The 54924-nt window shown below is 72.3% G+C and carries 60 protein-coding genes, 1 tRNA gene and 1 pseudogene (1 of these 62 only partly in view); 34 read left to right on the top strand and 28 right to left on the bottom strand.

Going from position 1 to position 54924, the window contains the following annotated elements:
• Positions 1 to 139: 139 nt before the first annotated feature.
• Positions 140 to 709, bottom strand: coding sequence for an O-methyltransferase (locus KBX26_RS25590; RefSeq protein WP_030329239.1), 570 nt, complete (start codon positions 707 to 709; stop codon positions 140 to 142).
• Positions 710 to 1305: 596 nt separating this feature from the next.
• Between KBX26_RS25590 and KBX26_RS25595 the strand changes: the two genes are divergently transcribed.
• Both KBX26_RS25595 and KBX26_RS25600 read left to right on the top strand, forming a co-directional pair.
• Positions 1306 to 2577 (top strand): trypsin-like peptidase domain-containing protein, encoded by a 1272-nt coding sequence (locus KBX26_RS25595; protein ID WP_307857905.1) that lies wholly within the window; start codon positions 1306 to 1308, stop codon positions 2575 to 2577.
• 76 nt (positions 2578 to 2653) lie between these two features.
• On the top strand, positions 2654 to 3076 hold the full coding sequence (locus KBX26_RS25600; protein ID WP_030329235.1) for a preprotein translocase subunit TatB: 423 nt from the start codon (positions 2654 to 2656) through the stop codon (positions 3074 to 3076).
• A 267-nt stretch (positions 3077 to 3343) separates the two neighbouring features.
• Here KBX26_RS25600 and KBX26_RS25605 read toward each other — a convergent pair whose 3' ends face one another.
• From KBX26_RS25605 to KBX26_RS25615, 3 genes are all read right to left on the bottom strand, one after another.
• Positions 3344 to 4492, bottom strand: a complete 1149-nt coding sequence (locus tag KBX26_RS25605) for an Mrp/NBP35 family ATP-binding protein (protein WP_030329233.1) — start codon at positions 4490 to 4492, stop codon at positions 3344 to 3346.
• Positions 4493 to 4568: 76 nt separating this feature from the next.
• Positions 4569 to 5219 (bottom strand): DUF1003 domain-containing protein, encoded by a 651-nt coding sequence (locus KBX26_RS25610; RefSeq protein ID WP_030329231.1) that lies wholly within the window; start codon positions 5217 to 5219, stop codon positions 4569 to 4571.
• Entirely contained in the window at positions 5212 to 6498 is a 1287-nt protein-coding gene (locus KBX26_RS25615; protein ID WP_030329229.1) for a magnesium transporter MgtE N-terminal domain-containing protein, read from the bottom strand. The genes KBX26_RS25610 and KBX26_RS25615 overlap by 8 nt, the downstream gene beginning before the upstream one ends.
• 33 nt (positions 6499 to 6531) lie before the next feature.
• Between KBX26_RS25615 and KBX26_RS25620 the strand changes: the two genes are divergently transcribed.
• Both KBX26_RS25620 and KBX26_RS25625 read left to right on the top strand, forming a co-directional pair.
• Positions 6532 to 7401 (top strand): PhzF family phenazine biosynthesis protein, encoded by an 870-nt coding sequence (locus KBX26_RS25620; RefSeq protein ID WP_030329227.1) that lies wholly within the window; start codon positions 6532 to 6534, stop codon positions 7399 to 7401.
• Positions 7402 to 7413: 12 nt separating this feature from the next.
• Positions 7414 to 7944, top strand: a complete 531-nt coding sequence (locus KBX26_RS25625) for a hypothetical protein (RefSeq protein ID WP_051708197.1) — start codon at positions 7414 to 7416, stop codon at positions 7942 to 7944.
• Between the two features lie 8 nt (positions 7945 to 7952).
• On the opposite strand, the gene KBX26_RS25630 is transcribed toward KBX26_RS25625, so the two are convergent.
• Positions 7953 to 8672: an HAD family hydrolase gene (locus KBX26_RS25630; RefSeq protein WP_030329223.1), complete on the bottom strand. Its 720-nt coding sequence runs from the start codon at positions 8670 to 8672 to the stop codon at positions 7953 to 7955.
• A gap of 106 nt (positions 8673 to 8778) precedes the next feature.
• Between KBX26_RS25630 and KBX26_RS25635 the strand changes: the two genes are divergently transcribed.
• Positions 8779 to 9732 (top strand): DMT family transporter, encoded by a 954-nt coding sequence (locus KBX26_RS25635; RefSeq protein ID WP_030329221.1) that lies wholly within the window; start codon positions 8779 to 8781, stop codon positions 9730 to 9732.
• Here KBX26_RS25635 and KBX26_RS25640 read toward each other — a convergent pair.
• Positions 9710 to 9994 (bottom strand): hypothetical protein, encoded by a 285-nt coding sequence (locus KBX26_RS25640; RefSeq protein ID WP_210866595.1) that lies wholly within the window; start codon positions 9992 to 9994, stop codon positions 9710 to 9712. The genes KBX26_RS25635 and KBX26_RS25640 overlap by 23 nt on opposite strands.
• Position 9995: 1 nt before the next feature.
• Positions 9996 to 10820 (bottom strand): SDR family NAD(P)-dependent oxidoreductase, encoded by an 825-nt coding sequence (locus tag KBX26_RS25645; protein ID WP_210866621.1) that lies wholly within the window; start codon positions 10818 to 10820, stop codon positions 9996 to 9998.
• Between the two features lie 128 nt (positions 10821 to 10948).
• On the opposite strand from KBX26_RS25645, the gene KBX26_RS25650 reads away from it, so the two are divergent.
• Positions 10949 to 11905 (top strand): CoA ester lyase, encoded by a 957-nt coding sequence (locus KBX26_RS25650; RefSeq protein WP_030329214.1) that lies wholly within the window; start codon positions 10949 to 10951, stop codon positions 11903 to 11905.
• Positions 11906 to 11981: 76 nt separating this feature from the next.
• Here the strand turns inward: KBX26_RS25650 and KBX26_RS25655 are convergent, their stop codons facing one another.
• Entirely contained in the window at positions 11982 to 12539 is a 558-nt protein-coding gene (locus KBX26_RS25655; protein ID WP_210866596.1) for a DUF4190 domain-containing protein, read from the bottom strand.
• Between the two features lie 118 nt (positions 12540 to 12657).
• Here KBX26_RS25655 and KBX26_RS25660 point away from each other — a divergent pair, with 118 nt between their 5' ends.
• Positions 12658 to 13563 carry an SDR family NAD(P)-dependent oxidoreductase gene (locus KBX26_RS25660; protein ID WP_030329208.1) on the top strand — a complete coding sequence of 302 codons (906 nt, stop codon included), beginning with the start codon at positions 12658 to 12660 and terminating at the stop codon, positions 13561 to 13563.
• A 27-nt stretch (positions 13564 to 13590) separates the two neighbouring features.
• On the opposite strand, the gene KBX26_RS25665 is transcribed toward KBX26_RS25660, so the two are convergent.
• Positions 13591 to 14127 carry a DUF4190 domain-containing protein gene (locus tag KBX26_RS25665; RefSeq protein ID WP_030329206.1) on the bottom strand — a complete coding sequence of 179 codons (537 nt, stop codon included), beginning with the start codon at positions 14125 to 14127 and terminating at the stop codon, positions 13591 to 13593.
• Between the two features lie 177 nt (positions 14128 to 14304).
• Between KBX26_RS25665 and KBX26_RS25670 the strand changes: the two genes are divergently transcribed.
• Positions 14305 to 15501: an acyl-CoA dehydrogenase family protein gene (locus KBX26_RS25670; RefSeq protein WP_210866597.1), complete on the top strand. Its 1197-nt coding sequence runs from the start codon at positions 14305 to 14307 to the stop codon at positions 15499 to 15501.
• Positions 15502 to 15599: 98 nt separating this feature from the next.
• Here KBX26_RS25670 and KBX26_RS25675 read toward each other — a convergent pair whose 3' ends face one another.
• Positions 15600 to 16007 carry a CoA-binding protein gene (locus tag KBX26_RS25675; RefSeq protein ID WP_030329201.1) on the bottom strand — a complete coding sequence of 136 codons (408 nt, stop codon included), beginning with the start codon at positions 16005 to 16007 and terminating at the stop codon, positions 15600 to 15602.
• Between the two features lie 19 nt (positions 16008 to 16026).
• Positions 16027 to 17073 carry an Rv2578c family radical SAM protein gene (locus KBX26_RS25680; protein ID WP_210858916.1) on the bottom strand — a complete coding sequence of 349 codons (1047 nt, stop codon included), beginning with the start codon at positions 17071 to 17073 and terminating at the stop codon, positions 16027 to 16029.
• Between the two features lie 93 nt (positions 17074 to 17166).
• On the opposite strand from KBX26_RS25680, the gene KBX26_RS25685 reads away from it, so the two are divergent.
• The gene (locus KBX26_RS25685; RefSeq protein ID WP_030329196.1) at positions 17167 to 17586 is read left to right on the top strand and encodes a thiol-disulfide oxidoreductase DCC family protein; all 420 of its coding nucleotides are present in this window, start codon (positions 17167 to 17169) and stop codon (positions 17584 to 17586) included.
• Here KBX26_RS25685 and KBX26_RS25690 read toward each other — a convergent pair.
• The 3 genes from KBX26_RS25690 to trxA form a co-directional block, all read right to left on the bottom strand.
• A complete protein-coding gene (locus KBX26_RS25690; RefSeq protein ID WP_036410861.1) occupies positions 17550 to 18527 on the bottom strand; it encodes an HTTM domain-containing protein in 978 nt (325 codons plus the stop codon). The two genes, KBX26_RS25685 and KBX26_RS25690, sit on opposite strands and share 37 nt — an antisense overlap.
• Positions 18524 to 18964, bottom strand: a complete 441-nt coding sequence (locus KBX26_RS25695) for a hypothetical protein (RefSeq protein ID WP_210866598.1) — start codon at positions 18962 to 18964, stop codon at positions 18524 to 18526. Before KBX26_RS25695 ends, KBX26_RS25690 begins: the two co-directional genes overlap by 4 nt.
• Positions 18965 to 19116: 152 nt before the next feature.
• Positions 19117 to 19479: a thioredoxin gene (gene trxA, locus KBX26_RS25700; RefSeq protein ID WP_210866599.1), complete on the bottom strand. Its 363-nt coding sequence runs from the start codon at positions 19477 to 19479 to the stop codon at positions 19117 to 19119.
• 548 nt (positions 19480 to 20027) lie between these two features.
• Here trxA and KBX26_RS25705 point away from each other — a divergent pair.
• From KBX26_RS25705 to KBX26_RS25755, 11 genes are all read left to right on the top strand, one after another.
• Positions 20028 to 20543: a MaoC family dehydratase gene (locus tag KBX26_RS25705; protein ID WP_210866600.1), complete on the top strand. Its 516-nt coding sequence runs from the start codon at positions 20028 to 20030 to the stop codon at positions 20541 to 20543.
• Between the two features lie 93 nt (positions 20544 to 20636).
• Positions 20637 to 21173, top strand: coding sequence for a hypothetical protein (locus KBX26_RS25710; protein ID WP_209444496.1), 537 nt, complete (start codon positions 20637 to 20639; stop codon positions 21171 to 21173).
• A 51-nt stretch (positions 21174 to 21224) separates the two neighbouring features.
• Complete coding sequence (locus KBX26_RS25715; protein ID WP_210866601.1) at positions 21225 to 21848, top strand: RNA methyltransferase; 624 nt, start codon at positions 21225 to 21227, stop codon at positions 21846 to 21848.
• Positions 21849 to 21927: 79 nt separating this feature from the next.
• Entirely contained in the window at positions 21928 to 22605 is a 678-nt protein-coding gene (locus tag KBX26_RS25720) for a DUF6758 family protein (RefSeq protein ID WP_374224329.1), read from the top strand.
• Between the two features lie 116 nt (positions 22606 to 22721).
• Positions 22722 to 22880: a hypothetical protein gene (locus KBX26_RS25725; RefSeq protein WP_007455302.1), complete on the top strand. Its 159-nt coding sequence runs from the start codon at positions 22722 to 22724 to the stop codon at positions 22878 to 22880.
• Positions 22881 to 22886: 6 nt separating this feature from the next.
• Complete coding sequence (locus KBX26_RS25730) at positions 22887 to 23762, top strand: PH domain-containing protein (RefSeq protein ID WP_030329180.1); 876 nt, start codon at positions 22887 to 22889, stop codon at positions 23760 to 23762.
• A 103-nt stretch (positions 23763 to 23865) separates the two neighbouring features.
• Positions 23866 to 24663, top strand: a complete 798-nt coding sequence (locus KBX26_RS25735) for a SigE family RNA polymerase sigma factor (RefSeq protein WP_210866603.1) — start codon at positions 23866 to 23868, stop codon at positions 24661 to 24663.
• Positions 24660 to 25922: a hypothetical protein gene (locus tag KBX26_RS25740; RefSeq protein ID WP_210866604.1), complete on the top strand. Its 1263-nt coding sequence runs from the start codon at positions 24660 to 24662 to the stop codon at positions 25920 to 25922. The genes KBX26_RS25735 and KBX26_RS25740 overlap by 4 nt, the downstream gene beginning before the upstream one ends.
• A gap of 53 nt (positions 25923 to 25975) precedes the next feature.
• A complete protein-coding gene (locus KBX26_RS25745; RefSeq protein ID WP_210866605.1) occupies positions 25976 to 26848 on the top strand; it encodes a PHP domain-containing protein in 873 nt (290 codons plus the stop codon).
• 41 nt (positions 26849 to 26889) lie between these two features.
• Entirely contained in the window at positions 26890 to 27504 is a 615-nt protein-coding gene (locus tag KBX26_RS25750) for a MarC family protein (RefSeq protein WP_030329175.1), read from the top strand.
• 13 nt (positions 27505 to 27517) lie between these two features.
• Positions 27518 to 28468: a PD-(D/E)XK nuclease family protein gene (locus KBX26_RS25755; RefSeq protein WP_247676313.1), complete on the top strand. Its 951-nt coding sequence runs from the start codon at positions 27518 to 27520 to the stop codon at positions 28466 to 28468.
• Between the two features lie 15 nt (positions 28469 to 28483).
• On the opposite strand, the gene KBX26_RS25760 is transcribed toward KBX26_RS25755, so the two are convergent.
• Together KBX26_RS25760 and KBX26_RS25765 are read right to left on the bottom strand one after the other, a co-directional pair.
• The gene (locus tag KBX26_RS25760) at positions 28484 to 29347 is read right to left on the bottom strand and encodes an oxygenase MpaB family protein (protein ID WP_030329170.1); all 864 of its coding nucleotides are present in this window, start codon (positions 29345 to 29347) and stop codon (positions 28484 to 28486) included.
• 70 nt (positions 29348 to 29417) lie between these two features.
• Positions 29418 to 29846, bottom strand: coding sequence for a Fur family transcriptional regulator (locus tag KBX26_RS25765; protein WP_030329167.1), 429 nt, complete (start codon positions 29844 to 29846; stop codon positions 29418 to 29420).
• A 200-nt stretch (positions 29847 to 30046) separates the two neighbouring features.
• Between KBX26_RS25765 and KBX26_RS25770 the strand changes: the two genes are divergently transcribed.
• The gene (locus tag KBX26_RS25770) at positions 30047 to 30529 is read left to right on the top strand and encodes a DUF2231 domain-containing protein (protein WP_030329165.1); all 483 of its coding nucleotides are present in this window, start codon (positions 30047 to 30049) and stop codon (positions 30527 to 30529) included.
• 324 nt (positions 30530 to 30853) lie between these two features.
• On the opposite strand, the gene KBX26_RS32515 is transcribed toward KBX26_RS25770, so the two are convergent.
• Complete coding sequence (locus KBX26_RS32515; RefSeq protein ID WP_247681077.1) at positions 30854 to 31255, bottom strand: hypothetical protein; 402 nt, start codon at positions 31253 to 31255, stop codon at positions 30854 to 30856.
• A 584-nt stretch (positions 31256 to 31839) separates the two neighbouring features.
• Between KBX26_RS32515 and KBX26_RS25780 the strand changes: the two genes are divergently transcribed.
• Positions 31840 to 32022 (top strand): hypothetical protein, encoded by a 183-nt coding sequence (locus KBX26_RS25780; RefSeq protein WP_030329161.1) that lies wholly within the window; start codon positions 31840 to 31842, stop codon positions 32020 to 32022.
• Between the two features lie 22 nt (positions 32023 to 32044).
• On the opposite strand, the gene KBX26_RS32525 is transcribed toward KBX26_RS25780, so the two are convergent.
• Positions 32045 to 32455: a hypothetical protein gene (locus KBX26_RS32525; RefSeq protein WP_247681066.1), complete on the bottom strand. Its 411-nt coding sequence runs from the start codon at positions 32453 to 32455 to the stop codon at positions 32045 to 32047.
• Positions 32456 to 33051: 596 nt separating this feature from the next.
• Here KBX26_RS32525 and KBX26_RS32530 point away from each other — a divergent pair.
• Entirely contained in the window at positions 33052 to 33267 is a 216-nt protein-coding gene (locus KBX26_RS32530; RefSeq protein ID WP_245233555.1) for a hypothetical protein, read from the top strand.
• Between the two features lie 14 nt (positions 33268 to 33281).
• Here KBX26_RS32530 and KBX26_RS32535 read toward each other — a convergent pair.
• Positions 33282 to 33488 (bottom strand): annotated as a pseudogene (locus tag KBX26_RS32535) (FmdB family zinc ribbon protein); the annotation flags it as partial.
• The gene (locus KBX26_RS25795) at positions 33485 to 34162 is read right to left on the bottom strand and encodes a 5-formyltetrahydrofolate cyclo-ligase (protein ID WP_210866606.1); all 678 of its coding nucleotides are present in this window, start codon (positions 34160 to 34162) and stop codon (positions 33485 to 33487) included. The gene KBX26_RS25795 and the pseudogene KBX26_RS32535, both read right to left, overlap by 4 nt.
• An 85-nt stretch (positions 34163 to 34247) precedes the next feature.
• Here KBX26_RS25795 and KBX26_RS25800 point away from each other — a divergent pair, with 85 nt between their 5' ends.
• The 6 genes from KBX26_RS25800 to KBX26_RS25825 all read left to right on the top strand — a co-directional run bounded on the left by KBX26_RS25800 (position 34248) and on the right by KBX26_RS25825 (position 41195).
• A complete protein-coding gene (locus KBX26_RS25800; protein WP_210866607.1) occupies positions 34248 to 36683 on the top strand; it encodes a diguanylate cyclase in 2436 nt (811 codons plus the stop codon).
• A gap of 9 nt (positions 36684 to 36692) precedes the next feature.
• Positions 36693 to 37655, top strand: coding sequence for a UTP--glucose-1-phosphate uridylyltransferase (locus KBX26_RS25805; protein ID WP_030329153.1), 963 nt, complete (start codon positions 36693 to 36695; stop codon positions 37653 to 37655).
• Positions 37652 to 38965 carry a gephyrin-like molybdotransferase Glp gene (glp, locus tag KBX26_RS25810; protein ID WP_030329151.1) on the top strand — a complete coding sequence of 438 codons (1314 nt, stop codon included), beginning with the start codon at positions 37652 to 37654 and terminating at the stop codon, positions 38963 to 38965. Before KBX26_RS25805 ends, glp begins: the two co-directional genes overlap by 4 nt.
• A 126-nt stretch (positions 38966 to 39091) precedes the next feature.
• On the top strand, positions 39092 to 39742 hold the full coding sequence (locus tag KBX26_RS25815; protein WP_030329148.1) for a GNAT family N-acetyltransferase: 651 nt from the start codon (positions 39092 to 39094) through the stop codon (positions 39740 to 39742).
• 206 nt (positions 39743 to 39948) lie between these two features.
• A complete protein-coding gene (locus KBX26_RS25820; RefSeq protein ID WP_036410858.1) occupies positions 39949 to 40725 on the top strand; it encodes a hypothetical protein in 777 nt (258 codons plus the stop codon).
• 396 nt (positions 40726 to 41121) lie between these two features.
• Positions 41122 to 41195: transfer RNA gene (locus tag KBX26_RS25825), tRNA-Ala, on the top strand.
• 72 nt (positions 41196 to 41267) lie between these two features.
• On the opposite strand, the gene KBX26_RS25830 is transcribed toward KBX26_RS25825, so the two are convergent.
• Together KBX26_RS25830 and KBX26_RS25835 are read right to left on the bottom strand one after the other, a co-directional pair.
• Positions 41268 to 41864, bottom strand: coding sequence for a hypothetical protein (locus KBX26_RS25830; RefSeq protein WP_210866608.1), 597 nt, complete (start codon positions 41862 to 41864; stop codon positions 41268 to 41270).
• A gap of 203 nt (positions 41865 to 42067) precedes the next feature.
• Positions 42068 to 42817, bottom strand: coding sequence for a hypothetical protein (locus KBX26_RS25835; protein WP_210857462.1), 750 nt, complete (start codon positions 42815 to 42817; stop codon positions 42068 to 42070).
• 69 nt (positions 42818 to 42886) lie between these two features.
• Here KBX26_RS25835 and KBX26_RS25840 point away from each other — a divergent pair, with 69 nt between their 5' ends.
• Together KBX26_RS25840 and KBX26_RS25845 are read left to right on the top strand one after the other, a co-directional pair.
• On the top strand, positions 42887 to 43972 hold the full coding sequence (locus tag KBX26_RS25840) for a Gfo/Idh/MocA family protein (RefSeq protein WP_210857461.1): 1086 nt from the start codon (positions 42887 to 42889) through the stop codon (positions 43970 to 43972).
• Between the two features lie 32 nt (positions 43973 to 44004).
• A complete protein-coding gene (locus KBX26_RS25845; protein WP_210857460.1) occupies positions 44005 to 45285 on the top strand; it encodes a ferritin-like domain-containing protein in 1281 nt (426 codons plus the stop codon).
• 42 nt (positions 45286 to 45327) lie between these two features.
• On the opposite strand, the gene KBX26_RS25850 is transcribed toward KBX26_RS25845, so the two are convergent.
• Positions 45328 to 45984, bottom strand: coding sequence for a 4'-phosphopantetheinyl transferase (locus KBX26_RS25850; protein WP_210857459.1), 657 nt, complete (start codon positions 45982 to 45984; stop codon positions 45328 to 45330).
• Between the two features lie 192 nt (positions 45985 to 46176).
• Between KBX26_RS25850 and KBX26_RS25855 the strand changes: the two genes are divergently transcribed.
• Positions 46177 to 46446: a hypothetical protein gene (locus tag KBX26_RS25855; protein ID WP_036410856.1), complete on the top strand. Its 270-nt coding sequence runs from the start codon at positions 46177 to 46179 to the stop codon at positions 46444 to 46446.
• A 44-nt stretch (positions 46447 to 46490) separates the two neighbouring features.
• Here the strand turns inward: KBX26_RS25855 and KBX26_RS25860 are convergent, their stop codons facing one another.
• The 3 genes from KBX26_RS25860 to KBX26_RS25870 all read right to left on the bottom strand — a co-directional run bounded on the left by KBX26_RS25860 (position 46491) and on the right by KBX26_RS25870 (position 50585).
• A complete protein-coding gene (locus KBX26_RS25860) occupies positions 46491 to 47273 on the bottom strand; it encodes a hypothetical protein (RefSeq protein WP_030329139.1) in 783 nt (260 codons plus the stop codon).
• Positions 47273 to 48556, bottom strand: a complete 1284-nt coding sequence (locus KBX26_RS25865; protein WP_210857458.1) for a VWA domain-containing protein — start codon at positions 48554 to 48556, stop codon at positions 47273 to 47275. The genes KBX26_RS25860 and KBX26_RS25865 overlap by 1 nt, the downstream gene beginning before the upstream one ends.
• A gap of 367 nt (positions 48557 to 48923) precedes the next feature.
• Complete coding sequence (locus KBX26_RS25870; RefSeq protein ID WP_051708192.1) at positions 48924 to 50585, bottom strand: phospholipid carrier-dependent glycosyltransferase; 1662 nt, start codon at positions 50583 to 50585, stop codon at positions 48924 to 48926.
• A 140-nt stretch (positions 50586 to 50725) separates the two neighbouring features.
• Here KBX26_RS25870 and rsmI point away from each other — a divergent pair, with 140 nt between their 5' ends.
• Positions 50726 to 51565, top strand: coding sequence for a 16S rRNA (cytidine(1402)-2'-O)-methyltransferase (gene rsmI / locus KBX26_RS25875; RefSeq protein WP_247681073.1), 840 nt, complete (start codon positions 50726 to 50728; stop codon positions 51563 to 51565).
• Between the two features lie 31 nt (positions 51566 to 51596).
• Here rsmI and KBX26_RS25880 read toward each other — a convergent pair whose 3' ends face one another.
• A complete protein-coding gene (locus KBX26_RS25880; protein ID WP_374224330.1) occupies positions 51597 to 52655 on the bottom strand; it encodes a hypothetical protein in 1059 nt (352 codons plus the stop codon).
• A 149-nt stretch (positions 52656 to 52804) separates the two neighbouring features.
• Between KBX26_RS25880 and metG the strand changes: the two genes are divergently transcribed.
• Positions 52805 to 54607 (top strand): methionine--tRNA ligase, encoded by a 1803-nt coding sequence (gene metG / locus KBX26_RS25885; protein ID WP_030329132.1) that lies wholly within the window; start codon positions 52805 to 52807, stop codon positions 54605 to 54607.
• A gap of 43 nt (positions 54608 to 54650) precedes the next feature.
• Here metG and KBX26_RS25890 read toward each other — a convergent pair whose 3' ends face one another.
• Positions 54651 to 54924 carry the end of a hypothetical protein gene (locus KBX26_RS25890; protein ID WP_030329130.1) on the bottom strand. The gene runs 974 nt beyond the window's last position, so only the last 274 of its 1248 coding nucleotides appear in the window; its start codon lies off the right edge, out of view — the gene reads right to left on this strand; its stop codon occupies positions 54651 to 54653.

Consider the following 54924-nt stretch of genomic DNA (forward strand, 5'->3'; position numbering starts at 1 on the left):
TCCGGATACCGGTGTCGTATCCGGACGAAACCGCAACGCCGCCGGTCGTCGTCCGGGCCCGCCGCAGGCCGGCCAGTTCTTATGAAACAGGCCCTAGGGCGTGGGGTGGAGACCCGGCTCGATCCGGCGCGGGCCTGGGTCAGCACTTCACCGCGGCGAGCAGCCCGTGCCCGACCGGAAGCAACGCGGGGATCCAGTGCTCCGACTCCCGGACTGCCTTGATCGTCTCGCGAACCGTCACCGTCTCCGCGTCCCGGGCGGCCGGGTCGCCGATCCGGTCGCTCGCCAGCACGCCGTTGAGCGCCAGCACGCCCCCCGGCCGCAACAGCCGCAGCGCCGCCTCCACGCAGGCGTGGAAGCCGGTCGCCTCCGCGTCCACGAAGACCAGGTCGTACGCGCCGTCGGCGAGCCGGGGCAGCACGTCCAGCGCGCGACCGGTGATGATCCGCGTACGCCCGGCCGCGAAGCCCGCCTCGGCGAAGATGCGCCGGGCGATCCGCTGGTGCTCCACCTCGACGTCGATCGTGGTGAGCACGCCGTCGGCACGCATGCCGCGTAGCAACCAGACACCGCTCACCCCGGTTCCGGTGCCGATCTCCACCACCGCACGGGCATTGCCGGCGGCGGCCAGCAGCCGCAACGCCGCTCCCGCGCCGGGGGTGACCGCGTCGAGGCCCACTTCCCGGGCCAGGCTGCGGGCGGTACGCAGGACGAGATCCTCGGTGACGTACGACTCCGCGAACTGCTGAGCGTGCGTCGTCGAACTGCCGGAACCGGCGACCGTGGCGATGGGGCACCTCCGGGGGCGGTGCGTGGTGCGGGGGCGGGTTGGCACTGTGAGCGTAGAGGCGACCGTCGTGGGGCGCAGCCGCGCCTCCGCCGGAAGCGATCACCGGGGCAACCGCTGACTGCACCGCGCCCATCCGTGCAATCCTGGAGGCGGTATCCCGTCAGCCGCGACCAGACCGGCCCGTGGCCGGGCGACGCGGCGCGGGATCCGGGGACGGACTGGGAGGCACCGACGTGACCGACGGCTGGGACTGGCGCCGGGGCGGTGAGACTCCGGATCCGGCGCGACCGCCCGGGGCAGGAGCCCCGCCGGTGGGGCCGACCATGCCGGGGGCTGACCGCGCGCCCCTCGCCTCGCCCGGAGGTGGGCCGGCACCGGGCTGGCCGGCGGCTCCCGTGGGGCCGGCACCGGGCTGGCCGGCGGCTCCCGTGGGGCCGGCACCGGGCTGGTCACCGGCTCCCGTGGGGCCGGCGTCCTCGGCTGGACCGGCTTCGGGTTGGCCGGCGTCTTCTGCGGTGCCGGCGTCCTCGGTCGGACCGGCACCGGGCTGGCCGGCACCGGCTGCGGGCGGGCCCAACCCGGCCGACGCGTCGCCCTGGTGGTCCGACGCCCTCGCCGACCCGTGGCGCGACCCGGCGGCACCGACAGCTGTGGTGGTGCCCGGAATGGTCGCCCCCGGCACCGAGCCCGAGCCGGTCACCGACCCCGATGCGCCGGGCCGGCCGACGGTGCGCCAGTTGCTGCTCATTCCCGTGATCACCGCGCTCCTGGCCGGCACCCTCGGCGGTGCGCTGGGCTACGCGTTCGCGGTGCGCGGCGGCGCCGGTGCCGCGGTTCTCGGTGCTGCGCCCGCCGAGGCGCCGGCACTGGCGCAGCGCAAACCGGAGTCGCTGGCCGGGGTCGCCGAACGGGTCCTGCCCAGCGTCGTGACCGTACGGGTGAGCAGCCTCGGCGGGACCAGTGAGGGCTCCGGGTTCATCGCGACCGCCGACGGCCATGTGATCACGAACGACCACGTGGTGGCCGGCGGCACCGGCAAGGCCTCGGTGGTCTTCAACGACGGCAGCACCGCGCCGGCGACCATCGTGGGGCAGGACGCGGAGTCGGACATCGCCGTGATCAAGGTGAGTCGTCCCGGGTTGCGGCCCGTCGAGTTCGGCGACTCCGACGCGCTGGCGGTCGGCGACCCCGTGCTCGCCATCGGTTCGCCGTTGTCGCTGGCCAACACGGTGACCGCCGGCATCGTGAGCGCCCTGGACCGGACTATGCAGGCCGGCGAGCCGGGCGGGCCGGTGCGTTACTACGCCGCCATCCAGACCGACGCCGCCGTCAACCACGGCAACTCGGGCGGCCCACTCGTCGACGGCGCGGGCCGGGTGGTCGGGGTGAACTCCACCATCAAGTCGCTCGTCGCCGAGGGGCAGGAGGCGGGCAACATCGGGCTCGCCTTCGCCATCCCGATCAACCAGGCCAAGCGGGTGACCCAGGACATCATCGGCACCGGCAAGGCCCGCCGTACGGTGATCGGCGCCCGGGCGGACGGCCCGACCGGGGTCGTCGGGGGTGGCCTGCGGCTGGCCGAGGTGGAGCCGTCCGGGCCAGCGGACGGTGCCGGCTTGAAGGTCGGCGACGTGATCCTCAAGATCAACGGACGGCCGATGACCGAGCCGACGGACCTGACCGCGTTGGTCCGCAAGTACGCGCCGGGATCGGTCGTGACGGTCGAGTATCGGCGGGGCTCCGCCCGGCAGAACACCTCGGTAACTCTCGCCGCGGATGCGAAGTGAACAGCGGTGTACCCCTTGCCCGAAAGCCGTCTGGCGTGCGTAGTCTTGCTGCTGACGCCGTGAGGAGGCCCGCGGGATGCTCGACAACCTGAACTGGTGGGAGATCGGTGCGCTGCTGCTCCTGGCGCTGTTGATCTTCGGCGACCGGCTCCCCGCCGTGATCACCGACGGCCTGCGGTTGGTGCGCAACCTGCGCAACATGGCCCGCAACGCCACCGGCGACCTGAGCCGTGAGCTGGGCACCGACATCCAGCTGGAAGACCTGCACCCGAAGGCGTTCATCCGCAAGCACCTCCTCAGCGAGGAGGACGAGGCGGCCATCCGCAAGCCGCTGCAGGGCGTTTACGACAACCTGCGCGCGGACGTCAGCGGCGTACACGACGACCTGAAGGACGTGGCCAACGCCGCCGACCTGCGGTCCGACGGGGCCCGCTCCGGCACGGCCACCAGCAGCCCCTCCGCGCCGGCCCCCCGCGTCAGCTACGACGACGCCACCTGACCGGCTGGTACCCGCGCTGCCAGGGCTCGGCCGGCTGATGTCCGCCCGGGCCGGACGGCTGCTCTGATCACTCGGTTTTCCGGAAGTCGGCCCGTCAACCGGCGCCGGATACCGCGACTTCCGGAAACCCGAGTCGATCATGTGCGCCCCCGGCCCGCCCCCGGCCCGCCGGCCGCCCGCCGCCGGCTGCCCCGCTGGCCATGTCCGTGGAGACGACTCAGCCCGCCGGCCAACAGCGGCCGACGGGCTGGCGGTGGTCGTTGTTGGTCAGCGACCGGCGGGCTTGAGGCCGAGGGGCTTGCCGAGCAGCGACTCGCGGCGCACGGCGAGCCGGTCGGCGATCGCGCCGAGTGCCTGCGCGGCCGGGGACTCCGGCTCGGCCAGCACGACCGGGTTGCCGGCGTCGCCGGCCTCGCGGACCCGGGTGTCCAGCGGAATCTGACCGAGCAGCGGCACCTGCGCGCCGATGGTCCGGCTCAGCGACTCGGACACCGCCGCACCACCGCCGGCGCCGAAGATCTCCATCCGGGAACCGTCCGGCAGCTCCAGCCAGGACATGTTCTCGATGACGCCGACCACCCGCTGGTGGGTCTGCAGGGCGATCGCCCCGGCTCGTTCCGCCACCTCGGCGGCGGCGGTCTGCGGGGTGGTGACGATCAGGATCTCCGAGTTGGGCAGCAGCTGGGCCAACGAGATGGCCACGTCACCGGTGCCCGGCGGCAGGTCGAGCAGGAGCACGTCCAGGTCGCCCCAGTAGACGTCGGCCAGGAACTGCTGCAGCGCCCGGTGCAGCATCGGGCCGCGCCACACGACGGCGGCGTTGCCGGAGGTGAACATGCCGATGGAGATGACCTTCACGCCGTGCGACTGCGGCGGCATGATCATGTCTTCGACCCGGGTGGGTCGGCCGTCCGCACCGAGCATCCGGGGCACCGAGTGGCCGTAGATGTCCGCGTCGACCACCCCGACGGAGAGCCCCCGGGCGGCGAGCGCCGCCGCCAGGTTGACAGTCACGCTGGACTTGCCGACGCCACCCTTGCCGCTGGCCACCGCGTACACGCGGGTGCGCGAGCCGGGCTGGGCGAACGGGATGACGGGCTCCTCGGTGGCGCCGCCGCCACGCAGCTGCGACTGCAACGACTGCCGCTGCTCCGGGGTCATCACACCGAAGTCGATCTCCACGCCGGTGACGCCGGGCACCGCGGCGACGGCGGCGGTGATGTCGGTCCGCAGCTTGTCCTTCAGCGGGCAGCCGGCGACGGTGAGCAGCAGTTCGACGCGTACGACACCGCTGGCGCCGATCGTGGCGGAGCGGACCATGCCCAGCTCGGTGATGGGCCGGCGGATCTCCGGGTCGTTGACGGTGGCCAGGGCGGCCTGGATCGCGTCCTCGACGGTGCTCACGGGTGCTGACATGCCCGCAATGCTACGTCGAGGGGCATCCGTTGCCGCCGCTGCCCGGGGCGGTGTGAGCCAATCGATGACCCGTTGGTCAGCCCTCCGACCGGCGCGGGGCGGTGCCGTCCGGCCGGGCGTCCCGGGTGAGGTCGCCGTCCAGGTCGTCGCGGGGTTCGTCCAGGCCGACACCGTCGTTCGGGCGGTGCGCACGCCGCTCCTGCCGGTTGTCCTTCTCCTGTTGGCGGCGCTCCAGGCGCTGCCGGCGTTGGCCCATCTCGTCCAGCTCCTCGGCCAGCCGGGCCAGCTCGGAGCGGAGGAAGTCGCGGGTGGCGACCTCACCCAGGGCGATCCGCAGGGCCGCGATCTCCCGGGCCAGGTACTCGGTGTCCGCCTTCTGCGCGGTGGCCCGCCGCCGGTCCTCCTCCAGGGCCACCCGGTCCCGGTCGGCCTGCCGGTTCTGGGCCAGCAGGATCAGCGGGGCCGCGTAACTGGCCTGCAACGACAGCACCAGGGTCAGGAAGGTGAAGGTGTACGGGTCGAAGCGCAGGTCCGCCGGGGCGAGGGTGTTCCAGACGAACCAGATCGTGATCACCACGGTCATCACGACGATGAAGTTCGCCGTGCCCATGCCCCGGGCGATGCCCTCGGACCACCGGCCGAACGCCTCCGCGTCGAACCGGGGCAGCTTGACACCCCGGGGCTCGCGTGGCTGGTCGAGACGCTCCGTCCGCCGCTGGTCAGCCATCTGTGCCGTCCAGCGCGGTGTCGGTGCTGCCCGAGGCGGTCAGCGCGTCACGGTCCCGCCAGTCGCGGGGTAGCGAGTGGTCCAGCACGTCGTCGACAGTCACGGCGCCGACCAGCCGATTGTTGCGGTCGATCACCGGCATGGCGACCAGGTCGTAGGTGGCCATCCGACGGGTGATCTCCGGCAGCGGGGTGGTGGGACGAAGTGGGTCGATGTCGTTGACCACCACCTTGCCCAGCAGGTCGGCCGGCGGTTCGCGCAGCAGCGCCTGGAAGTGCACCATGCCCAGGTAGCGGCCGGTCGGGGTGTTCTGCGGCGCCCGGGTCACGAAGACCTGCGCGGCGACGGCGGGGGAGAGCTGGGGCTCCCGGATCCGGGCCAGTGCCTCGGCGACGGTGGCGTCCGGCGGCAGGATGACCGGCTCCGAGGTCATCACACTGCCCGCCGTGCCGGGGGTGTACTTCAGCAGCTGACGTACCGGGTCGGCCTCGTCCGGCTCCATCAGGTCCAGCAGCACGTCCTGCTCGGGTGGGGGCAGTTCGTTGAGCAGGTCCGCGGCGTCGTCCGGGTCCATCTCCTCCAGGACGTCGGCGGCCCGCTCCCGGTCGAGGGCGGCGAGGATCTCCACCTGGTCGTGTTCGGGCAGTTCGCTGAGCACGTCGGCCAGTCGCTCGTCGTTCAACGCGGCCGCGACCTCGTTGCGCCGCGCGTCGGGCAGGTCCTGCAACGCGTTGGCCAGGTCGGCGGGGCGCATGTCCTCCAGTACGGCGAGCAGGTTCGCCGTACCCCGGTTGTCGGCGATGCCGCTGAGCCCGCGCACCCGGTCCCACTCGACCTGGTGCAGGTGGCCGCGGCGGCTGAGCCGACCGGTCTGCTCGCGGACGGCGACGCGGGTCAGTGACCATTCGCCACCCCTGGTGCACTCCATGGCGACGTCCACGACCGCGCCCGGCTGGCCGCCCGGGTCCAGTTGCACCCGCCGGTCGAGCAGTTCCTGGAGCACCAGCAGCTCGTTCGGTCGCTTCTCGAACCGGCGCAGGTTGAGGGTGCCGGAGCCGAGCACGACGGCGTCCGCGTCGATGGAGGTGATCCGGTTGATGGACAGGAAGATCCGACGACGCATCGGCATCTCGGCGACCAGCCCCACCACCTCCGGGGGACGCTTGGTCGCCCGGAGCCGTGCCACGGCGTCACGGACCCGCCCCACCTGGTCACCGTTCGGGTCGAAGACGGCGACTCCGGCGAGACGGGCGATGTAGACCCGGGTCGGCGTGCTCACGCGCACCAGCCTAAGCGCCTACTGTTTATCAACATGTCGACCTTGGCCTACGAGATCGTGGACGTCTTCACCGATCGCCCCTTCGCCGGCAACCCGCTGGCGGTGGTGTTCGGCGCGGAGGCGCTGGCCACCGAGCAGATGCAGGCGCTCGCGCTGGAGTTCAACCTTTCCGAGACGGTGTTCGTGCTGCCGCCGACCCAGGTCGGCGCCACCTACCGCGCCAGGATCTTCACCCCGGTGGAGGAGTTGCCGTTCGCCGGGCACCCCAGCGTCGGCGCGGCGGTCACCGCGTGCCGGCGGGGGATGTTCGGTGTGGGGCAGGTCACCCAGGAATGCGGGGCCGGTGTGCTGCCGATCGAGGTGACCGCGTCCGGGGCGACGTTGACCGGTGGCACCCCGACCCTCGGGCCGGAGCTGGATCCGGAGCCGTTGCTGGAGATCGCCGGGCTGGCCGCCGACGACCACGTCGGCCCCGCGCCCCGGGTCGCCGGCTGCGGGCTGGAGTTTCCGTACCTGCCGGTGCGGCCGGAGTCGGTGGCCCGCGCCCGGGTGAACCCGGCGGCGGCGGAACGGTACGGGGTGTCGCACGTCAGCGTCTTCTCCTGGGACGCGGCAGCGCAAACCGCGCACGCCCGGGTCTTCGTGCCGGGGATGGGCGTTCCGGAAGACCCGGCGACCGGTTCGGCGGCGCTCGGCCTGGGTGTCTGGCTGGTGGCGAGTGGTCTGCTGCCCGGCGAGGGGCGGTCGGAGTACGCGGTCCGCCAGGGCGTGGAGATGAACCGCCCGTCCGCGTTGGCCTGCACGGTCACCGCGGCGGACGGCGCGGCGGTCGGTGCGACGGTCACCGGTCAGGTGATGCCGGTGGCCCGCGGCGAGATCGCCGTGCCGCCGTTCGTGGGCTGAGCGAAGGCGCCGATGCGGGAGGATGCGGGTGTGACGGACAAGGACGCCCCCGGGGGCACCCCACTGGTCGACGAGGCGATGAAGAAGGCCGCCGTGGCCTGGGTCAGCGTTGCCGGTGGGCCGGCGCTCGCGCTCTGGTGCGCCCCGCTGGAGGGCGCGCTCCTGGTGGTCAGCGGGCCGGGTGAGCAGGCCGCGCCGGGTCTGGCCGACGCGACCGAGGCCCAGGTCACCCTGCGCGGCGACCACGGCGGTCGGATCGTCACCTGGCCGGCCCGGGTGAGCCGGTTGCAGCCGGGCACCGAGGCGTGGGACACCACCGCCCCGCTGGTGGCGGCGAAGCGTCTCAACGCGCCCGGACCGACCGCCGACCTGGTGGCCCGCTGGGCCGCCGACGGTTGCGCGGTGAACCGCCTCGTCCCGGCCGGTACACCGCTGGCTGGCGCGGAGTTGCCGGCCGACGCGCAGGCCGAGCCGCCCCGGGCGACTCCGGCGGTGCGGGCCACCCGTAAGCCGTTCCGGCTGCACCGGGTCCGCCGCCGCTGATCAACGGATCAGTCCGCCCGACCGCCGACGCCCGCCACCGCCGCGTCGTGGTCGACCAGGGCGAGCACCTCACCCAGGGTCCCGAGCGTCGGGCCGCGCCAGTCCCGGTCGGCGTTGAACACCATGTGGGTGGCCAGATCCGGTGCGGCGAGCCGGACGGCTGTCATCCCGGCCCGCTCCGCGCCGGTCAACTCCTGGCTGCCACCGTCGCCGACGTAGAGACAGTCGCCCGGGGTGAGCCCGAGCCGCTGGCAGGCGGTCAGGTAGAGCGTCGGGTCTGGCTTGCACCGCCCGACCTGCACCGAGAAGACCTGTACGTCGAGCAGCGGGGCGACCGCCAGCTGCGGCAGGAAGGCCGGCAGTTCGTGCGTACAGTCGCTGATCACGCCGGTGCGCAGGCCGCGCTGGCGCAGGGCCGCCAGCACCGGCACCGCGTCGGCCCGCAGCCAGGTGTCCGCGCGGACCGCCAGGTGCCGGGACGCCACGGCCGCCCGCACCGCCTGGTCACTGGGGTGTACGCCGACCTGGGCGCACACCCAGCGCAGGGTCGCCTCCGCGTTGCCGAACCGGCCACTGGCCCGCTCGTAGTAGGTGCGGTTCAGCACCTCGGACAACGCGTCGGTGGGGCACCCGAGCAGCTCGGCGGTGCCGGCGTGCGCGGCACCGCGTTGCACCGAACGGGTCAGGGTGCCGAAGAAGTCGAACAGCACCGCCTGGTAGCTGGACATGGGGGAACGCCTCCGGGCGGTCGAGGGTCGCCGGCGCGGACCCGCGTGATCGTAACGGAGTGATGACCCTCCGTGTCGACCGTCATACGTGTGAGGATTACGTCCCGTGCCCCCACCTTCACCTCGACCGACAGTGGATCCGTTGACCACCGGCGCGGTCGGACTGGCAGTGGTCGCCGTGTCGTCGTCAGCGCCGCTGATCGCGTACGCCGCTGCCCCCGCCCTGGCCATCGCGTTCTGGCGCAACCTGCTCGCGGTGGCCGTACTGAGCCCTGTCGCGCTGGCCCGGCGTCGTGCCGAGTTCCGCCGGTTGACGGTGGGCGCGGGCCGACGGGAGGGACTGTTCTGCGTCCTGTCCGGGGTCGCGTTGGCCGGGCACTTCGCGACCTGGGTGCCGAGCGCCCAGCTCACCACGGTCGCCACGTCCACCGCGCTGGTCGCCACCCAGCCGGTCTGGCAGGGGCTGATCGCCCGCGCTCAGGGGCGACCGCTGCCCCGGGTGGTGTGGGTCGGCATCGCGGTGGCGGTCGGCGGCGCGGCGATCGCCACCGGTGTGGACGTGGGTGTCTCCGGCCGGGCCGTCCTCGGCGACGTGCTGGCGCTGACCGGCGCCATGTTCGCCGCCGTCTACACCGCCTTCGGCGAACGGGCCCGGACCAGCATCAGCACCACCACCTACACCACCATCTGCTACGGGATCTGCGCGCTGATCCTGCTGGCCCTGTGCCTGGTCGGTGGCGTACGACTGACCGGGTTCGACGGGCGTACCTGGCTGGCCATCCTGGCTCTGGTGGCCGGTGCCCAACTGCTCGGGCACTCGATGTTCAACTACGCCCTGCGGAAGATCCCGGCGACCACGGTGAGCGTGCTGATCCTGCTGGAAGCGCCCGGCGCCGCACTGCTCGGCTGGGCCTGGTTGGGTCAGGTGCCCCGCCCGTACGCGCTGCTCGGGATGGCGTTGCTGCTGGCCGGTGTGGCGGTGGTGGTGCTGGGCGGCGGTCGGGCCGCGCGCCGGGGCGCGTCTCCCGCGCGGTTGGCTAGCCCTCCCGCACCTCAATGACCCGGGTCGTCGGGGCGGCCTCACCCAGCTCGCCGCGCAGGGCCGCCCGGTCCGGGTCGACGAGGAACGACTCGTACCCGGCCCGGGAGTCGAACCGGATCACGTGCACCTCGGTCTGGCCGTCGGTGCCGCGCAGTCGCCGCTCCAACCAACCGCCGTGCCGCCCCAGCAGGGCCAGCACGGCATCCTCGTAACGCCGCCCGGCGGCCTCCGCCCCGACGGTGAACTCGACGACCGCGACGAGTGTCAGCCCGCCGGCCACCTCAGGTGTCCAGACCGACGGCCTTGGCGCTCGCCGCCCACAGCCGGGCGGCGAGCTGTGGATCGGCCGCCTTCCGCAGGGGCCGACGCGGTCGGCGGTCGACGTAGTAACCCCCGTTGATGAGCCGGGAGCGGTCCTGGTTGGCCAGCCACACCAGCGTCTCGGCGCCCTTCTCCGGGCTGCGGAAGGGCATGAAACGCATGCCGAACGCGACCAGCCTGCTGTCGTTGGCGAACCGGGTGCGAACCACCCCGGGGTGGAAGCAGTACGCGGAGATGTCCGGCCAGCGCCGGGCGGCCTCGGCGGTGAACAGGATGTTCGCCTGCTTGCTGGTGCCGTACGCGCCCATCGGCCGGTAGTCACGCAGCGGCCTGTTGAGGTCGTCCGGGTCCAGTGCGCCGAAGCGGTGAGCGCCGGAGGCGGTCACCACCACCCGGCCCACCCGGTCGGCGAGCAGACTGGTCAGCAGGAACGGGGCCAGGTGGTTGGCCTGGATCGACATCTCGAAGCCGTCGACGGTGCTCAGTGGTTGCAGCGCGATCGCGCCGGCGTTGTTGGCGAGCACGTCGATCCGGTCGTACGCGGCCCGGAGCTGGGCGGCCAGTCGGCGTACGTCGTCGAGGACCGCGAAGTCGGCCCGGAACAGCTCCGGCCGCTCGCCGGAGGTCTCCCGGACCCGTTCGGCCGCCGCCTGCAGCCGGGCCGGGTCCCGCCCGACCAGCACCACCTGGTCGCCACGGCAGGCGAGGTGCACGGCGGCGGCCAACCCGATGCCGGAGCTGGCCCCGGTCACCACCACCAGTCGACGCCCAGTGAGATCTTCCACAGGTCCATTCACCCCGGTCATGGCGCGAGGTTACCGTGGCGTCACAACGACCTTTGGGATCGTTAAGGTTTCGGATCTGTCGTCAGGTGGCGTCGGCGTGCCCGCCGGACGCTGGAAGGAGCGCATCCATGGCCGCAGTCGGTCGCCCCCGCAGGTCCTGCCTCGCCGTACCGGGTTCCAGCGTGAAGATGCTCGGCAAGGCCCAGGGGCTCCCGGCCGACCAGGTCTTCCTCGACCTGGAGGACGCCGTCGCCCCGCTGGCCAAGCCGGACGCGCGCAAGAACATCGTGGCCGCGCTCAACGAGGGTGACTGGGCCGGAAAGACCCGGGTGGTCCGGGTCAACGACCTGACCACCCCGTGGACCTACCGGGACGTCATCGAGGTCGTCGAGGGTGCCGGCGCCAACCTGGACTGCATCATGCTGCCGAAGGTGCAGACCGCCGAGCAGGTGCACTGGCTGGACCTGCTGCTCACCCAGATCGAGAAGACCCTCGGCCTGGAGGTCGGCCGGATCGGCATCGAGGCGCAGATCGAGAACGCCGCCGGCCTGGTCAACGTGGACGCGATCGCGGGCGCCTCGCCCCGGGTGGAGACCATCATCTTCGGCCCGGCCGACTTCATGGCGTCGATCAACATGAAGTCGCTTGTGGTCGGTGCGCTGATCCCCGACTACCCGGGCGACCCGTACCACTACATCCTGATGCGGATCCTGATGGCCGCCCGGATGCACGACAAGCAGGCCATCGACGGCCCGTTCCTGCAGATCCGCGACGTGGACGGGTTCCGTGAGGTGGCCAAGCGTTCGGCCGCGCTGGGCTTCGACGGCAAGTGGGTGCTGCACCCCGGCCAGATCGACGCCGCCAACGAGGTCTACCAGCCGGCGCAGGCCGACTACGACCACGCCGAGCTGATCCTCGACGCGTACGAGCACTACACCTCGGAGGCCGGCGGCAAGCTCGGCGCGGTGATGCTCGGCGACGAGATGATCGACGAGGCGTCCCGCAAGATGGCGCTGGTGGTCGCCGCGAAGGGCCGGGCCGCCGGGATGAGCCGTACCTCGTCGTTCACCCCGCCGGCGCAGTGACGGGCCGGGACGGGACGGCGGCCGCCGGCTTGTCGACCCGGCTCGACAATCGGCGGTACGCCGTCCCGCCCGTCGGTCAGTAGCTGCCGCTGTCGTTGCTCGTCGCGATCGCGTAGATGATCGCGGCGGCGTAGATGGCGAGCACCAGCACCAGGAACCCGGTGAGGATCCAGCCGATGATGATGGCGGCCTTCGCCATCCCCGCGCCGCCCTCGCCGCTGATACGGATCTGCTTCTGCGCGACGTGCCCGAGGATCGCGCCGATCGGCGCGGTGATGCAGGACGTGAATCCGATCATGGCCAGCACGAACGCGGCGATGGCCAGTCCGTTGGTCTTCGGCGGCTGCGGGTAGCCGTAGCCGGGGTACTGCTGCGGGTAGCCGGCCGGGGCGTACCCGGGCGGGGCGTACTCGGCCATCGGCTGGGTGGCGGGCGGCTGCGCGCCGGCGTACGGGTCGACCGGGGCGTACGGGTTCACCGGGGCGTACGGGTTTGTCGGGGCGTACGCCTCGACCGGGCCAGGCTGCGGGGGCACCGGCTGACCGGCCACCAGGGTCGGGTCGGGTGTGGGGCTCGATGGCGGGGCCGACCAGGTGGGATCGCTCCAGTTGCCGGGCGGCGGGGGATTTGTCATGCGAACTCTCCGTCAGGTCGGGGTGCGGAGACAGGGTAGCCACAGCCACCCAAACCCGATGCCCCTGCTTCCGGGTGCCGCGTTGCCCGGGCCGGTCGTAACGGGCAGGATCCCTGGCATGGCATTCGACGCGCGCGCCGCGGACCGCTCCGGCAGTCGACCCCGACGGGACGTCAGCCGTCCGGGCGCGGCCCGGCGGGCCCGGACGGCCGCCCCGGCGGGCAGCTCCGGCAGCGACGAACCGGTCGCGCTCGCCGACCCGGTGACCATGCGTCTCGACGGGCGGGTCGCCCTGGTCACCGGGGCGGGCAGCCCGGACGGCATCGGGTACGCGACCGCCCGGCGACTCGCCGACCTCGGTGCCCGGGTGGCCATCGTGTCGACCACCCGACGCATCCACGAGCGGGCGACCGAGTTGGGGGTGACCGGTTTCGTCGCGGACCTGACCGACGAGTCCGAGGTCGGCGCACTGGCCGACGCGGTCGCCGAGCAGTTGGGCGACGTCGAGGTGCTGGTCAACAACGCCGGCCTGGCCAGTCGGGCCAGCCAGGGCGTGCTGCGACCGGTGGCCCAGCTGAGCTACGACGAGTGGCGTGGCGAGATCGACCGCAACCTCTCCACCGCGTTCCTGTGCAGCAGGGCGTTCATCGGGGGAATGGCCGAGCGGGGCTGGGGTCGGATCGTCAACCTGGCGGCCACTGCCGGCCCGGTCAACGCCCTGCCCACCGAAGCCGCGTACGCCGCGGCGAAGGCCGGGGTGGTCGGGCTGACCCGGGCCCTGGCCATGGAGATGATCGCCGACGGCGTGACGGTGAACGCGGTGGCGCCCGGCACCATCTACACAGCGGCGTCCACCATGGCCGAGATCAAGCAGGGGCTGGGCACGCCGGTGGGGCGACCGGGCACGCCGGACGAGGTCGCCGCGGCGATCAGCTTCCTCTGCTCGCCGGCCGCCTCGTACATCACCGGGCAGATGCTGGTGGTGGACGGTGGCAACAGCGTCCGCGAGGCCCGCTTCCGCTGACCGGAACGCTCCGCACCCGCGCGCCGGTCAGTAGCCGCCGCTGTCGCCGTTGTTGGCGAAGGCCACCAGCGCCAGCCAGCCACAGCAGGCCAGCACGGTGAGCCCGGTGAAGACGTAGCCCAGGATCAGCCCCCAGGTGGCGAGCTGGTCGCCGTCCTCGCCGCTGGTGCGGATCTGCCGTTTGGCCACGTGGCCGAGGACCGCGCCGGCCGGCGGGAACACGAAGGCGAACACCAGCGACAGGATCGCCAGCACGTTGGTGCGCTGCCCCGGCCCGGACGGCGGTGGGCCGTACTGACCGTAGGGGCCCTGCGGGGGGTACGGCGGCTGCTGGCTCCAGTGCGCCGACTGCTGCGGCCGCTGGTCACCGTACGACGGCTGGTCGCCGGGTGGCCCGTACGGTGAACGTTCCGCTGGTAGCTCGTACGCCGGCTGGTCCGGCTGCGGCGCGTACGGCTGTTGGCCGGCCGGCGGTGGCGCGTACGGCGACTGGTCAGCTGGTGGTTCGTAGGGCGACGGCGGCGGCTCGTCGCCGGGTGGTCCCGACGGCGGCGGGTGGCTCACAGCTGTCCTCCTCCTGCCGGTGCCGGAAAAGTCCCTCTTGCCGGACGCTACCCGCAGCGGTGAACCTTTTCACAGCGGTTGTGTGGACTGGTCACCTTGGCCTCGCCGACCCGAGAGACCGATACTGACCCAGCGTTCAGTTACCCACGAGTAGTGCGCGGATCCCCGGAGGCTGTGATGGCTCGACTCGCCCAGACGCCCGGCCTGACCGATGTGCAACAGTCGATCCTGGAGACCGTTCGGGACTTCGCCGACAAGGAGATCATCCCGCACGCGCAGCGGCTGGAGCACGCCGACGAGTACCCCACCGACATTCTCGACGGCATGCGCGAGATGGGGCTCTTCGGCCTCACCATCGACGAGGAGTACGGCGGGCTCGGCGAATCGCTGCTCACCTACGCGCTCGTGGTGGAGCAGCTGTCCCGAGGCTGGATGTCGATCTCCGGCATCGTCAACACCCACTTCATCGTGGCGTACCTGATCTCCCAGCACGGTTCCGCCGAGCAGAAGGCCCGCCTCCTGCCGAAGATGGCCACCGGCGAGGTGCGCGGAGCGTTCTCCATGTCCGAGCCCGAGACCGGCTCCGACGTCTCGGCGATCAAGTCCCGGGCCGTCCGTGACGGCGACAGCTACGTGCTCAACGGGCAGAAGATGTGGCTCACCAACGGGGCGTACTCCTCGGTGGTGGCCACCCTGGTCAAGACCGACACCGGCGCGGAGTCCGTCTACGGCAACATGAGTACCTTCCTGCTCGAGAAGGAGCCGGGCTTCGGCGAGACCGCTCCCGGCCTGACCATCCCCGGCAAGATCGAGAAGATGGGTTACAAGGGCGTCGAGACCACCGAGATGGTGCTCGACGGGGTGACGGTGCCCGACTCCGCGATCCTCGGCGGCGCTGACCAGGTGGGCCGTGGCTTCTACCAGATGATGGACGGCATCGAGGTGGGCCGGGTCAACGTGGCCGCCCGCGCCTGCGGCATCTCCATCCGCGCCTTCGAGCTGGCAGTGCAGTACGCCCAGCAGCGCAAGACCTTCGGCCAGCCGCTCGCCAGGCACCAGGCGATCGCGTTCAAGCTCGCCGAGATGGGCACGAAGATCGAGGCCGCGCACGCCCTCATGGTCAACGCCGCCCGGCTCAAGGACGCCGGTCAGCGCAACGACGTCGAGGCCGGCATGGCCAAGCTGCTCGCCTCGGAATACTGCGCCGAGGTCGTCCAGGAGGCGTTCCGCATCCACGGCGGCTACGGCTACTCCAAGGAGTACGAGATCGAGCGGCTGATGCGGGAAGCCCCGTTCCTGCTCATCGGCGAGGGCACCTCGGAGATCCAGAAGACCATCATCAGCCGAGGCCTCCTCAAGGAGTACAAGATCTGATCCCCTTTACCTCCGCGATCTTGCACTTCCTGTCGTCACATAACCCGCTTGACGGGGCGAAACGGCGACCGAAAGTGCAAGATCGCGAGGGTGGGGGGTCAGGTCAGGCGGGTTAGCGCGTTCACGGCGCGTTCCACGGCCAGGCAGCGGTCTTCCACATAGTCCATGCCAGCCTCTTCGGCGATCCGCCGCGCCTCGGCCGAGACGATGCCCAACTGCAGCCAGACCGCCGGGGCGCCGATCGTCGCCGCGTCGCGGACGACCTGCACGGCGTCGGCCGCCGGCCGGAACACGTTCACCAGGTCGACCGGGTGCGGGATGTCCGCGAGAGTCTTGTACGCCCGCTCCCCGAAGAGTTCATCGACCGACGGGTTGACCGGGATGATCCGCCAACCGTGTCGCTGCATCTGCAATGGCACGCCATGCGCGGCCTTGTTGGGGTCGCGGGACGCGCCCACGACGGCGATCACGGCGGAGTCGGCGAGGATCTGCTGAGCGGTACGCACCCGCCGACTGTAGCTCCGACTACAGCAGTGTCAGCTGCTCGGCTGCCGACGGTGGCGGCGGCTCGGGCAGGGTGCGGTTGTCGCCCCGCTCCCCGCGGTGCAGCCCGTGCCGGCGGGAGGCGATCCGCACCCGCGCGGTCAACTCCCGCTGGTACGCCTGCGGGGCGTACGCGCCGGCCCGGTAGAGCTCGCGGTAGCGGGGCACGAGGTGCGGGTGCTCGCGGGCGAGCCAGTGCGCGTACCACTCCCGGGCGCCCGGACGCAGGTGCAGGGGCAGGGCGGTCACGCTGGTCGCACCGGCGGCGGCGATCGCCGACACGGTGGCCTCGATCGACTCGTCACTGTCGCTGAGGCCGGGCAGGATCGGGGCCATCAGCACGCCGACGGAGAAACCCGCGTCGGTGAGCGCCCGGACGGCGTCCAACCGGCGGCGGGGGTGCGGTGTGCCCGGCTCGACGGTGCGCCAGAGGTGCTCGTCGACGAACCCCACCGAGAACGAGATGCCCACCGTTGTCACCTCGGCGGCCTGACGCAGCAGCGGCAGGTCGCGCAGGATCAGCGTGCCCTTGGTGAGGATCGAGAACGGGTTGGCGAAGTCCCGCAACGCGGCGATGATCTGCGGCATCAGCCGGTAGCGGCCCTCGGCGCGCTGGTAGCAGTCCACGTTGGTGCCCATCGCCACGTGCGCGCCTCGCCATTTCGGCGCGGCCAGCTCCCGCCGGACCAGCTCGCCGGCGTTGACCTTGACGATCACCTTCCGGTCGAAGTCCGCGCCGGCGTCGAGATCGAGGTAAGTGTGAGTGTTTCTCGCGAAGCAGTAACGGCATGCATGAGAACAGCCCCGGTACGGGTTGATCGTCCACTCGAACGGGACGCGGGACTGCCCGGGCACCCGGTTGAGGATGGACTTGGCCTGCACCTCGTAGAAGGTCATCCCGGCGAACTCGGGGGTGTCGAAGGTGCGGGCGACGGCGCCGGGCAGCGCCAGCGGCAGGGGTGGCGTCGCTGGCGCTGCCCGCTCGGGGTCTCCCTCGACCGGGGGAGCGGTGAGGTTGTCCCAGCGCATGGGCACTATTCGAACACGTGTACGAGGCGAGCGCAAGTGACCCGCCGTACACCGGTGGGCGTCCGGGCGGTCGGAGAGGGGAGGATGGACGCCATGGAGACGTCGACCTTCGTCTACGACGGGGACTGTGCGTTCTGCACGAGCTGCGCGCAGTTCATCGAGCGCCGCATCCCCACCACCGCGCGGGTGGTGCCGTGGCAGTTCGCCGACCTGGACGCGCTCGGCCTCACCGTGGCCGAGTGCGAGGAGGCCGTGCAGTGGGTCGGCGCGGACGGCGCGCGTGCCGCCGGCCCGGACGCCATCGCGAAGCTGCTCGCCGCGAGTGGTCCGCTCTGGCGGGTCGCCGGTGCCGGCCTGCGGATCCCTCCGGTACGGGCTGCGGCCTGGCCGGTGTACCGCTGGGTGGCGCGTAACCGGCACCGCCTGCCGGGCGGCACTGCGGCCTGTTCCCTGCCGCAGGAGGCGCGGGAGCGGCTCTACGGCCCGGCCGGTCGCCCGAGCACCGGAGCCTGATCGTCGAACGCCCGCTCCGCGCCGGCTCCCACCGGACCCCGGTCGGGTGGCACCGGCCCGGTGTCGGTGTCCGCCGGGCTCGTCTCCGGGGCGTCCGTCGGTGCCGAACCGGACGTGTCGCGGCCGACGAGCCGACGGGCCCAGACCAGCGGGCGTACCCGTTCCAGCGGTAGGAAGCTGGTCATCGCGGCCAGGTGCGGTGCGAACGAGATCGTGATGGTCGCGATGGTGACCGCGTGGAACGAGTAGAAGAAGCCGACCATGGCGAGTCGCCAACGGGGTGGCAGCAGGAAGACCACCGGGCTCAGCAGCTCGAACGCCACGATGCCGAACTGGGCGACGATGAGCAGGTACGGCACCTGGGCGATCAGGTCCGCCAGGTCGGTGCCGCGCCGGATGATCGCGCGGGCCAGGACCGAGCCGGTCAGCCAGTCCAGACCGCCGAAGCGCAGCTTGGCGAAGGCGGCCAGGAAGTACGTGCAGATCACCGCGATCTGGGTGACGCGCAGGGCCCAGCCGCCGGCCTCGGTGCGGGTGGTGTCGCCGTGGCGGGCGCGACCGGCGGTGGGCAGCACGGCCAGCGCGACGAGCAGCCCGAACCGGTCGTGGTCGACCTTCCCGTAGCTCATCGCGATGATCATCCACTCCAGGTACAGCGCGCACACCGCCCAGCCGAGCAGTCGGGGCGCCCGTCCGGTGGCAGCGAGGAGGGCGAGCAGCAGCAACGCCCAGAAGATCACCGTCACCAGCGTCTCGGTCGGCGTCGGCAGTGGGAGCAGACGGCCGATCAGGAGCGGTTGGTACAGGTCGCCGGGCACGCTGACCCGGGTGCGTACCCAGGGGGTGAAGATCACCAGGTCGGCGGCGACGAACAGGTAGATCAGGGTGCGGAACGCGGCCACCCGGCCCCGGGGCACCGCCTCGGTCAACCAGCGGCTCATCGGGCGGCCTGCCAGCGGACGACCGTCTCATCGGTGTGTTGACCGGTCGGTCGGCCGGCGCGAATGCCGTGCCAGCGGATGACGATGCGGACCTCGACCAGCGCGGGGGCGTCCGGGTGGCGTTCGGCGTACGCGTCGGCGACCTCGGTGAGCAGCGTCGGGTCGGCCGCGTAGCGGGCCTGCTGACCCTCGATCTCGGCGCGGCGAATGCCGGTCGCGTTCTGGTCGAGGTCGATCACCGCCCCGGAGGTGTTCACCCCCTCGACGCGGGTGTCGGGCGCGGGTGCGTTCGGCGGGTTCGAGGTGGAGTACATCCGGAACGGGCCGAACGGGAAGTCGTCGTCGCTGCCCCAGAAGGTGCCGAGGACGAGCAGGGCGAGACCCAGTGCGGTCGCGCCCAGCCGGGTCACGCGCCCGCGGGTGGTCAGGTTCTCCATCGGGTCGTGACGATACGGGATGTACCGACTGCTTCGGGTCCCTCCGACGGCCAGTTCGGCCTGACCAGGCAGGTGATCATGCGCGCGGGTGGGGGTACGACGAAGGCCGGGCCCGTGTCGGGCCCGGCCTCGTGTGTCGTCAGCGGGACGACTCAGTGGTTGTGCTCGGCCAGCTGCTTGCGGACGTCGTCCATGTCCAACGCCTCGACCTGTTCGATCAGGTTCTCCAGTGCGGACTCGGGCAGGGCGCCCGGCTGGGCGAAGACGATGATGCCGTCCCGGATCGCCATGATCGTCGGGATCGAGCGGATGTCGAACTTGGCGCCCAGCTCCTGCTGAGCCTCGGTGTCGACCTTCCCGAAGACGATGTTCTGGTGCTTCTCCGAGGAGCGCTCGTAGACCGGGGCGAACCGCTTGCACGGACCACACCAGTCGGCCCAGAAGTCGACCAGGACGATGCCGTCGTTGCCGGTCACCTCGTCGAAGTTCGCCGAGGTCAGCTCAACGGTTGCCATTGCACTCTCCGATCACCGCGGTTTATCTACGTCCCGTAGAACCAGGGCTGACCGTATCGAATTCCCGGGCGATGGGGCACGAAACGTGCTCGGGGCTGCCGGGGGGCGCTGCGGGTCATCGACGTACGTCTGTTCACACCCGAGCTGCGGATCGCAAGTGCACGACGCACTTGCGTGACCTGCGGTAATGGGAGCGTTTCCAGGGAGATCCACCCGATTGAGCACTACGAATCGGTAACTTGGGCATTGACAAGGAGGTATCCGGCCTGCAGAGATCGCTGATCAACCTCCGATTGGTGACGGAGAGTAATGTTACAAAAAGATAAATGTGACCGCGATCTCTGTTGAACCTACGCAGGCGTAGGGCAGAATTCCTCACATCAGAGCGTGGGCGGCGGGTGCCGGGGAGGGCCCCGCCGCTCATTGCGTCTCCCCCCGGGCGTGTGACAGGTGTGACATTTCCGCCGCCACCGCGCCCCGCCGGTCGCCTTAACCATCGGTAAGGCATGCTGTGCCGAACTCCATCGCCGCCCGTCGAAGGGACCAGCATGCAGTTCGGTCGCTACTACGAGGAGTTCGAGGTCGGCGCGGTCTACCGGCACTGGCCGGGCAAGACCGTGACCGAGTACGACGACCACCTCTTCTGCCTGCTCACCATGAACCACCACCCGCTGCACATGGACGCGCACTACGCCGCGACGGCCAGCCAGTTCAAGCGCAACGTCGTGGTCGGCAACTACATCTACTCGCTGCTGCTCGGCATGTCGGTGCCGGACGTGAGTGGCAAGGCGATCGCCAACCTGGAGGTCGAGTCGCTACGGCATGTCGCGCCGACCTTCCACGGCGACACCATCTACGGCGAGACCACGGTGCTGGACAAGCGTGAGTCCGGCTCGAAACCCGACCGTGGCGTGGTGTCCGTGGAGACGCGCGGCTACAACCAGGACGGCACGATGGTCTGCGTCTTCCGGCGCAAGGTCATGGTCCCCAAGCGGGAGTACGCGGAAGCTGCGGTGCCCGACGGCGCGGACCCCGAGCGGCCCAGCTTCCCCGAGCCGCGCTGAGCGTCGCGGCGGGCTCGACCGTCGCCGGACACCGGGCTCCTTCCCCGACCGCGGGTCTGCTGGGGAAGGGGCCCGGCGCCCGTCTCGGGGCATATGCTGACGCCGGAGGTTCCGATGAGCCACTCCGTAGCGGGAGAGCCGTCCTCTGCCGGCCGCCGAGCCACGCCCTTGACCACCGCTGTCTACTCCGCCGCCGAGTGGGATCTGCTCACCGGCCTGCCCGGCCGGGTTCTCGTGGCCGCAGCGGCGCCCGGTCCCGGCCGGATCGAGCGTGGGGTCGCGGCGGGCCTGGCCGGCCTGGACGCCGTGGCCGCCGGCCGGGCCTCCGACAGTGATCTGGTCCGCGCGGTGGTCGCCGCGATCTACGCCCGTCACGACGGCACCCCGCAACCCGCCGAGCGGCTGACCGACCTGGTGGACCTGCTGGCCGCCTGTCGGGCGGCGGGCCGGGTCCTCCGTCGGCGGGCCGACCCGGCCGACTCGGCCGCGTACCGCCAGTGGGTGCAGTCCGTCGCGGCCCGGGTCTGTCGCGCGGTGCCCGGCACCGGCGGGCGTCGGGTGGACCCACCGGCCAGCCCGGCGGACCGGCGCTTCCTGGACCGGCTCGGTGCCGCCCTCGACCTCGGCTGACCGGCAGGTCGTCGCAGCCGGCGCCGACGCGGTCCGTACCCTCTGATGACCGTGACCGACGACCAGCTTGAGGTGGGCGTGGGCCCCTGGCCGGGGGACCCACCGGACGACCCCTGTTACGACCCGCAGCTACTGGCTGAGGGGGACCGGCGCAATGTCGTCGACCGCTACCGCTACTGGCGGCACGAGGCGATCGTCGCCGACCTGGACCGGCACCGGCACGGCTTCCACGTCGCGATCGAGAACTGGCAGCACGACTTCAACATCGGCACTGTGGTGCGCAACGCCAACGCGTTCAACGCCGCCGAGGTGCACATCGTCGGACGACGACGGTGGAACCGGCGCGGTGCGATGGTGACCGATCGGTACCAGCACGTACGGCACCACGAGACGATCGAGGAGTTCGTCGCCTGGGCGGCCGGGCGGCACCTGCCGGTGTTCGGCATCGACAACCTGCCCGGGTCGCGTCCGCTGGAGACCGGCACCCTGCCACGCGACTGCGTGTTGCTGTTCGGCCAGGAGGGTCCCGGCCTCTCCGCGCCGGCCCGCGCCGCGTGCGACCAGCTCTACTCCATCGCCCAGTACGGCTCGACGAGGTCGATCAACGCCGGCGTGGCCAGCGGAATCGCGATGCACGCCTGGATCCGCGCGCACGCCGGCACGCCGCCGGACTGACCCACGTACGGTGCCGAATCGGACGTTCGGGCTTGACGTGCCGGCGGTCCGGGGAGACGGTGGGGATGTGAGTGTCGCGGTGAGTTGTCCGAGATGCGGGGGCCCGGTACGGGCGCCGGATCTGATGAACACCGACTCAAGGTGTGTGCACTGCGGCCCGGTGCCACCGCTGCACGTGCCCGAGCACATCGGAGCGGAGATCGTGGCGAGCGTGGTGGAACGGATCGCCGCGACCGCCGACCCGCCGGTGACGCCGTTGTGGTGCCCGTGGCCGCTGCCGCCCGGTTGGACACTCACCGGTGTGGCGTACGCCGGGGACGACCGGACGGGAGTGCGGGCGACAGCGTTGGCCTGCGCGGGCCCGGCGCCACTCGGCGGTGGTCCGGCCGATCTGGTCTTTGTGGCCGAGGAACCCGGTGTGGGTCTGGGCACCCGGCTCGCCGGTCTGACCGGCCCGGATCCGGGACCGGAGTTGGTCGACGCGCTGACCGACCCCGGATCGGGCCATCCTGACCACGTCGGACAGGCGAAGATCAAGGTCGGCGGGCACCCCACTCCACTGTGGTTGGTGAATTCGCCAACGGATCGAAGCGCGTACGCCGGCGAGGCTCGGGGAATGTGGCTCCATGCGATAGCCTGGCCGGCGAGTGCGGGTCACCTGCTCGCGGAAGATGTCGTGCTACACGACCTGACCGAGTGGACTCCGCCCGAGCTCGTGTACGGCGCACCGTCCCCGTATCTACCCGGGAGAGCTTGACAACTCTCCCGGATTGACGGAGAACGGACGCAGATATTCACTGTACGACACCACACTGATACTCTGGGTGCCGCTGCGGTAATGGGACCCGGCGCCGCGCGAGAGGATGGCCCGCCATGGTCAAGAAGGTCCTCACCTGGGCCGGAATCGCATTCTTGATCTTTTTCGTCGCCTACCGGCCAAACTCTGCGGCGGACGTGTTCAAGTCGCTCGGCGGCGGGATCATGGATATCGCCCAGGGCTTTGGCGACTTCTTCACCAGCCTCGTCGCCTAGCCGCCGATGGGCAGCCCCTCCGGTCCACCCTTCGACCCGGACGACCCCGACCGGGAGCGCCGCGAGCGCGACACCGAGCCGATCCCGCGGATCGGGCCAGATGACGGCCCGGATTACGGGGCCGGTCCCGGCCTGTCCGACGGTCCGTCCCTTTCGGACGACGTCGGCTACGGCGACGGGCCCGGCTATGCCGGTCAGGGTCGTTCCGGTCGGGGATGGATCCGGGATCCGGAGGCCGGTTACCAGCCGCCGCAGATCTCCGAGGACGAGCTGGCCGGGTTGCGCGCCGACGCGACCGGCTCGACCCCTCGGCGGGTGCTGCCACTGGAAGACGAGCCCAGCTCGTTGGTGGCGCGCTACCTCTTCCCCACCGAGCGCTACCGCGGCGAGTGGAAGCGGCACTGGATCCACCTCACCAACCCGCTGTTGATCGGCATCGCGGCGACCTTCGTGCTCGGCTACCTCTCCGGCTTCCTCGCCGGCCAGGACGTCGGTGCGCTGACCACCATCGCCGTGCTGCTCTGGTTCGCGGTGATGGGGTGGGTGGCGTGGAAGGTCGCGGACTGGTGGTATGACCGTTTCATCCTGACCAACAAGCGGGTCATGGTGGTCAACGGCATCGTCACGCGCAAGGTGGCGATGATGCCGCTGGTCCGGGTCACCGACATGAAGTACGAGCAGACCCCGACCGGCCGGGCGCTCAACTACGGCACCTTCGTGCTGGAGTCCGCCGGTCAGGAGCAGGCGCTCCGCGAGATCAAGAACCTACCCAACCCGAACGAGCTCTACCTGCGCGTCGTCGAGGAGATGTACGAGCCGCAGGCGGTCGAGGCGCGGCTCGGCAAGGAAGCCGACGAGGCCAAGGCCGACGACGGTGCGTGAAGGTTTTTGACCGAACATCGGAGCAAGTGCGCACCTTTCGTCATGGACCGAAGCGCCTCTGACGTGGCACTCTGCCAGGACAGCAGGGGTGCGGAGGTGAGCGGTGGCGAGCAAGGACTCGTTGGAGGAGCAGTTCCGCGAGTTCGTCGCGGCCCGCTCCGCCGCGCTCCTACGCACCGCCTACCTGCTCACCGGGGACTGGGCCACCGCCGAAGACCTGCTCCAGACGGCGCTGACCAAGACCTACCTGGCGTGGAAGCGGCTCGGCGGGATCGAGGCCGTCGAGCCGTACGCCCGGCGTGTGATGGTCAACACCTCGACCAGTTGGTGGCGGCGGCGCTGGCACGGCGAACGCCCGACCGAGGTGCTACCCGAGCGGGCCGGTGTCGACGAGATCGAGCAGCAACTTGACCGCGACCTGCTCTGGCGGCACCTCCGGCAGCTACCCAACCGGCAGCGGGCAGTGCTGGTGCTGCGCTACTACGAGGACATGACGGAGGCGCAGACCGCCGCGCTGCTCGACATCTCACCGGGCACGGTGAAGAGCCAGACCTCCCGGGCGCTGGCCACGCTGCGGCGACGACTCGGCGCGGACGCGCCAGAACTCGCCGCCGCCGGCTTCGCCGGCCGGTCTGCTGCCGCCGGCCCATCTCCTGCTGCCGGGAGTCGATCGGGCGCCACACGTGCCGCTGGCCGGACGACAGGCCCGGACACCCGGACCGGGCAGCCCTCGGTCACCGATGCCACCGCCGCACCCAGGCCGCGGCGGTCGGCTGGCCGACCCGCACCCCGCCCGGCCGCTCCGCGCCCCGCCGCGCCCCGTGCGATCACCCCGCAGGTCGTGCTGCCCACCGCCCCGGCGGCCGTGCCCGTCGGCACGGGCTCCGGGGAGCAGCAGTGATTGAACTCCCCGGCCGGCCCGACAACCTGACGGACGTCCCGCCGCGTTCATACCAGGTGCGGCCTGACGAGCTGGAAGGTGCGGTGCGGGAGAGCCTCTCGCACCAGGTCGCGCGTACCCGCCCACTGAGCGTCGATCCGGCGGGCCAGGCCATCCGCCGCGCGAACCGGATCCGGCGTCGACGCGCCGCAGCCGGCGTCGCCCTCGCCGCTGTCACCACCGTGCTGCTCAGCGCCGGCATCGCCCAGCTCGGCGCCGAGACCAGCCGGGACGGGCCCCCCATCGTGGTGATCGGTGACCCGGGCCCGACCAACCGGCCGCTCCCGAAGGCCAGCATTCCCGGCTCCGTCCCCTCGCCCGAGACATCGGCCGCTCCGCCGGCCGGCGAGACGCTGGTCAGCGCCGCCGGGCGGCGACTCGTGCTGCCCGACGTCGGGCTGGCCGAACGCGCCCAGCCACTGCCCAGCGGCAACGGTTGGCTGGTGGTCGGCGCGCCGACCACCGCGGGGCGCTCCCTGTGGGTGGTGCAGGACGACGGCCTGGTGCAGGTGCTGCTGGCCGGGGCGGGCGGGATCGTGCTGGCCCCGGACAGCCTCCAGGTCGCCTGGCGCGACGGCGGCGACCTGCTGGTGGCGGGCGTGGTCGGCACCCAACTCATCGGGGCGGTGCGCACCGCGGTGCCAGCGGGGGCGGAGCCCGTCCGATTCGTCGCCGACAGCGTGCTGGTCCGCCTCGACCCGACCGGCGCCGGTCACACCCTCTGGCGGCCCGGTGCGGGGCCGTTGCTCGACTTCCTCGACCGCAAGAGCCTCAACGTCTACGGGGAGCTGCCCGACGGGCGGCTCGTCGGCCAGGTCGCCACCACCGATCCCAGCCGGACCTGCCTCGCCGTGCTCGCCCCGACACGACGCCTGGAGCAGGTACGCACCGGTTGCGGTCCCGACCTGAGTCAGGACGGCGTCGGCGGCGTCTCGCCGGACGGGCGGTGGCTGCTGGTGAACGGACGGATCGGCGGCACCGACCGGTCCCTGCTGGTCGACCTGCACCGGCTCGGGCCGGCGGCGACCGCAGTGGCGGCCGGGCCGCCGATGACCGGGGTGGTCATCTGGATCGACGGGACCAACGCCTCCTACCTCGACGGCACCGGTCAGCTGGTCCAGCTCGACGTCGGCCAGGTGCGGGCGGGAAAGCCCGCCGGCCCCGCCGCGGTGCCCGGCGTGTCAACCGGTGACCAGCCGATCCTGGTGAAGGGCTTCTGACCCGGGCGACCCCATGTGAGCCTGGCTCGCTGTTTCCTCGGTAGCGTCGGGCGGTGACCTCGCGTACCGGCTCCGCCCCCCGGATCGACCTGCACGCCCACTCGACGGCCAGCGACGGCACGCTGACCCCGGTCGAGCTGGTCGGCGCGGCCTTCGATGCCGGGCTGGACGTGCTGGCGATCACCGACCACGACACCACCGCCGGCTGGGCGCCGGCAGTGGACGCACTGCCGCCGGGGCTGCGTCTGGTTCGCGGCGCGGAGTTGTCGTGCCGCTGGTCCGGCGCGCAGCCGGCGGTGCCGCTGCACCTGCTCGCGTACCTGTTCGATCCGGAGCATCCGGAGCTGGTGGCCGAGCTGGCCCGGGTCCGGGCCGCCCGGGAAGAGCGCGGCGAACGGATGGTCGCCCTGTTGCGGGCCGACGGCATCGACGTGAGCTGGCCGGACATCCTGGCCGGCGCGGGTGGCGGCACGGTGGGGCGTCCGCACCTCGCGCAGGCGCTCATCCGCGCCGGCCTGGTCGGCAGTGTCCGGGAGGCGTTCGGCCCGAACTGGCTGGGCGAGCGGTACCGGCTGCCCAAGGAGGACATCGACGTGTTCCGGGCCGTCCGACTGGTCCGGGCGGCCGGCGGGGTGCCGGTCTTCGCCCACCCGCGCGCCACCCGACGTGGCCGGGTGGTGCCCGACGAGCTGATCGCCGAACTGGCTGCCGCCGGGCTCGCCGGGCTCGAGGCCGACCACGAGGACCACAGCCCGGCCGAGCGGGAACACGTGCGGGCGCTCGCCGCCGAGTTGGGGCTGTTCGTCACCGGTTCCTCGGATTTTCACGGCACCCACAAGACCGTTCAGCTCGGCGCGTTCAGCACCGGCGTCGAGGCGTACGAGCGGATCGTCGCCGACGGGGTGACCGAGGTCGCTTCGGGCTGATCCGGGTATTTCGCCCATCGCGGCGCGGCTAGTTTGATCACGTGGATCTGAAGCTGTTCGGCGAGGTTTTCGTGACCCTGCTGGTGATCACCGACCCGCCGGGCATGATGCCGATCTTCCTGGCGTTGACCGGCCCGCTGCCCGCCCGCGACCGCAACCGGGCCGCCTGGCAGGCCGTCGCGTTGGCGCTCGGCGTCATCGTGATCTTCGCGGTGGCGGGGCAGACCCTGCTCGACTACCTGCACGTGGACCTGCCGGCCCTACAGGCGGCCGGTGGGTTGCTGCTGGTGCTCGTCGCCCTGGAGCTGCTGACCGGCAAGGCCGACGACCCGAGCCAGCAGGTGACCTCCAACATCGCGCTGGTGCCGCTGGGCACGCCGCTGCTGGCCGGTCCGGGTGCCATCGTGGCCACCATGCTCTTCGTCCAACAGGCCGACGGGCTGGGGGAGTTCAGCGCCATCGCCGTCGCGATCCTCGCCGTGATGGTCGCCGTCTGGATCGTCCTGCGCTTCTCCGGCGGCATCGTGAAGATCCTCCGACCGGGCGGGATCGAGGTGCTGACCCGGATCGCCGGCCTGCTGCTGGCCGCGATCGCCGTGCAGCTCATCGCCGACGCGGTGGCCGCCTTCGTGACGCAGTACGTAAACATGACCTGACGGCACGCGCGCGATGTCGGGGGCGGATGGCAGGATCGCAGGCGTGCGACGATCCTCATCAGCAGGGCGGCCGGCGGCCGGCGGCCGGGCCCCTCGGCAGCGGGCCGGCGACGCCGAACAGCTCGGCTTCGAGGGCATGCCGGAGCGGCTGTTCGTCTGCACCCCGAGCAAACTCGGCGCGTACGCGGACTGCCCGCGTCGCTACCGCTACTCCTACGTCGACCGGCCCGCCCCGCCCAAGGGCCCGCCGTGGGCGCACAACTCACTGGGCGCCAGCGTGCACACCGCCCTGAAGAACTGGTACGCGCTGCCCGCCGACCGGCGGCGCCCCGAGGCGTTGGCCACGCTGCTCAAGGGCACCTGGGTCCGCGAGGGCTACCGCGACGACGAGCAGGAGCGGGCCGCCTACCGGCGGGCGTTGGGGTGGCTGGAGGCGTACGTCGAGACGCTGGAACCGGATTCCGACCCGCTCGGTGTGGAACGGGTGGTGGCGGTCAAGACCGCCGTGTTGGCGTTCAACGGTCGCGCCGACCGGATCGACTCGCGGCCCGGGCCGGAAGGGCCGGAGCTGGTCATCGTCGACTACAAGACCGGTCGCAGCGGGCTGGACGCGGACGACGCCCGGGGCTCGCAGGCGCTGGCGCTCTACGCGTACGCCGCCGAGCGGGTGTTCCGCCGACCGTGCCGCCGGGTGGAGCTGCACCACCTACCGACCGGCACGGTCGCCGGCCACGACCACACCGTCGAATCGCTGGCCCGACAGCTGACCCGTGCGGAAGACACAGCCCGCGACATCATGGCCGCCGAACGGGCGGTCGCCGACGGCGCCGACGCGGACGAGGCGTTCCCGGTGGCGCCCAGCCCACGCTGTGGCTGGTGCGACTTCCGGCGGCACTGCCCGGCGGGCGCGCAGGCCCCGGGCAAGGAGCCGTGGGCGGCCATGGACCGGCCGGCCGACGGTTGATCTCCGCCGGTCGGGTCAGCCGGCCAGCGAGGCGGCGGCGTGCCGCGTGGCCCGCTCCTTGGCCGCCTGCATCAACGGCCCCTCCAGGTAGCGGCGGGGGACGGCGGCGAACGCCAGCCGCAGCGCGCGCACTGTCAGGTCCGCCGACATTGCTGTGGTCGGTAGGCCGAGTCCCCCGTACATCCGGCGTGCCCACGTCGGCAGCAGCGCGAACGCCGTGCCGGCGATACCCAGGTACGCCCAGCGCGGCGGGCCCAGCGTGAGCCCCAACCGGACCGGCAGGCTGAGCTTCCACGGCAGTGGCGGGGCGGTGAGGAACACCGCCGTCTCGGCGGCCTCCCGGGTCATCCGCAACTGTGGCCGTACCGCCTCGTAGTAGTCAGCGACCTCGGCGGCGGTGCCCGGGACGGTGGCCGGGTCCAGACCGACCAGGGCGGCGGCGCGCCGCTGCTCGGTGTAGTAGCCGTCCACCTCGTCGTCGCTCAGCGGCAGCCCGGCCCGCCGGGCCGTGCTCAGGAACGACTCGACCTCTGTCACGTGCACCCAGCGCAGCAGGTCCGGGTCGTCGATCCGGAACTCCTCACCGGTGCGCGGGTCGGTGGCCCGCAGCCGGTCGTGAACGCGGCGCAGCCGGGCCCCGGCAGCCTGCGCCTCGGCGGTGGTGCCGTAGACGGTGGTCGCCACGTAGGTGGCGGTGCGGACCAGTCGACCCCACGCGTCGGTGCGGTAGTTGCTGTTCTGTGCGACCCCGGCCATGGCCAGTGGGTGCAACGCCTGCAGGTAGAGCGAGCGCAGGCCGGCAACGATCAGGATCGGCTCCTCGTGCACCTTCCACGTGACCGAACCCGGACCGAAGAGGCCGAGGTCATCGGTGTCCACCGCTCAAGACTGCCACGCTCGGATCGACCCCGCCGCGCACGTGCCGTCGGTGCCGCGCTCGGAGCACCGATCAGACGTCGGCGGAGCGGCGGGCCCGGCAGTCCGGGCAGAGGCCCCAGAAGGTCACTTCAGCCTCGTCCACCTCGAAGCCGTGCGCGATGTTGGGCTCCAGGCACGGGGCGCTGCCCACCGCGCAGTCGATGTCGGCGATCTCACCGCAGCCCCGGCAGACCACGTGGTGGTGGTTGTCGCCCACGCGCGCCTCGTAGCGGGCGGGACTGCCGGCCGGCTCGATCCGGCGCGCCAGCCCGGCCCGGGACAGCGCGCCCAGCACGTCGTAGACCGCCTGGGTGGAGACCGAGTCGAGCCGTTCACGGACCCGGCGGGTGATCTCGTCGACCTCCAGATGGCCGCCGCCGGCCAGCACGTCGAGCACCGCGAGGCGTGGCCGCGTCACCCGCAGGCCCCTCGACCGCAGCAGCTCCTCGGTACCGGACACTCGCCAATGACAGCACGCCCGGCCTGCATCGACAACCGTCGCATGCTGCGGGTGGCCACCGACACAGCCAGGCAAGATCGGAAGTACGGCCCGAAGGATGAACCCGATCGACCCGGCGCGCGTGTGTCCGATCGAGAGCCGGGGACGATCGGCGGACCATAGGCTGACCGCCCCTGACCATGATCCACCTGGAGGATTCGATGTTCGAGGAGATCCTGGGTCTACCGGTACACGTCCTGGTGGTCCACGCGGTCGTCGTGTTCGTGCCGCTGCTGGCGGTGCTCGCCGTCGCGTACGTGGGGTTGCCGCGGTGGCGCAGCCGGCTGGACTGGGCCCTGGGCCTCCTCGCCGTGGCCGCTCCGGTGACCGCCTACGTGGCGGTCAAGTCGGGTGAGGCGCTCACCGACGCGCTGGTGGCCCGCGGCTTCCAGGGACCGATCCTCGACCAGATCTTCGAGCACTCCCGCTACGGAGACATCCTGTTCCGCATCGTGCTGCCGCTCGGGATCGTGGCCATCCTGCTGCTCGTGGCGACAAGTGGGCATCCCCGGGTGCCGCGACTGCCCGCGCTGGTCACCCCGGTACTGGCGGTAGCGGCCGTGGCCCTTGCCATCGCCGCCCTGGTCTACGTCTACCTGACCGGCCACTCCGGCGCTGAGACGGTGTGGGGCACCACCCTTTAAGAGATCTTGGACAGTTTCCGTTCGGTGCTGACGGAAACTGTCCAGGATCTGGTGAGGGATAGCTGCGAGATGGATTCTGCGGGGTTGGTGGCCGTGGCTGTGCGGCGGTACAACACCCAGGACCGGCGACTTCACCGCGGTCCAGCTTGCAGGGAACCTCCAACGGGACACGAGCTGCTGGCCCTCTGGTGTGCGCCTCCAGATCTGCGGCCGCTGACTCGCGGCCCGCTGGGCTGCCGCCGCTGAGCTGCGTCCCTCTGGCCCGCGGCTCCTGGTCTGCGGCTGCTGGTCTGCGGCTGCCGGGCTGCTGCCGGAGGGCGGGCATCAGAAAATGACTCGCGAGCAGAGCAGGCAGAGCAGAACCAGCAGCACCACGCCGGCCGCCGCGCCAAAGCCGTAGGTGACCCGCTGCGAACGCTGCTCGGCCGCGTCCAGGTCGACCATGTCCTGCGGGGGCAGTTGCCGCGGCGGCGCCGGCTGCAGATGTACGGGCGGACGCCAACCCGCCGGCGGCGGCACGCTCGGCGGCGGGCCGGAGTACCCACCGGGAGCGTGCCCGGCCGGTGGTGGTCCGGCGTGCCCGGCCGGTGGTGGTCCGGCGTGCCCGGCCGGTGGTGGTCCGGCGTGCCCGGCCGGTGGTGGTCCGGCGTGCCCGGCCGGTGGTGGTCCGGCGTGCCCGGCCGGTGGTGGTCCGGCGTGTCCGCTGGGAGTGCCGCTGTCCGGCAAGGTGGGGCCGGTCTGCCCGGCTGGTGGTCCGGTTTGTCCGGCCGGTGGTGGGCCGGCCTGGCCGACAGGTGGTGGTCCGGCGTGTCCGCTGGGAGTGCCGCCGTCCGGCAACGTGGGGCCGGTCTGCCCGGCTGTTGGTCCGGTTTGTCCGGCCGGCGGTGCGCCGGTGGGCCCGGCAGGAGTGCGTCCCGTCGGCGATGGGCTGGTGGGCCCGCTCGTAGGTGGGTTGGTGGGCTCGGCCGGCGGTTGGGTCATGGACCCGGTCGGTGGTGTGGCACCGGATGCGGTGGGCGGTTGGTCCGCCAGCGCGTCGTCACCGGTGTCAGGCCGTCGCCAGTAGTCGTCCGGGGTGCTGCCACCGCTGGGGGTCGTCACGCCGTCCGACGCTACCAACGCCGCCGGCGGCCCGGTCGTTTCTGGCCGGCGTGCCACGGTTGTCGGTCTGGCGGGTTCTGGGGGAGTCCCTCGATCGGCGGCATGGTTGTTTCTGGTCGGCAGGGCTCGGCAGTCTGGTTGTTTGTGGTCGGCGTGGCTTCGGTCCGCGGCCCGGTCCGCCGGCATGAGCTGCGCTAGTCTTGCCGCTCGTGAGCACCGAGGACCCCGGCACGCACGGCGCACGCGGAGACGACGACCGCGCCGTCGACCTGAGCGAAGACTTCGTGGTGCTGCCCGAGCAGACCTCAGACGACACCGACCGTGGTTGGGGCGAGCGGTCGGGCGACAACGACGACTGGCTGCTCGCCGAACGCCCCCCGCACTGGGACTGACCCCGACGGCTCGGCCGGACCCTCATGAGGTCGGTCCGGCCGTTCCGGTGCTGTCGGGAGGGGATGCCCCGCCGGAGGCGGCCGAGCGGTCCTCGTCGACCCGCCGGGGTGGCTCGTCTGCCGCGGATGGTGCGTCAGCGGGCAGTTGCCGGGGTGGTTCGTCTGCCGCGGATGGTGCGGTGGAGGGCAGTTGCCGGAGTGGCTCGTCGGCCACGGATGGTGCGTCAGCGGGCAGTTGCCGGGGCGGGTCGTCGGCCACGGATGGTGCGTCGGCGGGCACGACTGTCGGCGGGCATCCGGCCGGGGTCTGTAGGACTGCGGCGGCCAGGCCGAGCAGCGCGGCGACCAGACCGGCTCGGAGCAGGGTGCGCCAGCGGGGCAGGGCGAGCTGGCGCAGCGGGCGCAACGCCCGCGCGGAATTCGGATCGACCATCGCCTCTGCCGCCTCCCGTCCCCGAGCGCCGCAGCGGCACCCATGGACGGCAGGCTAGGCAGTTACCGTCCACCTCGGCCGACCCACGGCCGACGCCTGTGGACAACCGCCCGGCCTGTGGAAAACGCCCGTCCGCCGGGTCGATTTGCTATGGCACCACCCTTGATCGACTCGCCATCAAGAAAATCGGCCTATCGAGGCGACCTGGATGGGCCGACTTCCTGAAAACCGAGTCGATCAAGGCCCGACCCCGGGGACTTGGAGGCCGACCCGTGGGGTTGGGAGCCCGACCCGAGGGCTTGGAGGCCGGCCGGTGGGCTCGGGAACCCGACCCGAGGGCTTGGAGGCCTGACCGGTGGGCTCGGGAGCCCGACCTGCGGGCATGGAGGCCTGACCGGTGGGCTCGGGAGCCCGACCTGCGGGCATGGAGGCCTGACCGGTGGGGTCGGAAGCCCCGACCCGTGGGATTGGGGCCTGACCGGTGGCGTCGGAAGCCCGACCCGTGGGATTGGGGGCCTGACGCGTGGGGGCGGAGGCCCGACCCGGGGTGGGGTCGGGCCTTCGGCGATCAGGATGCGGAGCTTGCCGCCGCCGTCTTGCCGCCGCCCGATCCACCCGAGGACGACCCCGAAGAGGACGACGAGCCCGAGGACGACCCGGACGTCGACGGCGAGCCCGAAGACGACGAGGACGACCCGGACGAGGACGAGGAGGACGAGCTGTCACCGGAGGACGACTCGGACTTGGCCGGCTTACTGGCCGTGCCGCCGGCCGTCGTCTCGGAGCCGGACGCCCGCGAGTCGGTGCGGTAGAAGCCCGAACCCTTGAAGACGATGCCTACCGAGTTGAAGACCTTGCGCAGCCGCCCCTCACACGCCGGGCACTCGGTCAGCGGCTCGTCAGAGAAGGACTGCACCGCCTCGAGCTGGTGACCGCACGTGGTGCAGGCGTACTGGTACGTGGGCACGTTCTCCTCCGGATCTGGGCTCAGCCAGTTGGCACTCGACGTATTCGAGTGCCAATGGTGCGTCATTCGCCCCGGGTTCGTCCAGCGGACGTGTGGGGCGCGACACCGTGCGCCGCACCCGGGCCGCCGTCAAGCGTACGCACCCCGTCGGCGGGGGTGACGACCGCGCGCACCCGACGGTCATGTGGCTCCACCGGCAGCGCCTCGACGAGTTCACCGTCGTGCAGGGGCACCACCGTCAGGGCTGCCTCGGGCACCCGGGCGAGTGCCCGGTCGTACGAGCCGCCGCCGCGCCCGAGCCGCCGACCGTGGTGGTCGACGGCGAGAGCCGGTACGACCACCAGCTCCGCCTCCGCCACGGCGGTCACCCCGAGACGGGCGCCTGTCGGTTCACGGATACCCCGACCCGCCGCGATCAAGGCAGCCGGCCCGGTATAGGCCGCCCAGTCCAGATCCAGGTCGGCGAGGAGCACCGGCAGCAGCAACTCCGCGTCCGCCGGCAGCGCCTCCCGCAGCACCTCGGGCAGGTCGGCGCCGCCCGGTTCGGCGCCGACCGGCACGTACGCCGTCATCCGATGCGGGCGCAGCCGGCGTACCAGAGCGACCAGCTCGGCCTGCACGCGCCCGGCGGCGGCCGCCCTCGTCGCGGCGGGCAGCGACCGGCGGCGGGCGAGCAGCTCGACGCGGCTGTTCCGCTTCGCCACCCGGGTCACTTCCGCTTCATCAGAAAATTCCGGCACGCAACACTCCTGACGCAACGCCTCTCCCACGGTTGCACTGTGTCAGCATCGCAAGCAACGGAGGCGGAACTTCCGGGGGGACCGAGTGACGCTACGCGGGCGGTTGACGGCAGCCTTCCTCGTGGTGGTGCTCGGGCCGGTCCTGCTCGGCGCGCTCTTCGTCGCCTCCACCGTCGCGGCGGTCGACCGCAGCCGCTCCACCGAGCGCCTGGCGGTGGCGGCGTCCACGGTGCGGACCTCGGTCGACGCGCTCTGCCAGCAGCTCCGGGCCACCGCCGACGCGGTGGCGCTCACCGCCGAGCCGGCTGTGGCCGCCGCGCAACTGGTCGGCCGGGGCCTGGCCGCCGCAGTGTTGATCACCGACGTGTCCGGCCGGGTCACCTACGTCTCGCCCGGTGCGCCGTCGACCCCGTGGCGGGACTGCGCCGGCTCGACCGAAGGCCCGAACGGAGGCGCGACCGAGGGCCCGAACGGAGGCGCGACCGAGGGCCCGAACGGAGGCGCGACCGAGGGCCCGAACGGGGGCTCCGGCACAGTTTCGACCGACGGTTCGGCCGGCCCGGTCCGTGCGCTGGCCGCCCAGGTCGACCTGCACGACCGCGCCGGCGCCCGGCTGGGCACGGTGACCGCCGCGCAACGTGTCGACCCGGCCTTCGTGGCGCGGCTGGCCGCGGTGACCGGGGTGGCGGTCACCCTGCTCGACAGTGGGGCGCGCGCCGCTCGGGTCACCCACACGACCGAATCCGGCGACGTACGCGACGCGGTGCTGGCCGCCGCCGTCACCGTCCGGGGCGAGCAGGTCACCGAGACCAACGACGGCCGCTACGTGCGCCGGCTCGGGCCCTCCGACGCGCAGCCGCTGCCGCTGGTGCTCTCCGTGCCCGGTGAACGGCCACCGGGGCTGAACGCCACGCTGGTCGGGGTGGTCGTGCTGGCCGGGCTGCTCGCCGTGCTGACCGCCTGGCGACTGGCCCGGGTGACCACCCGGCCGCTCGCCGAGTTGGCCGGTGCGGTCGACCGGGTGGCCCAGGGCGACCTGACCGCCCGGGTGCCGGTCCGCAGCCGCGACGAGCTGGGGCGGTTGGCCGCCGCGTTCAACCGGATGACCCGGGAGACCGGCTCCTACGTCGCGGCGCTGACCAGCAACCGGGATCAGCTGCGCGGGCATCTCGCGGTGCTCGGCGACACCCTGGCCAGCACGCACGACCTGCAACGCATCCTGCGGGTGATCCTGCGGAGCGCCATCGGGGCCACCGGCGCGCGGGCCGGTGCCGTGCTGCTGGTGGAGACCGGCGGGGTGCTCGTCGCGCAGTGCACCGAGGGGTTGGACGGGCGCTGGCCGGACGAGGAGACCGATGGGCCGCAGACGCTGCGGGTGCCGGTCGGTGCCGGCATCGTCGGTGCGGTCGCCGCCACCGGCGAACCGCAGCGGGGGAGGGCGGAGCCGACCGAGGCACCGACGGGTGAGCCACGCTGCCGCACGTACGTCGCGGTTCCGTTCGCTGCCCCGGGCGGCGGTGCCCCGGCCACCCCCGGCGGCCCCTCGGCGGCGGCCGATGAGGCTGGCGCGGCGGCCGCGCTCGGGGTGCTGGCCCTCTACGACCGGCTGGGCGCCGACGAGTTCGACGACGACGACCTGGCCACCCTGCGCACCTTCGCCGGTCACGCGGCGGTGGCGGTGGACAACGTCCGGGTGCACGAGGAGGCGCAGCGGCTTTCCCTCACCGACCCGCTCACCGGGCTGTGGAACTACCGCTACCTGCGTGAGTCGATCCGGCGGGAGGTGGAACGGGCCAGCCGCTTCGGGCGGATGCTCAGCGTCCTCGCGTTGGACCTGGACCGGTTCAAGGACGTCAACGACACGTACGGGCACGCTGCGGGGGACACCGTGCTGGCCGAGTTCGCCCGACGGGTGCGCGGGGAGATTCGCGAGGTCGACCTGGCATTCCGCCAGGGTGGTGAGGAGTTCGTGCTGCTGCTGCCGGAGACCGACGCGCGGGGCGCGGCGATAGTGGCCGAACGGCTCGGTGCGGCGGTGCGGGACACGCCCATCGCCGTCGAGGCGTACGCCGGGCCGGTCCTGGTGACCGTGTCGGTGGGCATCGCCGTCTTCCCGGACAACGGCAGCACCGGGCGGGAGGTGCTGGAGGCCGCCGACGACGCGCTCTACGCGGCCAAGGCGGCGGGCCGCGACACGTACCGGGTCGCCGAGGTGCGCTCGGATCTGCCGACCCGGGAGATCCCGGTTCTCGCGGGTGCGGTGAGCCCACCCGACGGACTGCCGCGCGCCGGCCAGCCGGTGCAGGCCACCCGGGAGCCGGGCGGGTCCGCCCGGTCCGACCCGACGGTGGGCGTACCGGAATCGGTGGTGGGCCCGGCGCACGCCCGACCTGATGCGGCCGACGACACGCCGGACAGCGCCCCGGGTGGGGCGCGGGTCGGCCCGGACGCGACGCGGCCGGGGTCGGGTGGCGGCGCGTCTTCTGGGCCACACCCGCCGCGGCAGAGCCGTGGCCGATAGTCTCGCGGCATGTCGGAGCACTCAGCGAATCCCTCGTCGACGGTCGCCGCAACCGGCCGTCCCCTGGCGGTCAAGGCCGTCATCCCGGCCGCCGGACTGGCCACCCGGTTCCTGCCGGCCACCAAGGCGGTGCCCAAGGAACTGCTGCCGGTGGTGGACCGGCCGGTGTTGCAGTACATCGTCGAGGAGGCCACGCAGGCCGGCATCAACGACGTGTTGCTGATCACCGGCCGGGGTAAGACGTCGATGGTGGACCACTTCGACCGTCGTCCGGACCTGGAGGCCAGGCTGGAGGAGAAGGGCGACTCCGAGCGGCTGGCGGCCGTGCGTCGGCCCAGCGAGCTGGCCGAGATCTACACGGTGCGGCAGCCCGAGCAGCTCGGGCTCGGCCACGCCGTCGGGTACGCCGAGTCGCACGTCGGTGACCAGCCCTTCGCGGTGCTGCTCGGCGACGAGTTCGTGAAGCCGTCGGAGCCGCTGCTGCCGGCGATGATCGAGTTGCAGGCCCGCACCGGCGGTGTGGTGCTCGCCTTCTTCGAGGTCGACCCGGCCGAGACCAAGCGGTACGGGATCGCCTCCGTCGAGCCGGCGGAGTCGGAGCTCACCGACATCGGTGAGGTCGTCAAGGTGACCGGGATGGTGGAGAAGCCACAGCCGGAGGACGCCCCGAGCAACCTCGCGGTGCTCGGCCGCTACGTATTGCCGGGCACGATCTTCGACGCGATCCGGCGGACCAAGCCGGGCAGCGGCGGCGAGATCCAGCTGACCGACGCGATGGAGCTGCTGCGCAGCGAGGGCACCCCGGTGCACGCGATCGTCTACCGGGGCACCCGCTACGACACCGGCATGCCGCTGGGCTACCTCCAGACGGTGGTGCAGATCGCCGCCGAGCGCGACGACCTGGGCACCGAGTTCCGGTCCTGGCTGGCCGAGTTCGTCAAGGCCGACGCGGCAGGCGGATCTGGTACATGACCGCGACGGCCGACGCCGAGGCGGCCGCGAACGAGTTGACGCCGCTCGCCGACTACCTGGGCAGCGTGCTGCGCAGGTTGCGCGCGCTGCCACCACTCGACCTCGACCTCACCCAGGCGCACGGCAACGTCCTCGCCGAGGACGTCGTCGCGCCGCACGCCTTCCCTGCCTTCGACCAGGCGGCGGTGGACGGCTACGCCGCGCGCTGGGAGGACATTTCCGGAGGGGGTCGGGGGCCGAGCTACGTCCCGGCCCCCTCCGGCACGCCCGGTGGTCGCACCATCCGGCTCAACGTGGTCGGCGATCTCGGCGCGGCGAGCTGGCGGCCGGTCCGTCTCACCCCCGGCTCGTGCTTCTCGGTGGCCGCCGGGGCGCCACTGCCGGTCGCCGCGGACGTCGTGGTCCCGGTGGAGTGGACCGACCAGGGCATGGCCGCGGTGGAGATCTTCCGCACCCCCAAACGGGGGTACGGGGTACGCCGCGCCGGTGAGGAACTGCCCGCCGGCACCCTGCTCGCCCGGGCCGGCACCTACGTGTCCCCGGCCCTGGTCGCGGTCTTCGCGGCGACCGGCATCGGGCACGTGGTGGTCCGGCCCAGCCCACGGGTGGTCATCGTGGCCACCGGTGACGAACTCGTCGACGTGGGCCGGGGCAGCCAGCCCGGTCAGGTGGTGGACGCGAACTCGCACGCGCTGACCGCCGCGGCGGCCGAGGTGGGCGCACTGGCGTACCGGGTGGGGATCTGCGACGACGACCCGGAGGGGCTGCGCGGGCTGCTGGAGGACCAGACGCTGCGCGCCGACCTGATCATCACCACCGGGGGCACCGGCACCGGCCCCGGGGACATGGTGCGCCGGATCCTGTCCCGCCGCGAGGGCGGCCGGGCCGGGCCGGTCACCTTCACCGACGTGGCGCTCTACCCCGGCACCGCGCTCGGGTTCGGCACTGTCGGCGCCGAGGAGGTGCCGGTGGTCTGCCTGCCCGGTGACCCCGGTGCCGCGCTGATCGGCTTCGAGGTGCTGGCCCGTCCCGCCATCCAACTGCTCGCCGGGGCCGAGCCGGTGTTCCGGCCCAGCGTGCGGGCGCACCTGCTGGAGACCGTGTCGTCGCCGGCGGGGCTGCGCGAGTTCCGGCCGGCGCACGTCGCCGAGCGACGCGGTGGCGGGTACACCGTCCAGCCGCTCAGCGGCGGCCCGTTCACCCTCTCCGGGTTGGCCGAGGCGAACGGGCTGCTGGTGCTCGGCGAGCGGGTCACCACGGCCGCGGCCGGCTCCACGGTGGACGTCCTGCTGCTGGACCGCCGCCGGTGAGGTCTCCCGGCCGGTCCGTCGACCCGGTGGTCACCGGGCGCGCGACCGTCGGGCCGTAGCGGTGGGTGTGCGCGGCCCGGTGGGGCCACTTGCGCGGGACACGGTCCCGCGCGGGAGACTGTGCGGGTGAGTCTCTTCGGACCCGCGCGGTCGCCGGGCTGGCCGGTGGAGTTGGCCGACGGCCCGGTGCTGCTGCGGCCCTACCGGCGCTCCGACGCGGCCGCGTGGTCGGAGGTACGGCGCGCCAACCGGGCCTGGTTGGCGCCCTGGGAGTCCTCGCTGCCCGGCAGTTGGGACGAGATGAACTCGCCGGCCGCGTTCCGTTGGGTGCACCGTGACCAACGGCGTTCGGCCCGCGAGGGTGAGGGCATGCCGTTCGCGGTCTGCCTGCGCGAGGGCGACCGGGACCGGCTGGTCGGGCACATCAACGTGGGCAGCATCGTGCGGCGGGCCCTCTGCTCCGGCTACGTCGGCTACTGGGTGGACGCGCGGGTGGCCGGACGGGGGGTGATCCCGACGGCGCTCGCGCTCGCCGTGGACCACGCGTTCGGCCCGGGTGGGCTGCACCGGGTGGAGGTCAACATCCGTCCGGAGAACAAACCGTCCCGGCGGGTGGTGGAGAAGTTGGGCTTCCGCGAGGAGTCGTACCACGTGCGCTACATGCACATCGACGGCGCGTGGCGGGACCACATCGGGTACGCGATGACGAGTGAGGAGATCGCCGCCGAAGGTGGCCTGCTGGCCCGCTGGCACCGGGTACGCGCCAACGCGGGGTAGGAGGATTTCGCCACATCCTCCCACTCGTCCCACGGACGGGATCGGCGCGGCGCGGTGGCATCCCGGTCGGCGCGCCGTAACCTCAAGTAACTGCAAGCTGCGGCAAGCGCTCCCCGGCCGGACGATCCACGCGCCCACGCGTGATTGGTGGAAGATCCTGCGGTCGGATGACGGTTGCTTCGAATTCGGTGACGGGAGGGGTGAGGGTGCCGACCTCGGTGCTCCTCGCCGTCCTCGCCGCCGCCGGTCTGCTCGCCCTGGCCCCGGCGCTGGTTCGCCGGTACGACGCCACCGAGCGGCTGGTGGCGGAGCGGGCGCAGTCGACGGCGCGGGTGCTCCAGCGCCGCCGACGGCGCCGCACTGTGCCGGGACGGCGACCCGTCCACCCGCCGCGCTCACTGGTCGTCACCCTCAGCGAGGATGCGACTACCGGCACGTTGGGTGCGCCGGTCTCCGCGCCGCCGGCCGCCCGTCGCTCCGGGCGGCTGCGGTCCGTACCGCCCGCGCCGAAACGATCCCGACGCCGGCCACCGCCGCGCCGACAGCACACCCCCGCCGTGTACCGGCGTCGCCGGGTGCTCGCCGCCCTGCTGCTCCTCAACGTCGTCGAGCTGATCGGCGTGCTGTTCGTCAGCCCCGGGTTCTGGGTCGGCTTCGGGGTCACCTTCCTGCTCCTGGCCCTGTACGTCGTCCACCTGCGAGGTCAGGCCCTCGCCGGGCGTCGCCGCCGCCGGGCCCGCGCCCGGGAGGCCGCCTGGCTGGCCGCCCGGCAGGCCGAGGTGCGCCGGGAGCAGGCCCGCCGGGCAGCGGCCCGCCGGGAGGCGCAACGCCGCCTGGCCGCCCAGCGCGAGGGCGTACGCCGAGCCGCCATGGGCCTGGACCGGCAGGGCGACCTGCCGGCGGCGGTCAACGGCGGGTCGGTCTCGTACCGGCGGTCGGGCGGTCTCCGCGGCCGCCCCTACGAGGCCGGCCGAGGCGCCTGACCCCCGGCCTGGCCTCCCCGGCCCAGTCGGTCTCCGGCCTGGGCTGGTCTCCGGCCTGGGCTGGTCTCCGGCCTGGGCTGGTCTCCGGCCTGGGCTGGTCTCCGGCCTGGGCTGGTCTCCGGCCTGGGCTGGTCTCCGGCCTGGGCTGGTCTCCGGCCTGGGCTGGTCTCCGGCCCCTGCCTCCCCGGTGCCGGCTGGCTTGATCGACTCGGGTTCTTGAAAGTCGGGGTGTCGTGGCGTCCGGGATGCCCCGGTTTTCAGAAAGCCGAGTCGATCTTCGGGTCTGCGGGAGCGCCACGCAGGGGGCGGATTCGCGGTGGGGGCCGGCAACCTGTTAGCCTTGCTGCCGGCCCGCCCGGTGTAAGCCGGGTGGGACCGAAGCCGGTTCGCCGGTGGGGGGCTGTGGCGCAGACTGGTAGCGCACCTCGTTCGCATCGAGGGGGTCAGGGGTTCAAATCCCCTCAGCTCCACCCCAGGTCAAAGGCCGTTTCCGCGAGTCGGAGACGGCCTTTTCCGATCTTTCGGGTGGCGGGGCGACGCCGTCAGGGGCGCATGGACACGTCGCGCGGCCACCCGCGGAGATGCGCGAACTGGCGAAGGTAGCGTTCGCATCTTTCGGCGAAGTCCCCCGGCTCCGGTGGCAGTCGAGTCGCGGTGACCACCTGACGCGGGTCGGAGTGGCCCGGCCGCAGCAGCCGGATCTGGTCGTCGGTGAACTGTCCGCCGGTGAGGTCGGTGACGGCAAGGGCCATGGCCAGCGCTACGACGACACCCACGCACGTGCGGTACGGGCTGAAGACGGCCTCCGGACCAGTGTCGGTCTCCGGTTCGTGGTCGATCACCAGGAGCCAGACACTGTCCTCGAAGCCCGCGACATCGACCTCAAGGTGGATCGCACCGGGCATGCCGTCGGGCGTGCGATCGATGCGGTCGCCGATGGTGGTGGCCCGCAGTTCCGCCGCGTCGAGGCGGCGTCCGGAATCGACGCGGCGTCCCTGTTCGTAGCGTCGGTCGGTGACGATGATCAGCTCGGGCGTCGTGGTCATGCCGAGCAGTTCGGCCAGGGTGGCTCGCGCGGCGGTCACCACCTCGGCGAGGGAGATGGGCCGGGCCACTGTTGCCTCAAGGTCGGCTGACACGCGCGCCTCCAGTCTGGTCGGCTAGGTCGGTGCCCGGCCTAGGGCCTGTTTCATAAGGACTGGCCGGCCTGCGGCGGGCCCGGACGACGACCGGCGGCGTTGCGGTTTCGTCCGGATACGACACCGGTATCCGGACGAAACCGCGCCTTGCCGGATCGCCGCCCGGACTCCGCCTCGGCTCGACCGCCCTTATGAAACAGGCCCTAGGAGAAGCGTTCGGTCGTCACGGGTATCAGACCGTGCTGCCGCAGGACGTCCGTCAACGCGGACAGTGTCGAACCGAGCGCCGCCGTGGCATCGGTCGCCAGCAGTGCGGTCACGTCGAGGCCCCAGGCGAGGGTGTGGCCGACGCGGCGCAGGTCCCAGCTGAACTGGTCGCCGTGCCCATCGAGACGACCACTCGCGACGGACGCGTTCGTGCCGGATGCGCTCGTGCCGGCGGGCGGTGTCCGCCAGGCCGTGCGGAGGGCGGCCACCTGGTCGGGGCGGAGGTCCTTGGCGAAGAGGACGCGGTACACCCGCCGTTCGTGGAAGCCGGCCGGCGGCTGGGCGGGGCCGAGCCGCAGCGGCGGGGCGCTCGCGATCGGTTGATGGTCGAGAAAGTGCGTACGGAGCAGTGTCTCGTCCGGCAGCTGCCCACCGCCGAGCGCGCGGTGGGCGTCCTCGGCCTGCCGGCGGGAGGTGGGGACCACCCGGGCCAGCATCTCGGGGTTCGTGCGGATGTCGCGGCTCAGCGACGCGGAACTCCACCAGCCTGCCTGCGGGGTCCAACCCGCGCTGGCCAGCCCTGTCGTGACGAAGTCGCGGTCCCGGGTGAACTCCTCGACGAGGATGCCCTCCACAGTGGTGGTCGAGTCGCGGGCGCCAACCAGGTAGTAGTCGAGCTGCGGACCTGCGCCGGTCACTTCGACGGCCGCCGACGCGGGTCCGGCCGGTAACGAGTCGATGGTCATCAGGGCAACCGTAGCGAAAAACACGGCCCGGCAACGGTTAGCATCCGGACCTCTAGGTGAGGAGCCCAGATGACGTCGGTGGCGCAGACCCGGTTCGGCATTGTCGGCAGTGGTTGGCGAGGTGAGTTCTTCCTTCGCCTGGCCAGGCTGCTTCCCGAGCGGTTCCGGGTGACCGGGGTGGTGACGCGTACCGAGTCGCGGGGAGCTGCCGTGACCGCCGACTGGGGTGTGCGGACCTTCCGGACGACCGCCGAGTTGCTCGCCCACGAGCGGCCGGACTTCGTCATCGTGTCGGTGCCGTGGTCCGTGACACCGGAAGCGACCCGGGAATTGGTCGCGGCCGGCGTACCGGTGCTCGCCGAGACGCCGCCCGCCGCCGACCTGGCGGGTCTGCGCTCGCTCTGGGCCGACGTCGGGGGCAGCGGTCTGGTGCAGGTCGCCGAGCAGTACCTGCTGATGCCCGGGCACGCGGCCCGGCTGGCGCTGGTCCGCGCCGGGGTGCTCGGCGAACCGACCTCGGTCCAGATCTCGTCGACCCACCTGTACCACGCGGTGTCGCTGATCCGGGGTCTGCTCGGCGTCGGTCACGAGAGCGCCGAGATCAACGCGCGCGCCTTCGTCGCGCCGCTGGCCAACCCGCTCTCGCCGACCGGCTGGAGCGGTGACGACACACCGCAGCAGCTCTCCACCACACTCGCGACAATCGACTTCGGCGGGCGGATGGGGTTGTACGACTTCACCGACAACCAGTGGTGGAACCCGCTGCGTACCCGCCGGTTGGTGGTGCGCGGCTCGCGCGGTGAGCTGGTGGACGACCGGGTTGTCCGGCTGGTCGACCCGACCACGCCGGTGGAGTCGTCACTGGTGCGACGCCAGACGGGTCTCGACCTCAACCTGGAGGGGCTCGACCTGAAGCACATCAGCTTCGACGGCGAGGTGGTCTACCGCAATCCCTTCGTCGGTAGCGGGATGTCCGACGACGACATCGCGGTGGCCGACATCGTCGCCCGCGCCGGGGCGTGGGCGCGGGAGGAAGGCCCCGCTCCGTACTCCCTCGCCGAAGCCTGCCAGGACCACCTGATCAGCCTCGCCATCGAAGAATCGGTACGCACCGGGCAGCCGGTCGTCACCGACGCCGAGGCGTGGGCGCGGTAGCCGAATGTTTGCAAGACAACGGGGGAAGAGACATGGGTTTCGAGGCCTGGGTACGTGAGTTCACCGAGAACGCCGAGCGACGCCGGGACGGACCCGATCCACAGTGGAGTACAGGGGGTCCGCTGCCGCCGGCGCTGATCCGGAGCCTGCAACGATTCCAGGCCGGTGAAGACGGCGACGGCGTGAATCTCATCAGCAAGAGCGAGCGGGCCGGTGACCCGACCTATCTGGCGGCGGTCCGACTGTTCGTCGCCGAGGAGCAGAACCACGCCCGGCTCCTCAAGCACCTGCTGCTCAGCGCGGGCGGCGACGTCATCGACGGTCACTGGACCGACCGGGTGTTCGTGACGATCCGGCGTGCCCTGGGGCTGCGACTGGAACTGATGACGCTGATGGTCGCCGAGGTGGTCGCCCTGCGCTACTACCGAGCCGTCCGCGACGGCACTGATGATCCGCTGCTCTCGGACGTGGGTGCCCGCATCCTGGTCGACGAGCAGAGGCACGTGCCGTTCCACACCGAGCGGTTGCGCCAGGGATGGGCCGAGAGTGCTGGACCGGTACGGGCGGTGGTGGCCGCGGGTTGGTGGGTGTTGCTGTTCGGCGCCGCCGTCGTGGTCGCGTTCGGGCACGGCGCCGCGTTGCGTCTGCTCGGTGTCGGCCGGCTCCGGTTCATCGCCGACACCGCGACGCTGTTCCGGTCGGTCGTGCGGGAGGTGCTCTCCGGTGCGGGCCGGGAGGCTCACCCCGCCAGTTCCACGAGTGCGGCCGCGCGGCCCGCAACGGGGTCGACGGTGCGCGGCTCCCGACAACGGCTCTGGCGCTGGGGAGCGATTGTGCTGGTCGTCGTGGGGTTGGCGGTGGCGCTCTACCCGCCGGCGCACTTCTGGGGTCCACGGCCCTATCGGCACCCGGACGGGATCTTCGGGGTGACCCGGGGCGACTTCGAGGACGACATCCTGCCGCACTACCAGGTCAGTCTGCCGTGTGACGTTGATGGCCTGCGATACAGCAACGCCGAGGACATGACCGGACCGATGGGCGAGCTGTACCTGCACTTCACCACGTCGCCAGGGTGCCTGGACCGGATCCTCGACGGCTGGGCCGCCGCACCGGCGCAGCCACCGACGATGGCGCCCACCGATGCGGGGTTCCCGCTTCCCGCCGAAGCGATCCCGGACACCGTCGGGTGGCGCTTCGACGCGCCGTCGTACCAGGTCTACCAGCGCCAGGGGGACGTGGTGACCGGGCACGTGGTGGCGGTGCGCGACGGCAAGCGGCTCAGTGTGTACCTGCTCGGCCGCTACGCCCACTGACGCCCGGGCGGGGCTGCCCGGTTGGAGCGGTAGCCAGCAGGGTCAGCCCCGGCCGAGCACGGCGGCGGTGCGGACCAGCCCGTCGGCGATCACGAAGCGGCCGGTGATCGACGAGGGCGGGTCGGCGACTTCTGCCGCGTCCACCCGGGTCGGTGCGATCCGGGCGGTGAACGTGCCGGCATCCGGGTCAAGTTCGACTCGCGCGTCGTGGAAGTCCAGCCAGTCGCGGACGATCGGGTACCACACCTTGTAGATGGTCTCCTTCGCGCTGAACAGCACGACCGGCCAGCAGGTGCCGCCGGGTAGCCGCGCGCAGGCGGCCTCCTCCTCGGGCAGCAGCACGAGTCTGCGTACTCCCGGATTGATCTCGCGGTGCTGCTCGGCGTCCATTCCGACGGACCGGACGTCGGTGGTGTGCGCCGCCGCCGCGGCGCAGTAGCCGGCGGTGTGGGTGATGCTGCCGACCACCCCGGCCGGCCAGACCGGCGCGCGGTCGGCGGCGGCCGGCACCGCGGTCATCGCCAGGCCGAGGTCGCGCAACGCGCGGCGGGCGCACATCCTCCCGGCGGCAAAGTCCCGCCGACGGGTCTGCGCGGCCCGCTCGCTGAGACATGCCAGCTCAGCGGGGAGCAACTCGCCCGTCCAGTCGTCGGGCCCGGCGATGGCAACCGCGACCGTCGGTGGCAGCAGGTCACGCATTCCGATTGCCTACTGGTCGGTAGGAATGGCAGATCAGGTCAACCGTCAAATTTCCGACTCCCACGACCGCTGAAAGTACCGCAAAGATGTAACACCGGAGGGACGCGCAGCGCCCTCCCTGATGGCTCCGGGGGGACCACCATCAACGCTGGCCGGCGCGGCCAGCCCCGTGGACATCTGGAAGGACGTGCGATGACCGATGGTGCGCAACGGCCGGGGGTGCCGGCTGACGATCACGCCCCGAAGACCCCCTGCTGGAGCTGCGGCTCCTGCGGTGACGAGTGGCCGTGCGCGACGAAGCGCAGCCGGCTGCTGGCGGAGTACGGCGGTGATCGCGCCATGCTCAGCGTTTATCTGGGGTCCTGCCTCGCCGCCGCCACCGAAGATCTGCGCGCCGCCCCGGTGATGTCGCTCCAGGACCGGTTCATCGGCTGGTTGCCGCGCGGCTCCCGGCGTAGCTGAACCTCCGGTGGCCCCACCGCTGGGCGGGGCCACCAGAGGGGCGTTCAGCGACGTCGAGGCCGCCGGGTCATCGCGAAGCCGCACACGCCAGCCACCGCGGCGAGCGCACCACCGATGCCGGTCCAGACCCAGCGCGAGCCGAGGTCCGGCAACCAGTCCGTCAGCGGGTCGCCCTCGTCGTCGGCCTCCGCGTCCACCGGGGGTACGGCGGTGAGCACCGTGCCGGCCTTGGTGTTCGGCACCAGCGGGGCGGCCAGTTCGCCGTCGTCGGCCGAGGTGCCCCGGTCGGCGACGGTGCCGACCAGCAGGTCGACGTCGATCGGCGCACCCAGATCCGGCTCCGGCAGGTCGATCACGGAGAGCCGGATGACGTACGTGCCGGGCAGTGGGTCGGCCGACCAGGGCTCCGCCCACGGCCGCACCTCGCGCAACGTGCAGCCCAGCACCACCGTCGACGCCTTAGCGTCCACCGTCGGAGTCTGGGCCCCCGCCGTGCACGCCTGGCGGCGGCGGAGCCCGTCGAAGACGTCGACGGTCCAGGTGGAGGCCCCGTCGCGTCCCTTCGGGAAGGTGACGGTGGCGGTGATCTCGTGCACCTGACCGGCCGTTGCCGGGAACGACCAGTAGAGGTGGTCGCCGATCGAGGCGTCCACCCGTACCGGCTGTCCCGCGGTGATCGGGGTGGCGGTGAGGAACGACGTGCCGGCACGGTTGACCGGCGTGGCACCCGGGGAGGGGGTGGGTGCGGCGACGGCCGCGGCGGGGAGCAGGGCGGCCCCACCGGCGGCGAGGAGCGCCGCCATCGACCGGAACAGTGCGCTACGCATCAGTTCTCCCTCCAGGTGGCGACCCACCAGCGGGTGAGCAGGCCGGCGAGCAGACCGGTGATCAGCCCGGCGATGGTGAGCAGGGCCAGCAGCACCCAGCCCCGGCCGAGGTCCGGTCCGTCCGGTGCGGGTGCGGCGGCGACCACGTCGACGGTCAACTCCACCGGCATGCCCGGGGTCGCCGCGGTGCCGGGACGCGGGGCGAACGAGTTGCTCACCACCAGGCAAACGGTGGTGGGCTCGACGACCGGGGCCGAACTCTCCTCGGTGTCCGCGGCATCCTCATCGTCGGCGGTGGCCGACCAGCGCAGCCCGGCGGAGAGCACGTCGGCCCGTCCGCTGCCGGCGTCCGCACCCCGGACGAGTTCCCGGCCGTCGGCCGCGGTGGCCCGCAGCAGCACCCCGTAGTCCCGGTTGACGGCACGGTCCAACGCCATGCTCACCGAAGCCCGCAGCTCCTGGCCGGGGCGGATCGGCACCCGGTAGTAGCGGTGCTCGGAGAACGACTCCCGGTCGGCGTACACGCCCGGTGCGAGCAGTGGCGCCGAGTCGCACGCGTTCGTGCCGCCGACCACTGTCGGGGCCCGGGTGTGCGTGTCGCCGGCCCGCTCCACGAGCTGTTTGATCCGGTCGGTCAGCTCCTCGGCGCTCTGCGCGGCGGTGTAGGTCCCGCCGGTCGCGCTGGCGATGCAGAGCAGCTGCCGGCGGACCTTCTCGTCCGGGGCCAGACCGAGGGTGTCGACGACCAGGCTGGTGCCCTGTGCGGCCAGTTCCCGGGCCACCTCGCACGGGTCCGGCGGCGCGCAGGTGTCCTCGCCGTCGGTGATCAGCACGATCCGCCGGGTGGTGTTCCCGCTGCCCAGGTCCTGTGCGGCGGAGCGCAGCGCCAAGCCGACCGGGGTGAACCCGGTCGGGCGAAGTGTCGCCACCGCCGCCTTGGCGGCGGACCGGTCCACCGGGCCGACCGGCACGATCTGTTGGGTGTCCTGGCAGCCGACCTTCTTGTCCTTGCCGCGGTAGGTGGCGCCGAGTACCCGGATGCCGAGCTGTGTCTGTTCGGGTAGCGCGTCCACGACCTCGTTGAAGGCCTGCTGGGCTACCGCGATCCGGGTGCGTCCGTCGATGTCGGCGGCGCGCATCGACCCGCTGACGTCGAGCACCAGCTCGACCCGGGGCGGCTCGGGCGCCGGCTCCCCGTCGGCCTGCGCCGGGGCGGCCCCGGCCAGTGCGGTGGTCGCCAGCAGTCCGAGAAGGACGGCCGTCGATCGTCTGAAGTTGATCACGGCCCGCAGTGTAGTGAGATCCACTTTGGATGATCACTTGGGTTGCGGACGGTCCGAGCCCCGACGCCGTCGGCCTGGTCACCCGTCGCCGCGGGCCGGCATCGTCCGCGCTCTGGGTCCACGCCGGGTCACCCTCGGTCAACTGTTCAAGGAAAGGTGGCGGTCCGGCCACCATCCGTCGGAAATCTGACCCAAGTCGACCCGTTGTGCCGGTGGTGCCCGGTGGTTAAGCTCTTCTTGCGCGCCCCAATCGCCCGCTTCCCCCGTGGCAGGCGATCGGGGCGCGCGTCTTTGTCAGAAGGGCCCGCACGCTTCGGCGTGCGGGCCCTTCTCCCGTCGCGCTGAGCGGCGCGTCGCCTGTCGATGCTTATATCCACCGACCGTCGAGCCACATCCGGGACAGCCAGTCCGAGTACGGGATCACCCGGCCGACGAAGATCGGATAGAAGTACGCGAAGCAGACTCCGACCAGCAACACGTACGCCCCCGCCGCGATGCTGCCCACCAGCCGGCGTTCATAACTCGGGTCACCGGGCACCAGTGGTGCCACCGCACCCACATCGCCCCCGGCGGGCGCGATCAGCGCACCCAGCACGTACACCACCGCCAGCACCAGGAACGGCACCACGGGCGCGGCGTAGAACGAGAACATCGTCCGGCCGTCGAGGGCGAACCAGAACCACGGCAGTAGCCCGGCGGCCACGGTCAGCAGGATCGCGCCGGCCCGCCAGTCCCGACGGGCCACACCCAGCCAGACCAGCGCCACCAGGGCGGGCAGGAACGACCACCAGAGCAGCGGGGTGCCGAGCAGCAGAATCTCCGAGGCGCAGGTCGGCGCCCCGCAGACGCCGTTGTTGGCGTAGTGGAACGCCACCGGTCGGCCCAGCAGCAACCACTGCCACGGCCACGACTGGTACTTGTGCGCGTCGTCGAGCTGGGCATGGAAGCCGTACGCCGCGCGGTGGTACTCGTACAGGTTGATCAGCGGGCCGATCACCGGGCGGTCGCTGAGCGGGGCGCTCGGGTAGGCCGACGCGAGTCGGTAGTAACCGTCGTCGGTGAGCAGCCAGCCCGACCAGGTGGCCAGGTAGGTGCCGACCATGACCACGCCGGCGAGCACCAGCCAGGGCAGCTCGTCGACGACTGCGTCCCGCCAGGGCCGGCGGACCCCCGCCGAGCGGCGGACGCCGACCTCCCAGAGGAGCACCAGCAGCGCGAAGGCCGGCACGAAGTACAGAGCGCTCCACTTCACCGCACACGCGCAGCCGATCAGCACCCCGGCCGCCAGCCGCCACCAGGGCCAGGTGCGCCAACCGGTCGGCGGGCGGCCGGCGCGACCCGGCTGACTCGGATCGAGCCCGTCGTCCAGGGCTCGTGCCCAGCGTCGACGGCGGGCGTCCCGGTCGAGCACCAGCGCGCCGAACGCGGCCAGCACGAAGAAGAGCAGGAAGATGTCGAGCAGGGCCGCACGGGACAGCACCAGGTGGAAGCCGTCCAGCGCGAGCAGCAGGCCGGCCGCGCAGCCGAGCACCGTCGAGCGGAACATCCGCCGACCGATGCGAACCAGCAGCAGCACCGACAGGGTGCCGATCACCGCGGCCGAGAAGCGCCAGCCGAACTCCGGCGCGGTGGTCATCAGGTGCCCGGGAACGGAGACCTTGGAGTCGGCGTCCTGGTAGCCGAAGGCCCACTCGCCGAGCCCGATCAACCACTTGCCCAGCGGCGGGTGCACCACGTACGACGGGACGTTGTCCTTGTAGTTCCACTCCACGCCACGGGAGATCAGCCCGTAGGCGTCCTTGGCGTAGTACGTCTCGTCGAAGATCTTGCCCTTGGGGCTGGACAGCCCGACGAAGCGCAGGATCGCCGCGATGGCCACCACCACTGCCGTGGCCAGCCAGGAGAACCGGTCCGCCTGGGTGTCGACGGTGGCGAACCGTCGCCGGACCGCGGCGGCCACTCCGCCGCCCTCGGCGCTCGGTGCCGTCGGCTCCTGGGTGGCACCGGGCTCGCCCGACACCTGGATCATCTTGTCCGGGTCCGCGCTCGGGCTCTGCGCTGTCGACGCACTCGTCACCCGGCGATCGTAGGCTGCCAAGGTGTCCGGTGGCGTCCGTCGTCCCTGATACCGGTATTCCCAGCAATGAAGGAGACGAATCCGTGGGTGAAATGTCCGAAGTTGGGCGCCTGATTCTGCTCGGTGCTCCGCTCGGCAACCCCGCCGACGCCTCGGCCCGACTCCGGGAGGTGCTGATGAGCGCCGACGTGGTCGCCGCCGAGGACACCCGTCGGCTCACCCGGCTGGCCCGCGATCTCGACCTCACCGTCGGTGGTCGAATCGTCTCCTACTTCGAGGGCAACGAGGAGCGGCGTACCCCCGAGCTGGTCGAGGCCATTCTCGGCGGATACGTGGTGGCGCTGGTCACCGACGGCGGGATGCCGAGCGTCTCCGACCCCGGCTACCGGCTGGTCCGCGCCACGCTGGAGGTCGGGGCGCCGGTCACCGTCGCCCCCGGTCCCAGCGCGGTCACCACCGCGCTGGCCGTCTCCGGGCTGCCCTGCGACCGGTTCTGCTTCGAGGGCTTCCTGCCCCGCACCCCCAGCGGGCGTCGATCGCGGCTGCGCGCACTCGCCGCCGAGGAGCGCACTCTGGTCTTCTTCGAGGCGCCGCACCGCATCGGGGCGACCCTCACCGACCTGGCCGACGCGTTCGGGGCGGACCGGCCGGCCGCGCTCTGCCGCGAACTCACCAAGACCTACGAGGAGGTGCTCCGCCGCCCCCTCGGCGAGCTGGCCCGATGGGCCACCGAGGGGGATCCGCGCGGAGAGATCACGCTGGTGGTGGCCGGGGCGCCGGTGACCGCCCCCGAACGCCCCGACGACGACACCCTGCGCGCCGCCGTCGCCGAACGGGAGGCCGCCGGCCGGTCCCGCCGGGACGCCATCACCGACGTCGCCACCGAATACGCGCTGCGCCGCCGGGACGTCTACACGATCGTGCACAGCTGACCGAGGGGACCGGGCTCCCCTGACGGCGGGATCACCACGCGGCGACCAGGAAGCCGACGGTGATCAGCGTGGGGCCGGCGACGGCGGCGGCCACCGCCCAGCGGCGGTGCCGGCGGCCGGGCAGCCGGGCCGAACCGGTCCACCGGACGATGCCCGCGGTGCAGCCCAGCACCACCAGCAGACCGGGCAGCCACCGCAGGTGCCGGCCCACGCCGACGTCCGCGTACGCGGTGCCGCTGTCCGGGCCGGTCATCCGCGCCGGCAGCCGGGTGCCGGCCGCGCTCCCGTCGGCGGGCACACCGCCGACGCGCACACCATGGGCGATGAACCGCCCGTCGTCGGGTGTGAAGATCCCCCGGCACCGCTGGGTGAGCCCGCCGCCGGAGCAGTCGTCGATCACCACGGTGCCCGACCGGGCGTGCCCGACCGCGAGCCAGAACGGGCCCGCGCTGACCCAGGCGAAGAAGGCCGCGACCAGGCTCAGCACCACCAGCGCGGCGAGCCCGGGCAGCGGATCCGGCGGTGGGGGCGTACGGCTCGGTGCCCGCCGCCGCAGCAGCAGCCGAAAGCCGCGAAACCGCTCCGGTGCCGGGTCCTTGCGGACCGGGGTGCCGTCCCAGTGCACCTGTTCGATCGGTGCCCAGAAGGCGTCACCGTCGTCGTCCAGCGTGTCGTCCGGCCGGCGGACCCGCTGGCGGCGGGTCTGCTGCCGCACCGGCACCCGACGCGGCACGGCGTCCACGGGTGCCCCGGTGGTCGGCTCCACCTCGACGGACTCCCCACCGGCCGGGACCGAGGCGGCGAGCGGGCCGGACAGGGCGGGCCGGGCCGGACCGGGTGCGGGTGCCGCCGGGGTCGGCCGGGCCGGAGTGGGCGACGGGGCCGCCGGCGTGGGGCGGGCCGGGGTGGCGGACCGCCCCGCCGGGGTGGGCCGCTGCCCACCCGGGTCGGCGGGCACCAGCCGGGGCTGGGGCGCGACCCCGGTGACCCGGGGCACGGCCGGCTCGCGCCCCGGGTCGTCGCCGACCGCCGGTCCGGTGGGACGGTCCTCGTGGTCCCGCGCCGCTCGTCTGCCCGTCACGACGTTCATTGCACACCTCCCCAGGAGGCGAAACGGGCAGCTGAGCCGCGTGTCGACGACAAATCGGACCAACGGGCGAGGTGGTCGGCCCGGTCCGCCGGTCGGGGACCCCCCATTGGTTCGCGGATGCCCCGACCGGGTCACTAGGCTCACTGCTCATGAGTCACGTTCTCGCGGCAGTGGCCTGGCCGTACGCCAACGGCCCCCGCCACATCGGCCACGTCTCCGGTTTCGGCGTTCCCTCCGACGTCTTCGCCCGGTACATGCGGATGGCCGGCCACGACGTGCTCATGGTCTCCGGCACCGACGAGCACGGCACCCCGATCCAGGTGCAGGCCGACGCTGACGGGGTGACCCCGCGCGAGCTGGCCGACCGGTACAACAGGGTGATCGTCGAGGACCTGCACGGCCTCGGCCTCTCCTACGACCTGTTCACCCGCACCACCACCCGCAACCACTACGCGGTGGTGCAGGAGCTGTTCGAGGGGATGTACCGCAACGGCTACATCGTGCCCAAGACCACCATGGGCGCGATCTCCCCGTCCACCGGGCGCACCCTGCCCGACCGGTACATCGAGGGCACCTGCCCGATCTGCGGGTACGACAGCGCCCGCGGTGACCAGTGCGACAACTGCGGCAACCAGCTCGACCCGATCGACCTCATCGACCCGAAGTCGCGGATCAACGGGGAGACTCCGAAGTTCGTCGAGACCGAACACTTCTTCCTGGACCTGCCGGCGCTGGCCGAGGTGCTGCGGCAGTGGCTGGACACCCGCGAGGGGTGGCGGCCCAACGTGCTGCGGTTCTCCCGCAACCTGCTCGACGACCTCCAGCCCCGGGCGATCACCCGGGACCTGGAGTGGGGCGTACCGATCCCGCTGGACGGCTGGCGGGACCGGCCGGACAAGCGGATCTACGTGTGGTTCGACGCGGTGATCGGCTACCTGTCCGCCTCGATCGAGTGGGCCCGCCGCTCCGGCGACCCGGAGGCGTGGCGCCGGTGGTGGTCCACCGACGGTCAGGGTAAGGACGCGCAGTCCTACTACTTCATGGGCAAGGACAACATCGTCTTCCACTCGGTGATCTGGCCGGCGCTGCTCTCCGGATACTCCGGCGAGGGCTCCCGCGACGGTGAGCCGGGCGAGCTGGGTCGGCTCAACCTGCCCACCGAGGTGGTCTCCAGCGAGTACCTGACCATGGAGGGGCGGAAGTTCTCCTCGTCCCGCAAGGTGGTCATCTACGTCCGCGACTTCCTGGAGCGCTACGACGCCGACGCGCTGCGCTACTTCATCGCCGCCGCCGGCCCGGAGAGCAACGACACCGACTTCACCTGGGCCGAGTTCCTCCGCCGCAACAACGACGAGTTGGTCGCCGGCTGGGGCAACCTGGTCAACCGGTGCGTCTCGATGGCCGCCAAGAACTTCGGCGCGATCCCCGCTGTCGACCCGGCCGGGCTCACCGAGGCCGACGAGGCCCTGCTCGCCGTCGCCCGCGCCGGGTTCACCACGGTTGGCGACCTGATCGGCCGGCACCGGCAGAAGCAGGCCATCGGCGAGGCCATGAAGGTGGTCGCCGAGGCCAACAAGTACCTCTCCGAGCAGGCGCCGTGGAAGCTCAAGGGTGAGGCCGACAAGCCCCGTATGGGCACCATCCTGCACGTCGCCCTCCAGGTGATCAGCGACGCCAACACGCTGCTCACCCCGTTCCTGCCGCACTCCGCGCAGCAGGTGCACGAGCTGCTCGGCGGCACCGGCGTGCACGCGCCGATGCCGGTGATCGAGCAGGTCGACGACCTGGACGGCGGCCCGGCGTACCCGGTGCTCACCGGGGACTACACGGTCGGCGCGCGCTGGGAGTCGGTGCCGATCGAGGCGGGCCGCCCGCTGGCCGCGCCGAAGCCGGTGTTCCGCAAGCTCGACCCGTCGATCGTCGACGAGGAACTGGCCCGACTGGCCGACTGACCGCACGACGCGCGGCGGCGGGTCGCCCTGCCGCCGCGCGCCGTCACATCGCGTACCGGGTGTCCATCACCTGGTCGTCGGTCACCTCGGCGCCCGGCGCCCAGGCCTCGTAGACGCCGCGTTCCTGACACTGGGCACCGGTGCCGAGCACGGCGTCCGGGTTCGGGTAGCGCAGCCGCATCCGCAGCCAGCCCGCCTCCTCCCGCAGCACCAGACACGGCACCCCCCGCCACTGGGCGAACCGGACCCGGCGGGCCACCGCGTCCACCGGGTAACGGGCCGCCCGGGTCATCGCCAGCACCCGGAACCCGCCGGGC

Source organism: Micromonospora sp. C97, from assembly GCF_018070385.1.
GTDB lineage: Bacteria > Actinomycetota > Actinomycetes > Mycobacteriales > Micromonosporaceae > Micromonospora > Micromonospora parva.

What these genes read in the sequence shown, in the direction of transcription:
- KBX26_RS25600 (WP_030329235.1), top strand. Translation starts at nt 2,654, where the DNA reads ATGCTCGACAACCTGAACTGGTGGGAGATCGGTGCGCTGCTGCTCCTG.
- KBX26_RS25605 (WP_030329233.1), bottom strand. Translation starts at nt 4,492, where the DNA reads ATGTCAGCACCCGTGAGCACCGTCGAGGACGCGATCCAGGCCGCCCTG.
- KBX26_RS25610 (WP_030329231.1), bottom strand. Translation starts at nt 5,219, where the DNA reads ATGGCTGACCAGCGGCGGACGGAGCGTCTCGACCAGCCACGCGAGCCC.
- KBX26_RS25620 (WP_030329227.1), top strand. Translation starts at nt 6,532, where the DNA reads ATGTCGACCTTGGCCTACGAGATCGTGGACGTCTTCACCGATCGCCCC.
- KBX26_RS25625 (WP_051708197.1), top strand. Translation starts at nt 7,414, where the DNA reads ATGCGGGAGGATGCGGGTGTGACGGACAAGGACGCCCCCGGGGGCACC.
- KBX26_RS25630 (WP_030329223.1), bottom strand. Translation starts at nt 8,672, where the DNA reads ATGTCCAGCTACCAGGCGGTGCTGTTCGACTTCTTCGGCACCCTGACC.
- KBX26_RS25650 (WP_030329214.1), top strand. Translation starts at nt 10,949, where the DNA reads ATGGCCGCAGTCGGTCGCCCCCGCAGGTCCTGCCTCGCCGTACCGGGT.
- KBX26_RS25655 (WP_210866596.1), bottom strand. Translation starts at nt 12,539, where the DNA reads ATGACAAATCCCCCGCCGCCCGGCAACTGGAGCGATCCCACCTGGTCG.
- KBX26_RS25660 (WP_030329208.1), top strand. Translation starts at nt 12,658, where the DNA reads ATGGCATTCGACGCGCGCGCCGCGGACCGCTCCGGCAGTCGACCCCGA.
- KBX26_RS25670 (WP_210866597.1), top strand. Translation starts at nt 14,305, where the DNA reads ATGGCTCGACTCGCCCAGACGCCCGGCCTGACCGATGTGCAACAGTCG.
- KBX26_RS25680 (WP_210858916.1), bottom strand. Translation starts at nt 17,073, where the DNA reads ATGCGCTGGGACAACCTCACCGCTCCCCCGGTCGAGGGAGACCCCGAG.
- KBX26_RS25685 (WP_030329196.1), top strand. Translation starts at nt 17,167, where the DNA reads ATGGAGACGTCGACCTTCGTCTACGACGGGGACTGTGCGTTCTGCACG.
- KBX26_RS25690 (WP_036410861.1), bottom strand. Translation starts at nt 18,527, where the DNA reads ATGAGCCGCTGGTTGACCGAGGCGGTGCCCCGGGGCCGGGTGGCCGCG.
- KBX26_RS25695 (WP_210866598.1), bottom strand. Translation starts at nt 18,964, where the DNA reads ATGGAGAACCTGACCACCCGCGGGCGCGTGACCCGGCTGGGCGCGACC.
- trxA (WP_210866599.1), bottom strand. Translation starts at nt 19,479, where the DNA reads ATGGCAACCGTTGAGCTGACCTCGGCGAACTTCGACGAGGTGACCGGC.
- KBX26_RS25705 (WP_210866600.1), top strand. Translation starts at nt 20,028, where the DNA reads ATGCAGTTCGGTCGCTACTACGAGGAGTTCGAGGTCGGCGCGGTCTAC.
- KBX26_RS25710 (WP_209444496.1), top strand. Translation starts at nt 20,637, where the DNA reads ATGCTGACGCCGGAGGTTCCGATGAGCCACTCCGTAGCGGGAGAGCCG.
- KBX26_RS25725 (WP_007455302.1), top strand. Translation starts at nt 22,722, where the DNA reads ATGGTCAAGAAGGTCCTCACCTGGGCCGGAATCGCATTCTTGATCTTT.
- KBX26_RS25730 (WP_030329180.1), top strand. Translation starts at nt 22,887, where the DNA reads ATGGGCAGCCCCTCCGGTCCACCCTTCGACCCGGACGACCCCGACCGG.
- KBX26_RS25755 (WP_247676313.1), top strand. Translation starts at nt 27,518, where the DNA reads ATGTCGGGGGCGGATGGCAGGATCGCAGGCGTGCGACGATCCTCATCA.
- KBX26_RS25770 (WP_030329165.1), top strand. Translation starts at nt 30,047, where the DNA reads ATGTTCGAGGAGATCCTGGGTCTACCGGTACACGTCCTGGTGGTCCAC.
- KBX26_RS32525 (WP_247681066.1), bottom strand. Translation starts at nt 32,455, where the DNA reads ATGGTCGATCCGAATTCCGCGCGGGCGTTGCGCCCGCTGCGCCAGCTC.
- KBX26_RS25805 (WP_030329153.1), top strand. Translation starts at nt 36,693, where the DNA reads ATGTCGGAGCACTCAGCGAATCCCTCGTCGACGGTCGCCGCAACCGGC.
- glp (WP_030329151.1), top strand. Translation starts at nt 37,652, where the DNA reads ATGACCGCGACGGCCGACGCCGAGGCGGCCGCGAACGAGTTGACGCCG.
- KBX26_RS25835 (WP_210857462.1), bottom strand. Translation starts at nt 42,817, where the DNA reads ATGACCATCGACTCGTTACCGGCCGGACCCGCGTCGGCGGCCGTCGAA.
- KBX26_RS25840 (WP_210857461.1), top strand. Translation starts at nt 42,887, where the DNA reads ATGACGTCGGTGGCGCAGACCCGGTTCGGCATTGTCGGCAGTGGTTGG.
- KBX26_RS25845 (WP_210857460.1), top strand. Translation starts at nt 44,005, where the DNA reads ATGGGTTTCGAGGCCTGGGTACGTGAGTTCACCGAGAACGCCGAGCGA.
- KBX26_RS25850 (WP_210857459.1), bottom strand. Translation starts at nt 45,984, where the DNA reads ATGCGTGACCTGCTGCCACCGACGGTCGCGGTTGCCATCGCCGGGCCC.
- KBX26_RS25855 (WP_036410856.1), top strand. Translation starts at nt 46,177, where the DNA reads ATGACCGATGGTGCGCAACGGCCGGGGGTGCCGGCTGACGATCACGCC.
- KBX26_RS25860 (WP_030329139.1), bottom strand. Translation starts at nt 47,273, where the DNA reads ATGCGTAGCGCACTGTTCCGGTCGATGGCGGCGCTCCTCGCCGCCGGT.
- KBX26_RS25870 (WP_051708192.1), bottom strand. Translation starts at nt 50,585, where the DNA reads ATGATCCAGGTGTCGGGCGAGCCCGGTGCCACCCAGGAGCCGACGGCA.
- rsmI (WP_247681073.1), top strand. Translation starts at nt 50,726, where the DNA reads ATGTCCGAAGTTGGGCGCCTGATTCTGCTCGGTGCTCCGCTCGGCAAC.
- KBX26_RS25880 (WP_374224330.1), bottom strand. Translation starts at nt 52,655, where the DNA reads ATGAACGTCGTGACGGGCAGACGAGCGGCGCGGGACCACGAGGACCGT.
- metG (WP_030329132.1), top strand. Translation starts at nt 52,805, where the DNA reads ATGAGTCACGTTCTCGCGGCAGTGGCCTGGCCGTACGCCAACGGCCCC.